The sequence below is a fragment of the Microcoleus sp. Pol12B3 genome, assembly GCF_036701355.1.
In the GTDB taxonomy this organism is placed as follows: domain Bacteria; phylum Cyanobacteriota; class Cyanobacteriia; order Cyanobacteriales; family Microcoleaceae; genus Microcoleus.
On the sequence record NZ_JAUBQS010000019.1, the window covers coordinates 1 to 57,671 of the forward strand.

37 protein-coding genes, 1 tRNA gene and 2 pseudogenes (1 of these 40 running past the window's edge) are annotated in these 57,671 nt (G+C 45.1%); 21 read left to right on the top strand and 19 right to left on the bottom strand.

Annotated features, from left to right (window positions below):
- Positions 1-75: 75 nt before the first annotated feature.
- A complete protein-coding gene (locus QUA53_RS11835; protein WP_445305233.1) occupies positions 76-456 on the top strand; it encodes a nucleic acid-binding protein in 381 nt (126 codons plus the stop codon).
- An 85-nt stretch (positions 457-541) separates the two neighbouring features.
- Positions 542-922 carry a cupin domain-containing protein gene (locus QUA53_RS11840; protein ID WP_445304945.1) on the top strand — a complete coding sequence of 127 codons (381 nt, stop codon included), beginning with the start codon at positions 542-544 and terminating at the stop codon, positions 920-922.
- Positions 923-1,203: 281 nt separating this feature from the next.
- Here the strand turns inward: QUA53_RS11840 and QUA53_RS11845 are convergent, their stop codons facing one another.
- The 7 genes and pseudogenes from QUA53_RS11845 to QUA53_RS11875 all read right to left on the bottom strand — a co-directional run bounded on the left by QUA53_RS11845 (position 1,204) and on the right by QUA53_RS11875 (position 12,522).
- The gene (locus tag QUA53_RS11845) at positions 1,204-1,863 is read right to left on the bottom strand and encodes a pentapeptide repeat-containing protein (RefSeq protein ID WP_333097574.1); all 660 of its coding nucleotides are present in this window, start codon (positions 1,861-1,863) and stop codon (positions 1,204-1,206) included.
- A gap of 161 nt (positions 1,864-2,024) precedes the next feature.
- The gene (locus tag QUA53_RS11850; protein WP_333097578.1) at positions 2,025-3,674 is read right to left on the bottom strand and encodes an ABC transporter substrate-binding protein; all 1,650 of its coding nucleotides are present in this window, start codon (positions 3,672-3,674) and stop codon (positions 2,025-2,027) included.
- 164 nt (positions 3,675-3,838) lie between these two features.
- Positions 3,839-8,677 (bottom strand): PAS domain S-box protein, encoded by a 4,839-nt coding sequence (locus QUA53_RS11855; protein WP_333097572.1) that lies wholly within the window; start codon positions 8,675-8,677, stop codon positions 3,839-3,841.
- A gap of 505 nt (positions 8,678-9,182) precedes the next feature.
- The gene (locus QUA53_RS11860) at positions 9,183-10,658 is read right to left on the bottom strand and encodes an adenylate/guanylate cyclase domain-containing protein (RefSeq protein ID WP_333097570.1); all 1,476 of its coding nucleotides are present in this window, start codon (positions 10,656-10,658) and stop codon (positions 9,183-9,185) included.
- Between the two features lie 70 nt (positions 10,659-10,728).
- Positions 10,729-11,073 (bottom strand): slr1659 superfamily regulator, encoded by a 345-nt coding sequence (locus tag QUA53_RS11865; protein WP_333097577.1) that lies wholly within the window; start codon positions 11,071-11,073, stop codon positions 10,729-10,731.
- Between the two features lie 46 nt (positions 11,074-11,119).
- A complete protein-coding gene (locus QUA53_RS11870) occupies positions 11,120-11,698 on the bottom strand; it encodes a DUF6272 family protein (RefSeq protein ID WP_333097569.1) in 579 nt (192 codons plus the stop codon).
- A gap of 83 nt (positions 11,699-11,781) precedes the next feature.
- Positions 11,782-12,522: pseudogene (locus QUA53_RS11875) on the bottom strand (PP2C family protein-serine/threonine phosphatase).
- A 1,749-nt stretch (positions 12,523-14,271) separates the two neighbouring features.
- On the opposite strand from QUA53_RS11875, the gene QUA53_RS11880 reads away from it, so the two are divergent.
- Positions 14,272-14,856 carry a hypothetical protein gene (locus QUA53_RS11880; RefSeq protein WP_333097568.1) on the top strand — a complete coding sequence of 195 codons (585 nt, stop codon included), beginning with the start codon at positions 14,272-14,274 and terminating at the stop codon, positions 14,854-14,856.
- Positions 14,857-15,034: 178 nt separating this feature from the next.
- On the opposite strand, the gene mnmA is transcribed toward QUA53_RS11880, so the two are convergent.
- The gene (mnmA, locus tag QUA53_RS11885; protein ID WP_333097567.1) at positions 15,035-16,126 is read right to left on the bottom strand and encodes a tRNA 2-thiouridine(34) synthase MnmA; all 1,092 of its coding nucleotides are present in this window, start codon (positions 16,124-16,126) and stop codon (positions 15,035-15,037) included.
- A gap of 123 nt (positions 16,127-16,249) precedes the next feature.
- On the opposite strand from mnmA, the gene QUA53_RS11890 reads away from it, so the two are divergent.
- On the top strand, positions 16,250-17,899 hold the full coding sequence (locus QUA53_RS11890; protein ID WP_333097565.1) for an NAD(P)H-hydrate dehydratase: 1,650 nt from the start codon (positions 16,250-16,252) through the stop codon (positions 17,897-17,899).
- A gap of 272 nt (positions 17,900-18,171) precedes the next feature.
- Entirely contained in the window at positions 18,172-18,702 is a 531-nt protein-coding gene (locus tag QUA53_RS11895; RefSeq protein ID WP_333097564.1) for a peptidoglycan-binding protein, read from the top strand.
- A gap of 515 nt (positions 18,703-19,217) precedes the next feature.
- On the opposite strand, the gene QUA53_RS11900 is transcribed toward QUA53_RS11895, so the two are convergent.
- The 4 genes from QUA53_RS11900 to QUA53_RS11915 form a co-directional block, all read right to left on the bottom strand.
- Positions 19,218-19,691, bottom strand: a complete 474-nt coding sequence (locus QUA53_RS11900) for a TerB family tellurite resistance protein (protein ID WP_333097562.1) — start codon at positions 19,689-19,691, stop codon at positions 19,218-19,220.
- Between the two features lie 92 nt (positions 19,692-19,783).
- Complete coding sequence (locus QUA53_RS11905) at positions 19,784-21,709, bottom strand: M61 family metallopeptidase (RefSeq protein ID WP_333097560.1); 1,926 nt, start codon at positions 21,707-21,709, stop codon at positions 19,784-19,786.
- Positions 21,706-22,386 (bottom strand): Crp/Fnr family transcriptional regulator, encoded by a 681-nt coding sequence (locus QUA53_RS11910; RefSeq protein ID WP_333068980.1) that lies wholly within the window; start codon positions 22,384-22,386, stop codon positions 21,706-21,708. Before QUA53_RS11910 ends, QUA53_RS11905 begins: the two co-directional genes overlap by 4 nt.
- A 160-nt stretch (positions 22,387-22,546) precedes the next feature.
- Positions 22,547-23,431 (bottom strand): inositol monophosphatase family protein, encoded by an 885-nt coding sequence (locus QUA53_RS11915; RefSeq protein WP_333097558.1) that lies wholly within the window; start codon positions 23,429-23,431, stop codon positions 22,547-22,549.
- 285 nt (positions 23,432-23,716) lie between these two features.
- Here QUA53_RS11915 and QUA53_RS11920 point away from each other — a divergent pair, with 285 nt between their 5' ends.
- Positions 23,717-24,034 (top strand): hypothetical protein, encoded by a 318-nt coding sequence (locus QUA53_RS11920; RefSeq protein ID WP_333248861.1) that lies wholly within the window; start codon positions 23,717-23,719, stop codon positions 24,032-24,034.
- Between the two features lie 279 nt (positions 24,035-24,313).
- Here the strand turns inward: QUA53_RS11920 and QUA53_RS11925 are convergent, their stop codons facing one another.
- The 3 genes from QUA53_RS11925 to QUA53_RS29195 all read right to left on the bottom strand — a co-directional run bounded on the left by QUA53_RS11925 (position 24,314) and on the right by QUA53_RS29195 (position 28,269).
- Positions 24,314-26,239 carry an alpha-amylase family glycosyl hydrolase gene (locus tag QUA53_RS11925; RefSeq protein WP_333097555.1) on the bottom strand — a complete coding sequence of 642 codons (1,926 nt, stop codon included), beginning with the start codon at positions 26,237-26,239 and terminating at the stop codon, positions 24,314-24,316.
- Between the two features lie 668 nt (positions 26,240-26,907).
- Complete coding sequence (locus tag QUA53_RS11930; protein ID WP_333097552.1) at positions 26,908-27,771, bottom strand: Npun_R2479 family HD domain-containing metalloprotein; 864 nt, start codon at positions 27,769-27,771, stop codon at positions 26,908-26,910.
- A gap of 330 nt (positions 27,772-28,101) precedes the next feature.
- Positions 28,102-28,269: a Mo-dependent nitrogenase C-terminal domain-containing protein gene (locus tag QUA53_RS29195; RefSeq protein ID WP_445304947.1), complete on the bottom strand. Its 168-nt coding sequence runs from the start codon at positions 28,267-28,269 to the stop codon at positions 28,102-28,104.
- Positions 28,270-28,767: 498 nt separating this feature from the next.
- On the opposite strand from QUA53_RS29195, the gene QUA53_RS11935 reads away from it, so the two are divergent.
- Positions 28,768-29,583 carry a cobyrinic acid a,c-diamide synthase gene (locus QUA53_RS11935; protein ID WP_333097550.1) on the top strand — a complete coding sequence of 272 codons (816 nt, stop codon included), beginning with the start codon at positions 28,768-28,770 and terminating at the stop codon, positions 29,581-29,583.
- A gap of 297 nt (positions 29,584-29,880) precedes the next feature.
- Here the strand turns inward: QUA53_RS11935 and QUA53_RS11940 are convergent, their stop codons facing one another.
- Positions 29,881-30,924, bottom strand: a complete 1,044-nt coding sequence (locus QUA53_RS11940; protein WP_333097548.1) for an AI-2E family transporter — start codon at positions 30,922-30,924, stop codon at positions 29,881-29,883.
- A gap of 564 nt (positions 30,925-31,488) precedes the next feature.
- Between QUA53_RS11940 and gshA the strand changes: the two genes are divergently transcribed.
- The 8 genes from gshA to QUA53_RS11980 all read left to right on the top strand — a co-directional run bounded on the left by gshA (position 31,489) and on the right by QUA53_RS11980 (position 42,928).
- A complete protein-coding gene (gshA, locus tag QUA53_RS11945) occupies positions 31,489-32,640 on the top strand; it encodes a glutamate--cysteine ligase (protein ID WP_333097547.1) in 1,152 nt (383 codons plus the stop codon).
- Positions 32,641-32,878: 238 nt separating this feature from the next.
- A complete protein-coding gene (locus tag QUA53_RS11950) occupies positions 32,879-33,340 on the top strand; it encodes a tRNA (cytidine(34)-2'-O)-methyltransferase (protein ID WP_333097545.1) in 462 nt (153 codons plus the stop codon).
- A 582-nt stretch (positions 33,341-33,922) separates the two neighbouring features.
- Positions 33,923-36,397 carry a peptidoglycan DD-metalloendopeptidase family protein gene (locus QUA53_RS11955; RefSeq protein ID WP_333097543.1) on the top strand — a complete coding sequence of 825 codons (2,475 nt, stop codon included), beginning with the start codon at positions 33,923-33,925 and terminating at the stop codon, positions 36,395-36,397.
- A gap of 138 nt (positions 36,398-36,535) precedes the next feature.
- Positions 36,536-36,608, top strand: a tRNA-Met gene (locus tag QUA53_RS11960).
- 127 nt (positions 36,609-36,735) lie between these two features.
- Positions 36,736-37,335 (top strand): peroxiredoxin, encoded by a 600-nt coding sequence (locus QUA53_RS11965; RefSeq protein ID WP_190663488.1) that lies wholly within the window; start codon positions 36,736-36,738, stop codon positions 37,333-37,335.
- A gap of 105 nt (positions 37,336-37,440) precedes the next feature.
- The gene (locus QUA53_RS11970; RefSeq protein ID WP_333097542.1) at positions 37,441-37,980 is read left to right on the top strand and encodes a redoxin domain-containing protein; all 540 of its coding nucleotides are present in this window, start codon (positions 37,441-37,443) and stop codon (positions 37,978-37,980) included.
- Between the two features lie 214 nt (positions 37,981-38,194).
- Positions 38,195-42,244, top strand: coding sequence for a hypothetical protein (locus QUA53_RS11975; protein WP_333097541.1), 4,050 nt, complete (start codon positions 38,195-38,197; stop codon positions 42,242-42,244).
- Positions 42,245-42,364: 120 nt separating this feature from the next.
- Positions 42,365-42,928, top strand: coding sequence for a Uma2 family endonuclease (locus QUA53_RS11980; protein ID WP_333097540.1), 564 nt, complete (start codon positions 42,365-42,367; stop codon positions 42,926-42,928).
- Between the two features lie 187 nt (positions 42,929-43,115).
- On the opposite strand, the gene QUA53_RS11985 is transcribed toward QUA53_RS11980, so the two are convergent.
- Positions 43,116-45,584: an ATP-dependent Clp protease ATP-binding subunit gene (locus QUA53_RS11985; protein ID WP_333097539.1), complete on the bottom strand. Its 2,469-nt coding sequence runs from the start codon at positions 45,582-45,584 to the stop codon at positions 43,116-43,118.
- Between the two features lie 440 nt (positions 45,585-46,024).
- Here QUA53_RS11985 and QUA53_RS11990 point away from each other — a divergent pair.
- Positions 46,025-51,372, top strand: a pseudogene (locus tag QUA53_RS11990) (trifunctional serine/threonine-protein kinase/ATP-binding protein/sensor histidine kinase).
- A 4-nt stretch (positions 51,373-51,376) separates the two neighbouring features.
- On the opposite strand, the gene QUA53_RS12000 reads toward QUA53_RS11990, so the two are convergent.
- Positions 51,377-51,943, bottom strand: coding sequence for a hypothetical protein (locus tag QUA53_RS12000; protein ID WP_333097534.1), 567 nt, complete (start codon positions 51,941-51,943; stop codon positions 51,377-51,379).
- A gap of 122 nt (positions 51,944-52,065) precedes the next feature.
- Here QUA53_RS12000 and QUA53_RS12005 point away from each other — a divergent pair, with 122 nt between their 5' ends.
- From QUA53_RS12005 to QUA53_RS12015, 3 genes are all read left to right on the top strand, one after another.
- A complete protein-coding gene (locus QUA53_RS12005) occupies positions 52,066-53,079 on the top strand; it encodes a hypothetical protein (RefSeq protein WP_333097532.1) in 1,014 nt (337 codons plus the stop codon).
- 343 nt (positions 53,080-53,422) lie between these two features.
- Positions 53,423-54,523 (top strand): glycosyl transferase, encoded by a 1,101-nt coding sequence (locus tag QUA53_RS12010; protein ID WP_333097530.1) that lies wholly within the window; start codon positions 53,423-53,425, stop codon positions 54,521-54,523.
- 96 nt (positions 54,524-54,619) lie between these two features.
- Entirely contained in the window at positions 54,620-55,036 is a 417-nt protein-coding gene (locus QUA53_RS12015; RefSeq protein WP_333062634.1) for a secondary thiamine-phosphate synthase enzyme YjbQ, read from the top strand.
- Here the strand turns inward: QUA53_RS12015 and QUA53_RS12020 are convergent.
- Complete coding sequence (locus QUA53_RS12020; protein WP_333097529.1) at positions 55,023-55,538, bottom strand: heme-binding protein; 516 nt, start codon at positions 55,536-55,538, stop codon at positions 55,023-55,025. The two genes, QUA53_RS12015 and QUA53_RS12020, sit on opposite strands and share 14 nt — an antisense overlap.
- A 419-nt stretch (positions 55,539-55,957) precedes the next feature.
- On the opposite strand from QUA53_RS12020, the gene QUA53_RS12025 reads away from it, so the two are divergent.
- Positions 55,958-57,160, top strand: coding sequence for an EAL domain-containing response regulator (locus QUA53_RS12025; protein WP_333097527.1), 1,203 nt, complete (start codon positions 55,958-55,960; stop codon positions 57,158-57,160).
- A gap of 56 nt (positions 57,161-57,216) precedes the next feature.
- A protein-coding gene (locus tag QUA53_RS12030; protein ID WP_333097525.1) for a prohibitin family protein crosses the window boundary here: on the top strand, positions 57,217-57,671 show its 5' portion. Its footprint extends 391 nt past the window's final position; only the first 455 of its 846 coding nucleotides appear in the window; the start codon lies at positions 57,217-57,219; its stop codon lies beyond the right edge, outside the window.

Below are 57,671 nucleotides of genomic sequence, written 5' to 3' on the forward strand. Positions count from 1 at the left end.
TTAAACGGAAAAACTTTGGGGTTCCAACTTTTCACAACTGATAAAAAAATTCCACCCACATCTGCGGAATGTGGGTTGGAATGCCAACTTTGGCTAGACTCCTTACTACAAAATGGCGAAATGGTACTCCTGCCTGAAATTGCTGACTATGAGGTGCGGCGAGAATTGATTCGAGCGGGAAAAGAGAGAGGTATCAGAAAACTTGACCTATTCAAGAAAGTCCTTACATACCGTCCTTTGACTACAGAGGTAATGCTTTTAGCCGCTCAGTTGTGGGCTGATTCGAGAAGGAGAGGAAGACCAACCGCAGAAGCCAATGCACTTGACGGCGATGTGATTTTGGCTGCTCAAGCAATATTGGAGGCAACTGAAGGCAATGATGTGGTAATTGCTACAACAAATGTGGGGCATTTGTCGCAATTTATTGATGCTCGCGAGTGGCGATTAATTCAGTAATCTTTAAATCGATCGCACTTGCCCTATCCCTGCTATACTTTGAACTATAGATATTGTTACAGACACCGTTAGCGAGATAAACAGCATGGTGGAAATAGTGGACACAATAGAAAAAATTGACGATCGCACACAAACCCGCTACTGGGGCCAAGTTACAGTCATAGACGCGGGCGATCGTTATAAGATCAATCGCATTGAAGTCAAGCCGGGGCACCACATCAGCACCCAAATGCACTATCACCGCAGCGAGCACTGGGTTGTTGTCTCCGGTACCGCTAAAGTTATCTGCGACGACAAAGAGACAATTCTCATGCAGAAACAGTCAACCTATGTTCCGATGAATACTGCTCACCGCGTAGAAAATCCAGGCGTTATTCCTCTGGTGATGATTGAAATCCAAAATGGTGAATACCTCGGCGATGATGACATTATCCGCTTCGCCCAAGATGCTCACGAGGCAGATTGATCCTAGATCCAAATATGAAGCAATCGCAGACGCCAGGGAAAAGAAAAGCTTCGCACACCGAACAATGACCGGAAGCATCCAGGATACCAGCCCCCGAATTTATCCGTGGGGTCAATGCTTCAATTCTTTAATCTAAAATCTAAAATCGATTGACCTACGCAGCGATCGGGAACAAGATAAATCCTACAATTAAAACTGTAGGGGCAATTTCAGAATTGCCCCTACCTTATTATATTAAGCTTGTTAAGCACCAGAATTTGATATAGCAAGTGGCGATCGTCCTACGGCAAAGAAGCGTTTTTCAAATCTACATTTGCCATATTGGCATTCTTTAAATTAGCACCTGTCAAGTCCGAACCGTTCAAATTTGCACCGTTCAAATTTGCATTGGTCAAATTTGCATCGCGCAAGTTGACTCCCTGTACGTCTATTCCCGACAAACTGCCACCTCTGAGGCTGACATTCGCTAAATTCGCTATAGACTGGCGAGCATTTCTCAGGTTTGCACCCGCCAAATTGGCGCTTTCTAAATTAGCACCGATTAAATTAGCGCTGGTGAGATTCGTATTTTTCAAACTAGCAATCACTAAACCCGCCAAACTCAAATTAGCGCGGCTCAAATCAGCACCCTCCAAATTAGCGCCGTGCATTTTAGCCCCAATTAAACTCGCACCTTGCAATTTAGCTTGTTTTAGATTTGCTTCATTCAGTTTGGCTTCGTCCAAATTTGCACCGTTCAAATTTGCACCTCTGAGATTCGCACCGCTCAAATCTGCCCCGCTCAGATTCATACCAGCAAGTTGCGCTCCTGTCAAGTCGCATTGGTTACATTTTTTAGTTTCTAATAATTGCTTGACGTGGGATACGTTTTCTGCCTTTACTCCCGAGGCTAAGCCCATCGCAATTACCAGCCCTGTTGTTGTTAAAATCCCAAGTTTCATATACCCACCCTCAGCAATATCTCTCTTTTAATAATATCCCACATTATTAAATAGGTTAGGGTGATCAGTCTCTTTGATAAACTGTGACAATCATCACCCTATTGTGTACAAAATATGCAATAATTACTGACGTTTCAACTGCGGGAAATTCTTGTAAAGAATTATTGCTTTTTCAGGAACCAAAAAGGAAAAGATTGCGTCGGTTCGAGACGGACGCCTGTGATGCTGTTCTGAGCAAAAGTATAATCCTTATCCTGCCAAAGAGGGATAAAAGGTACATCTTGACCCAGTATGTCTTGAATTTCGGCAAACAGGGCTTTGCGGGTTTCAGGATTTGCTTCTTTTCGTTGCTTGTCGATTAGTTGATTTACCCGATCGCTATAATAAAACGAACCCTGACCTTGACTTTGACCCTTGGAGCAGCCCTCAGCCTCGGAACCTGTCGCACAATCTAAAAACGGATGGATGTAATTGTCAGCGTCAAAAAAGTCGGCGGACCAATCCACTAAAACCGCAGGATAAATTCCCTTCTCTATGTTTTGAAACAAAGTCGGAGATTCCACGCTGTTAATTTCTACCTTCATTATCCCGTCCATTTTGAGTTTAGCTTGCGCCTCCATCATGCTCACCACTAAAGCTCGTTTTGTGGAAGATGAAGCATACCAAATTGGCAGAACGAAAGGATTGGTGGCCGAGTATCCCGCTTTCGTTAAAAGTTCCTTAGCTTTTGTCGTGTTGGCATCACCGTAGAGTTCTTTAAAAACAGGTTTTTGAACGTCGAAGTTTGTGGGAATCAGACTGTAAAGCGGTTGTGCTTGTCCCCGCAGTACGCGCTCGTTAATCACCGGGCGATCCATCACTGCTGCGATAGCCTGTCTGACTTCTAACTTGTCCAGCGGTTTAGACTTAGTATTCAGCGTTATGTAATTAACCGTACTGCTTTCCCCGGCGATTTCCTGCCATTTCCCTTTTTTTGCTCCCTCATCCAAGCTTTGAACTTGGTCTGCATCCAGAGACAAATAAGCTACATCAACGGCACCCGTCTGAAAAGTATTGAACAAATTTGAGGAACTAGAAAGCAACAAAATGTCAATTCCTTGATTGACCGGCTTTTCCCCCCAATACTTTTCAAACACGTCAAACTTGACAGAATCGCTGCCGTACTTCGCCAGCTTGTAACGTCCAGTTCCCACAAACGTATCGGGTTTAAATTTACCCTGTCCAATCTCGTATGCTTTTGGAGAAACAGCACACATACCGGAAAATGTTAACAGGGAAGGAAAAGCAGAAAAAGGCTTTTTGAGTTGAAAAGTTAATTCGTATTCACCCGTGGCTTTTACCGATTCTACTGCATCGCTCAACAACATAGCCGGACTGCCACCATTTTTGATAAACCGCTGCAAGGAAAATTCCATTGCTGCGGCGTTAAACGGTGTGTCATCGTGAAAAATAACGCCTTGACGCAAGGGGATTGTATATGTCAATCCGTCTTGGCTAACTTTTGGCATTGCTGTCGCTAAGTGGGGGATTAACTCTGTAGTTCCTGACTTGTAAGTGTAGAGAGTGTCGCCCAAATTGCGTAGCAATTGTCCTGATAAGGTTTCGTAACCATCCGCAGGGTCGATCGTCCGCAATTTCAAGGTTGTGCCAATAGTAATGCGGTTATTAGCATTTTCGCCGCTCGCATTCACCGATCGGCGCGATCCCTGTCCACAACTTGCAGTTAACAAGCAGCACAGAAAGAACAGAGCTATCGCTTTAATGACTGAAGGTTTTATATGTATTCTAGGCTGCTGCTTGTTAATTCCCATCATTTTTTTTGAAACTCCAAATTATTGATTATATTATCAGGACTTACGCGCTTTTCAACTAGAAACCGGATTTATTGATAGATTCTCCTGTAATACAAATATCGCTGCCTAACCAGAGCAACTTAAAAGCTTGGTGATGTTCGATATGCTTGAGATCCTTCGGCTCAATCTCGATCGCTGGCGGGGTCATGAGTGTTATTGCAAACAAGTGCGACGATCGTCTTAATTAATTTATCCGGTTCGATCGGCTTTGCCAGATGTCGGTGAAATCCAGCTTGCAAAGCTTGCTTTTGATTAAACTCCCCCGCATAGGCAGTCAGGGCGATCGCGGGAATCTGCCCGCCCCGTTCTGGCGGCAGAGCTCGCACTTGCCGCAACAGCATATAGCCATCCATCCCCGGCATTCCAATGTCGCTCAACAGGACATCTGGCTGGAAATTAGTCAACGCTGTGAGGACTTCTTGAGGGACAGCAACAGTCATAACCTCTGCACCTGCATCTTCTAGCAAAAAGGAAATCAACTCTCGCATATCCGGCTCATCATCTACCACAACTATCCGCATCCCGGATAACGGTTCCTCCGCAGTCGATCGTTCCGAAAGTCTTGCCAGAGAGTTTTCTTGTCCCTTTACCTTCCCTGATAGGGGCAGTCTGACGGTAAAGGTAGCTCCTAACCCTTCACCCTGGCTCTGGGCCCCAACGGTGCCGCCGTGCAGTTCGACTAGATGCCGCACGATCGCCAGCCCCAATCCCAAGCCACCAAACTTACGGGTTGTAGCGCCATCTTTTTGCCGGAAGTAATCAAACACGTAGGGTAAAAACTCCCGTGCGATGCCAATCCCTGTATCCGCCACCGTAATTTGAGCGTGATTGCCAACACGAGTCAAATTCACTTCAACGCGCCCTCCGGCTGAGGTGAATTTGACTGCATTGGAAACAAGATTCCACACAACTTGCTGCAAACGGCCCGAATCCCCCAAAATTTGTCCAATCTGAGGATCTAACACAGTCCGAATATCAATGGATTTGGCAACAGCAGCCAAATTGACAGTTTCGATCGCCGATTCCACAGTTAAAGCTAAATCGACTGGACGAATATTAAGACTGAGCTTGCCTTGGAGAATTTTCGAGACATCAAGCAAATCTTCAATCAATTCAGTTTGCAGCTTGGCATTGCGTTCGATCGTCGCTAACGCCTGTGCAGTTTTGGCCGCATCCAGCTTGCCAGTTTGCAGCAGCTTTGTCCACCCCAGGATCGGATTGAGGGGCGATCGCAATTCATGGGACAGTACCGCTAAAAACTCATCCTTGATCCGATTTGCCTGTCTTAGCTGTTCCGCTTGCTGCTGGAGTGAATCGTTCAGGTTTGCCCGTTCCAGGGCGATCGCGATCTGGTCACAGGTAGATCCCAGCAGCTCGATTTCTGCAGGCGTGAAGTGCGTCCGAGTCAGACTGGCAAATGAGAGCGTTCCTAATAACTGCCCTTGAGCAATTAACGGTTGACCCACGTAAGCCGTCATGCCCAGTTCAGAGACGGCTTTACCATTCGGATGAGTGGAAAGTTCGGCTTGATTCAAGACAAGTTGCTGCTGCGTTTGGGCAACCAGTCCACAGAGATATTCCCCTAATTCGATCCATGCGATCGCCTGTGCCCTTTCTTCAGAGATGCCATCATAGTTTTTCAAATGCAGCATCGGGTGGTTGTCTTTTTCTTCCACCATGAAGTTGTAGTAAGAGTGCAGATCGAGTAGCACTGCAAGTTTGCGGAATAGCGTGTCCATCAAAGCCAGAGGCTGTTCTGTCTGCATCAGATCGCGGGTAGTTTCATACAGCAATTGCAGTCGCTCACTTGCTTGCCGTTGTGCGGTCTTATCCTGCATGATTTTGACAAATCCCTGCGGACAATCCGCTTCATTAAGCAGGGGCATCATCAATCCACTGGCCCAAAAGTGATTCCCATCCTTGCGGACGTGCCAGCGTTCGTCTTCTGCCCGTCCTTGCAGTAGAGCCGTTTGCCTCTCGTACTCGGGTTGTCCTTGTTCGTTATCTTCGGGTGTGAAGATCATCCGACTCGGACAACCAATTGCTTCTGTCTCGGTATAGCCCAACAGCCTTTCTGCCCCTGAGTTCCAACTGGCAATGATGCCGTTAAGGTCGAGGGTGAAGATGGCATAATCTTTGGCGCTTTCAAAGATCAGACGGAGGCGGGATTCACTCTGGCGCAGGGCTTCCTCAGCTTGCTTGTGGTCTTCAATATCAACACAAGAGCCTATGTACCCCAAGAACTCACCTTCCAATCCGTAGCGAGGAACAGCTTCATCCATAACCCAACGGTATATGCCATCAAAGCGTTTCAAGCGATATTCCATCTTGAACGGTTGACGGGCATCAAAGGCCGTCACATAGGTGTCTAAACACCGATCGAGGTCGTCGGGGTGGACTCCTTCTGCCCAACCATTGCCCGTTTCTTGCTCGATCGTCCGTCCGGTAAAGTTTAGCCACGGGAGGTTGAAGTAATTACAGAGTTTATCGGTGCCCGACATCCAAATCATCACAGGGGCGGCATCTGCCATCAGCCGGAACCGTGCCTCACTCTCCCGTAGTGTGGCTTCGGCTTGTTTGCGATCGGTGATATCGTTGACCAGTGCTACAAACCCTTCAACTTTTCCCTGGCTATTGAAGCGGGGAACATAGGTCGCATTAATATAACGGGTTCGACCATCTTTGTAGGAAATTTGGCTTTCAAAGGTCACTTCCTCTCCTGCCAAGACTTGCTCAACATAAGGAAGAATCCCTTCATAGGCAGTTTCGCCTAAAACCTCTTGAAGGTGCTTGCCATAGATTTGCGCTGCCGGATGTCCCAACCATTCTTCATATGCTCGATTGTTGAAGCGATAGCACTGGTCTGAGTCTACAAAGGAAATCAAGGCAGGCACGGCATTGGTGACTAAACGAAGTTCTGCTTCTCGTTGTTGCAATACTTCCTCTGCCAGTTTTTGATCGGTGACATTTCGGAAATAAATCGTAATCCCGTTTGCCGCAGGGTAAGTGCGAACGTCATACCAACGATCGTGATCCGGATAAAACGCCGTGACTGAAAAAGCCACGCGCTCGTTTGCCACGCGCCGATGAACCCGCTCAAACTCGCTGCCATTGAGTCCTGGGAATTCTTCCCAAAAATTCTTCCCAATCAGATCGCCCGGAGTGCGGTCTAGCAGAATTTCCGCTGACCGATTCACGTAAGTAAAACGCCAATTCTCATCAAGAGAAAAGAATCCATCATCAATGCTCTCTAGAATGTTGCGACTCTGCTCTTCGCTTTGACGCAACGCTTCTTCGGCTTGTTTGCGCTCGCTGATGTCGATTAATAGGCCGCGCGTCGAAGTTATGACGCCCTCAGCGTTGTAGGCGCAATCGCCCTTTGCCAAAATCCAACGAACGGTGCCATCTGCCCACAGCGTCCGATACTCAATTTCAGTATGCGGTTGATTCGCTTTGATCTCAGTGAGGACGCTGTGAACGAATGGGCGATCGTCCTGATGCACGGCTTCTAAAAACACCTGCATCGACATTTCCGTATTGACGGGTAAACCAAACATCGCTTTGGCTATGTCCGTAAAACTCAGGGTGTCAGTTTCTATATCCCAATACCACAAACCCAAATTGCCGCCTTCGGAAGCCAGTCGGAACTGTTCTTCGCTCTCGCGCAACGCCTGGAACGATCGATCGCGCTCGAAGGCGATGCTGGCAACTTGGGTGCCGAACTCGGCGAGTTTATATTCCCAATCCGTAGGTTTCCGCGCCTCGCTAAAGCAAAGCATCAGCCACCCCAGAGCTAGATTGTCCTGCCTGAGCAGGGGCTGAGAATGACACCCTAGAATGCCATTAGCCACGGATAAATTTCGCCATGGTTGCGAGCAGCGATCGTCGTTGGCAATGTCGGCGCAGGTCATCGACTGACCGCTATACACTGCTTCGCCACACGTTCCAATGCACAAATCGTTAATCGGAGCATCTTGGAGTCCTTCACCAAAAGACGGTGGAAAGTCTGGAGTAATGGATCTCTTAAACGTCAGCCCCTGAGCATCTGCTAGCAGGAAGCAGGCGCGGGTACCCGGATTCAGCCTGGATACTGAGCCACACACGGCTGCCAGACAGTGGTCTAGTGGCTGTCCGAATGCGATCGACTCCAGCAGCCGTTTCTGCTCGATTAGGAGAAGTTCCGCCTGTTTGCGATCGGTAATGTCAGCAAGCAAAACGGTAAGTCCACGGGGCGAAGGGTAAATTCGGTAGTCATGCCAACCCTTCCAAGGTGAGTAGAGATAATCAAACTGGAGCGGCGTTTGTTCACGTATTGCCCGATGAAATTGCACGTAAGCATCGGTGTCAACTGCCGCCGGAAATAGCTCCCAAACGTTCTGACCCAGAAGCGCTGACCGCGGCATTCCAACCATTTCACAGTAGCGATCGTTGACATAGGTGTAGCGCCAATCGCGATCGAGGATGTAAAACCCATCGTTGATGGTAGAAAGTACCGTTTCTAACTGTTCTTTTGCAGCAGTCGCCGCAGTTTGTGCTACTTGGCCCCGAAGCTGGGCCTTTTGTTCTAGCGACCTTGCCTCCTGTAAAGTTTGCAAAGCTGCTTTCGCATTTTTTAGAGCAGTGCGCCACGATAGATTGAGTGAAGCGCTCAATCCTGCGGCGATCGAAAACATACCCAGCCGAACAATTGTCTCTACATTAAATATCTGTAAGGAATAGAACGGCTCAATAAAAAAATAGTTGATTGCCAGCGTCGATAAAATTGTTGCCAGAAGCCCAGCCCCGAAACTGCCATACCAGGAACTCACCATCACCGCGATGAAAAACAGGGGCGTCGTGGTTGGGTACAGCCACGGTAAAAGCGATCGGGTTAGCGCCAGTGCTAGAGCCACGGAGAGGGTCGCCACACCATAGGGAAGTAGTCTAACTCTGAAAATGCTGTTGATTCCCTCTAAACTCACCCTTTGTACTCCTTATCAGAAAAATATCTTCCTCGCAGCGCTTGACTGCATTCGCGAAGCGTTGCATCTGGCAAATTACCTAACTCATCCAGCAATATCTAACTTTGCTTGAGTGCCAAGCGAGAAGGCGTAGGGTATCCATTTTCCCAACGATGAATCGGAGAAAGCTCATGCCTAATTCATCCGCCAACTTTTTTTGAGACAGGTTCAGCGGTGGCCACCGTTCTCGTACGAAATTATCCTTCGCTGGTTTTTGAGCCCTAAGCCGTTCTATTTTGAGAACCCCCAGAAGTAACAGGTATAAAGCTGTTTATATTTTACACCTTTGGCAGATTCCAGAGGTCAGTCGTCACTCTCAAGATATATAGCAATCCTTACAGGAGTCGTATTTTTTTTATCCCACCCCAACCCTCCTCGAACCCGCTCTGAGAAAGTAAGAAATTTACAAGTGATGCGAGGATGGCTATATGGAGTCAATCTAAAATCTCAAATAGACTAACTTGCTTTAAATTCCTTTGAGGAGCGATCGCCAATCCCGACAGCGTTTCAGGTAAATACGAGCTACATGATCGCTGGGATTTGTTCGCAAACACTCTTCAAATAATTTTCCTGCTTCTCGGAATTCCTTGCGATCGCACAGTAACATAGCTTCATTATATACAGACAAATTTTCTAGCTTTGCCGACAAAATTTCCGCCGGATCTGCATCAAATACCTCATAAACTACTACATATTGAGATTTTCCTTTTACCTGTACTTTATCCACAATCCTAATAGCATAATCTGTTGGATTTCGCAACCGTTCCAACGTCTGCTGAGAAATTAACAGAGGTACGCCATAATCTTTTGTCAATCCTTCAATGCGAGATGCTAAATTAACAGCATCGCTAATCACAGTGCTGTCCATTCGGCTTTTACCCCCAACTGTCCCCAGCATCAAAGAACCCGAATTGATGCCAATTCCAATTTTAACTGGGACGTAGCCGACACCTTGACGGTATTCGTTGTAATTTCTAAGGATATTTAGCATTGCAACACCCGCTTTTACTGCATCATCGGCAAAGTCGCTAAACAAAGCCATAATTGCATCGCCGATGTATTTGTCAATAAACCCGTTATTGCTAGTAATGGCAGGCTCCATCCGCGAAAGATAAGCATTAATAAATTTAAAATTTTCTTGGGGAGTCATAGTTTCTGAAAGCGTCGTAAAATCGCGAATATCCGAAAATAGCACTGACATTTCCTGCTGCACTTGGTCGCCTAAATGGACATCTATAATACTTTCATATCCCAACAAATTTAGAAATTGGTGAGGCACAAATCTACCGTAGGCATCAGTTAACTCTGATTCGGCATCCAGGGATTTTTCTAAATTTTGGTTGAGGTCAAATAGTTTCTTAATAAATAAATGGCGATCGGCTTCAGCTTCTTTGCGTTCCGTGACATCTTGAAAAACTGCGATCGCAAAAGCAACTTTGCCACCCTCGTCAAAAATTGGCGTCCCCCAAATCTCAAGGGGAACTTTCTTGTGGGGTTGATGAATTTCTAGATCCTCCGCCGTCGCGTTTTCTCCCCTCAAAGCTCGGACGATCGGCAAATTCTCGAAAGGGTAAATATTTTCAGTTCCCGCAATATAAATTTGATAACTTTCTGACAAATCCTCAACTGAATTTAAGGGCAAAACTCCTTGACCGAGTAATTGCTGTCCCGCGTGATTGACGTAGTAAGGTTGGCCTTGATAATCCAGCACGAGCACACCTATGGGGATCGCTTCGAGAAATTGAGCCAGCTTGATTTCGCCTTCGCGCACGGCCTCAAATGCGCGAGATCGTAACTCAGTTTCAACGGTATCGGAATGTTGAGCAGTAGTTTCCAACAAGATTTCCAGATCCGCTTTTTCCTCCTTCAAGTCTTCCACTTGCTGGCGCAATCTCTCTATCTCTAAAAGTAGCTGTTCTCTAGATGGTTGTTCTTCCAGCATAACTCGAGAATTTGCGCCTCGACTAACAAAAAATTTCTCAACAGCTCGCACCCTAAACGTAATCGTTTTTCTATAGAAAATCCAATTGCAAACCAGGCATCAGGCGTTGGAAATTCCTCAAAGATTTACCGTGCCAACCTATGCTTTGAGAGCCTTGTACCGCCATTTGCACCCTGGCTGTTTTGCGTACCTGGATAATAAACTTAGATAGCATATTGATGCCAGAACTGTTCAAAAATTCTAACTGCTGCAAATTGAGGGTAATTTTCGTCGGTTCCACGTCGGCAACCTTCATCAGCAACTGCGCTATCGGTGCGTACTCGGCAGGCCCGCTCAGCCTTAGAGATCCAATAATACTCACGGTTGCCGTTGCTGGATCGTAACAGATTTGGTAATCTTCTGTATTAATTTCCATAGTCACAAAAAAAAGTCCCTTAGATATTATCGATCGCCAGCGTTGGTTATACTGTTAATTGCACCATAGTTGTCACTGCAATTACTTCCGGGTCTTTTTGCATGGTCTGGAATTTCCAGCCAAGTTTGGCGTTATAATCGGTGAGCATCGTCAACAAACCCAATCCGGAATTGGTGCAGCTTTCGTCAGCAGCATTTTTTTCCAGCTGCTGAATGTAAAGTTCGCTGGGTTCCGAGGTCAGCAACTGTTGAATGTAAGCCTGAAACTTGTCCACAGCTTCCGGAGAGATGCTGTTAGCAACTGAGAAAATCACTCCGTCGCTCTCTAATTGCAGTTTAATATAGATGGGGTACTCCGAAGTTTCATTATTAAATTTCATGGCATTTTCCAATAACTCGTTTGCAATGTAGCTAACAGCGCTTTTTATTTCAGCTTGTTTTTCAATTGTCGAGGGTTCATTTTGTTCTCCCGGAAAAAAAGTCGTCAGGTAGTCAGCCAAAAAATCCGCCGACAAACCATTGTTCCGCCACCGCTGCTTGAGAGGAACCGAACTAGGAGAAAATCCAATTATTAAGTATTCTTGGCTAGGGGGCTGCTCGATGAAATTACCTAAAATCTGAATCATATCTATTTGAGAGCTAAAGTTTGAGATGAGGGACATCACTAAATATATTTTAAACTTTAGAAGGGATATCCAAGTAGTTATTTTTATTTGAATACCAGCAACGTGATGTGGTCAAAAACTTGTTGTTTACCGATGTGCGATCGCACGTCCTTAATTAAAGCGTGCCTAATTTCGGTAGCCGAACGCTGCCAATAACTTTCTATTACCTCTATTAACCTATCTAAACCATAAAGCAGTTGATCCATACTTTGAGCTTCCGTAATCCCGTCAGTGTACAGCACAACCACATCTCCTGAATGCAAGTGCACAATTTTCTCACCAACAAATTCAGCAATATATGCATCAAGCCCGATCGGGAAACCAAAATCGATTGTATCAAAGCGCTCGACAGAACAGTTACACCGCACGACAATCATTTCTTCGTGCTGGGCAGTCAACTTCAGCATTCCTTGCTGATAGTCTAGCAAAGCAAGGCTGGCGTGTTTATCAGATTTCCTTCACTTCACATTATCGTAAATTACACTGTTCATACCACTTAAAAATCGCACCGGATCGGGTTCATTGTAGGCGAGCAAAGTTCGGACAGCCGTTTGAACCATAATCATTAAAACGCCGCTCTCCAATTCGTGTACCGTCACATCCCCAATGCCGATTTTTACTCTACCTTTGTGCTGGAGTACGTCGTAATAGTCGCCGCCTACTTCCTCAGCAACTTCCATAAATCCCGCAATATCTAAGGCGATAACTTCGTTGAGTTCTCGCTTTTTCGGTAGCAGCATCTGCTGCATCTTGCGAGTAGCGTCTAGTTCAGCGCTCATTCGCATATTTTCAGCTTTTAGGCGATCGTTGAGAACAGTAATTTTTTGATTTGCCGCAACTAGGGCATCGGCAATCTTGGTAAACGCACCCACAGCTTGCCGCAGTTCATCTCTGTTATCCAAAATAATTTTCTGTTCAAAATTGTCATTTGCCTTTTTTTTAGTTCGCAAATAACAAATTTAGTTGGCATAACTGCCCTGTAAAAAGACACAAATAAATAAATAGAGCTAATATTGTTAACACTAAAATTAAAAACAATTGTTTATTGTTAATACAATTAGCCAGCCAGTTCTGAAGAAAATTTAACTCGTTTACACTTTTGATCCTGACTTTTAAACTGGAATTTAAAGCCAACTTACTGCCAATGATGTATGCGTAGTATTTTAGTGATACAGTTTGATATATTGTTTGATATAGTTGCTTGTTTAGCTGCTTAACCAGCAGAAAATTAAATTTTATTAAATCCTGTGTTAATGCCGAGCGCAGATTCCCCTAATTATCGTTGCTAAATGTACCTTCCATATTAGTGCCAAATCATCATTGATTTCTCTCAATTGGCTGGAAAGAGTAATCGCTTGCACTCTTTATTCTGGTATGGCATCGGAATTCAGGCTAATTTTTTGAGAAACAAGCCTAATTTATGAGAAAATTTTTTCCATTTTTGGAAGCTGACGCCAAGTAGTAGTTATTAAATAATATGTATCCAAACCTGGGTCTAAAATCAGATTAGAAGTATCGCCGACGCGAGCGCTCAGTCTATCAATCTCTGTAGCTAAACATTGATAGACAAAAGCGTAAGTTTCTAAACTCCACTGGCTACGACGTTTAAAGTTGTGCCAACTTTGATGAATTTATAATCATTTTCACTGGACATTAATATGTTTCCGACCTGGCTATCTGTATTTGCTAAGGCTTGAAAGTTTTTGTCTACTTGGGCTTCTAAATTTTGGGAAATTTTGAAATGCTTAAATTAGGATTTAAACTCTAATAATTTAACTGTTGAAGTTTTAGGTATGTATTCCCTAAAATGGCGCACTGGTCGCAGGTATTCATTACCGTAGATTTCTTTTTAAAATCAACCCTGCTGTTAATTTCGGCAATCAACAAACAGGTACATGACCGAGGTTAACGGTATTGCAAATAGAAAACCGATCGGGAGAATTCTTTGAGGATAACTCAGCCGATTCATTAAATGGATTGCCAGGGATTTCCTGTTCATAATGGATAGATGTCAACAAAGTTGTACTCAGAAAGTAGCCTTTGCTACTAAATTAGTTGCGAGGACGGTGGCTCTAGAAAACCACAATGCTAATACAATTAATCGGCGATAGCTGGTTTTATTTCTAATGCGTTTTCGTCCTGTTGCAACAAATATTGCGACATCCCTGTGATATCATTGGCTCAGCTCGCCTCCCACAGTCTAAAACACGTTTAGCAGTTGTGGAACGAAGAATAGTAATTTGTACTGAGATTGGAGGGGAGGATTAGAGGCTTTTAAGAATATTTACTTAAGCATAAATTTTTCTTAATACCTTGAGACAAAAAGTAAAAATTAAGTAATAACTGGGTAGTGCAAGTTTCCTGAAGCACAACAGCCGGCAGCGAGTAGGAAATACTTGTGCCATACCAGCAACTAGCAGTCAAGTCGGTTCTGCACAAAGGAACCAATAGCACCAGCAAGAGTGTTTAAATAAGTATCTGCAGTTGAGTGTTCAGGAGCGATCGCGAATTGTGTAAAGTGAGGCAGAGGGCGTATGATGAAAAGAATCTCCATAAATAAATTTCAAACGAATAAAAACCGCGACCAAAAGCAGCCCAATCCTGTAATCTTGGCTTTGGTGCTGACAGGGATTCTAGTATGGGAAATGTATCCGGCGCTAAGACATACGGCAGAAGCTAAGGCGGGCGCTCTCAAATCTTCCCTTGCCCAGTTGGAAAAGCAACCGCAGCAAACCGCGCAGCAATTTTCCTCAGCAGCGGTGCCCCAAAAAATTAGCTATTCGGTATTGGCACTTAATACTCTGATTTCCGAACCGGGCAATTTGACCGAGGCTACGCGCCAAAATCCCCCGAACAAATTGCCCGCAACCGTGGCAGCAGCGGTTCGCCAAGAGTTGTCTGACTCCACTGGCATTGCTGCGGACAAGTTGAAAGTAACTGAATCCAGGGGACAAAGTTGGCCGAATACTTGTTTAGGACTCGCGAAAGCGGATGAAATTTGCGGTCAAATGATTGTCGAAGGTTGGCGGGTTGTGGTTTCTGATGGTAGGCAAACTTGGGTTTACCGTACTAATGCTAGGGGAAATATCTTGCGTTTGGAAAAAAAGTTAGCTCGGTAAATTTGAGCCGGTGAAATCAAAAATAAACTTCCTTTTGGAACAGGCAAGATGCCTGTTCCACAAAGAGTGAATTTTGTTGTGGGTGGGGAGAACAAACAGGCAAGATGCCTGTTGCACAAAGAGTGAGTTTTGTTGTGGGTGGTTTCTTGTGGAGTGGGCTTCTAGCCCGCCCCTTACTTTAATTTGGGAGTTGGTTTCTTTCGATGATGCCCCCGCCCAACAGCACGTCTTGGTCATACCAAACGGCCGCTTGTCCGGGAGTAATGCTCAACTGCGGTTCGTCAAAAATCAACTTAACTCTTGTAGCGCTGACTTTTTTCTCTGCTTCGGAGGATTCCACAGGAATAATTGTAGCGGGGACGGGGTGCGATCGATATCGAATCTGTACCTGAGCCCGAATCGGAGCCGTCGGTGCAGCTACAGAAACCCAATTCACTTTCTGGACTGTACATTCAGATTCTACCGCCAACTGTCGATCGCCCACAATTACCCGATTGCCAACAGCATCAAGTTCAATCACATACAGCGGTTCCGGTGCAGCAATTCCGAGTCCCTTCCGCTGACCGATTGTATAGTGGTGAACGCCGTCGTGCTGTCCGAGCACCCGCCCTGACTTGTCCACAATGTCACCCTTTTGCGGCGCAATATACTTATCCAGAAAAGCCCGCATCGAACCGTTACTTTCCACCAAGCATAAATCCTGACTTTCCGGCTTATCAGCAGTTGTCAAGCCAAATTCCGCCGCAATTCTGCGAGTTTCTGTCTTGGTAATTTCCCCCAAAGGAAATTCCGTACCCGCCAACAAATCCTGTGTTAGATCGTACAAGAAATAAGACTGATCTTTTGCAGGGTCGATCGCCCGCAGCAACTGATAGCGACCTGTAGCAGCATCGTAAATAATCCGAGCGTAGTGTCCTGTAGCTATTTTTTCAATTCCGAGTTCTTCGCGAGCATACTTAAGCATTGGCCCGAACTTCACAGTTTTATTGCACTGCGAACAAGGCAAAGGCGTAACTCCTGCACTGTAACCCTCCACCAAATAATCGACAATACTTGCCTGAAAGACCTCGCGGCTGTCCACAATGTGGTGGGGAACGCCCAAATCTTCGCAAATTTTAGCTGCATCGACCATTCCCTCAGAGCAGCACTGACCTTTGCCCTTCATCAACCACAGCGTTAAACCCACCACTTCATATCCCTGATGGTGTAAAATTGCGGCTGCTGCGGAACTATCGACCCCGCCGGAGAGGCCTACAACAATCTTGTTCATGGTTGGGGAGAAATTGCTATTTTACTGTTACTTTGTTCGATCGAGCTAATTCATTGTAGCACTAAAATACTACAAACGGCCACTGCTGCTGTTAGCTGAAAGCTTACCACCACTGTAATCGAAATGACTATTCAAAAATTTGTTGTTACCGCCGACCAAATGCGGCAAATAGAAACGAGAATCTTTGCTGCGGGAATGCCAGTCGCAGCTTTAATGGAAAAAGTCGCGGGACTGATTGCTAGACGCATTCAGCAGCTTTTGAAGGTGGAAGGAAGTGGGCCAACTAGCAGTGGACGGGATTTAACGGATAGAAGAAAAAGGGAAGAAGGGAAAAATCTTGTTAATTCTCAATTGCCAATTATCGGCGTATTGGTTGGGCCCGGACACAACGGCGGCGATGCTTTGGTTGTTGCCCGCGAATTGCACTTTCAAGGGTTCCAAGTAGTTATTTACTGCCCGTTTTCTAAACTAAAAGAACTTACAAAAAATCACGCTGATTATGCGCGTTATTTAAATATTAGATTTGTTGACAAAATTGAACCGCTGAAAAACTGCGGTTTGCTCGTAGATGGTTTATTTGGATTTGGATTAGAACGAGAAATTAATAACGCCACTGCGGCAGCTATTGAGGAAATAAATAATTTAAATATACCCATTTTAAGTATAGACATTCCATCGGGAATTCATACAGATACCGGAGAAGTTTTGGGGACGGCAATTCGGGCAAAACATACATTATGTTTGGGTTTGTGGAAAATGGGATTTCTGCAAGACAGAGCCTTAGAATATATCGGGAGTTCCGAACTAATTGATTTTGATATTCCCGCAGCAGATATTGCAGCAGTATTGGGCGAAACGCCAGCAATACAACGCATTACAACAGCCTCGGCAACTCAGCATTTGCCGTTACCCCGATCGCCAATTTCGCACAAATACACCAACGGTCACTTACTAATTATTGCAGGTTCCCGCCGCTACAGCGGAGCAGCAATTTTGGCAGCATTGGGAGCAAGAGCAAGCGGCATCGGAATGCTGTCAATTGCGGTTCCTGAGTCAATTAAATCGATGTTAAGCAGTCAGTTGCCAGAGGCATTAGTTATAGGATGTCCCGAAACCCAAAGCGGTGCAATTAGCGAGTTGCCAGTAGCAATTGATTTGAGTTCTTATGATGCGATCGCCGCAGGGCCAGGTCTGACATTGGAAGCGGCAATAGCTGTAGAATCTGTACTGGAGAGCGATCGACCTCTGGTTTTAGATGCTGACGGTTTAAATATCCTCGCTCAACTCGGCACAGTCCCCATTTTGTCCGAACGCTCAGCACTGACAATTATCACGCCTCACCCGGGCGAATTCAAGCGTTTATTTCCCGAATTAGCCGACGAAACGGGCGAGGATCGAATTGCGGCAACTCAAGCAGCAGCTCAGCTTTGCGGTGCAACGGTATTGCTCAAAGGAGCCAGAGTTTGCATAAGTTGGAAGGAGGAGGGCGATTCCCTAGGGGATAGCTACGCTTCACGTACCATCACCTACCTCAATCCCGAAAGCACCCCAGCCCTCGCCAGAGGCGGCAGCGGCGACGTTCTTACAGGCTTGTTAGGGGGACTATTAGCAACTGCGATCGCCCGCAAATCCCCCCCCCAATCAGTTGCAGCAACAGCAGCTTGGTGGCACGCTCAAGCCGGAATCATGGCTGCCAAAGAACGGACGGAATTAGGAGTAGATGCCTTTACTTTGACACAGTATTTAATTCCCACATTGCGAGAATTTGCTTAGTAAACAATCAACAGTAGTTGGTAGGGTGCGCACCGCGCACCTTTATATTTTGTAGCGTGTGTACCCCGCACCTTACCCCTTAGTTTGTAGTGACAACGAAAGTCCTCATCAAAATATTACAACTTGCATTCCTTACGGCAAACCAACGGGTAACTCAAACCCGTGACACTCACATGAGTGACACTTCAAAAAGTGACTGTGCACTCACAAAGCCCACCAGTTATACCTGAAATATCAAAGACCAAAACTTAAATCTTGAGAGGAACCACATTATGTATACCGAAGAAAGAAGCTTGAACAATGAAACTATGGCTCTTGTCGCCGATACTACTGCTCAATCAACTCTGGCATTTTCTGAAACCACTGGAGTAAACAAACCCACTTTACAAATGGGTTCAACAGGTCAAGCTGTCAAGGAACTGCAACAGCTTCTATATCATTGGGCCTATTATTTTGGCCCGATGGACGGTATCTTCGGCGTCCAAGTTCAAAACGCGGTCAAAGGCTACCAACACCGCGTCTTTTTAAAAGAAGATGGGATTGTCGGCCCTATCACTTGGGAAGCACTATACTCTGGTGCACCTGTGAATATGCCGGTAGTAATGAAGGGCAGTTCTGGTAATGCTGTTAAAATTGTTCAGAATGTCTTGAAAATCAATGGATACTATTTCGGCTTCATTGACGGATCCTTCGGGACGATGACAGATGTAGCAGTGCGACAATTGCAAATTAGCATGGCTTTACCGCAAGATGGAATTGTCGGCTACAGAACTTGGCACGCCCTCAGCAAGTTGCCACACTAATGACGGGTTGGATTCACTTTCAGTGATATCGCCCAAAATCCGTAGATAAATTAGGGATTTAGGCAAAGCCAAAATCCCTAATTTTCCTTAAGGGGAAGGCAGCGCGCGGGAAGGGGCGCCAATTCTGTTACCGTTCCCGGCGATTAAAAATATTCTTAAATTTCCTATGTTTTTTTGTTAGTATATCTTAGGAAATTGGGAGTCATTAGATTTTAGATTTTGTATTGACCCCAGGGATAAATTAGGGGGCTTGAGGATTTTAGATTTTGGATTGATTCCACGGAGAAATTAGGGGGCTTGTACCATCAAGAAATTTTTGGTCACAATCCGGTTTATTTCCCTTCTGATTTAGTTGTAAATAGTTGCACTCAGAAAATTATTATTATTCCGATACTTACCTAACAAGATTTAGGCATGGGGGGCTTATTCCCGGTTTATACGAAAATTTCCAGGTTGAGTAACGAGAAATTTAGGAATCAACCGGGTTTTTAAGCCAAGCGCGCGCAAGTCCCGAACTAGCCTTTGATGAACTTTTCTAATTTGTGAGCCATCTTCTCTATAATTCCCTCTGAAGTATCTGCAGCCGATGATTCAGCTTCAATACGCTTGACCACATCCTCTGAAAGATTCAGCAACTGCACTAATTTTTGATAAGCTGCGGCTTCTTCAGCGTTAATTTTGGGTTCATCGGGAGTGCGAGAACTAGAAGAAATCACTTCATAGCCGAGTTGCAAAACTAATTCCTTTTCATCTTGAGTTTCTAGTTGACCGATCAACTCGTCAAGGGGGATATTTTGCATGATGTAATCCCGCAGTTCTTGTTGCATTTGTTGTCCGTCGGTATCTGGGGCAAACAAACGACAAAAGCGATCGAGCATTAAATTAACTTCTTCTGTGGCGAGTTCGCCGTCAGCCCACGCCATAGAAGTAACAATCCTCAGCAGATTCATCTGGCGGGGTGTAATTGATGGAGGAGGTGGGGTTTGCATAATCAAAATTGGTAATTGGTAATTGAAATTGGGAATTGGGAATTGAGCCTGATTCCTTCTTGTCTTTTGTTTCCCGTTCCCTTTTATTTATGTCACAATTTTGATAGAGGAACTCCCAGCCATCCAGTAAAGTTTTGTTTCTGAATAGCGGTGGGCTGTTCCACCGGCACGATCGAGTAGCGGCCAGGGCGGGGCGGCGCGAGAGTCACACGACGAGTCCGCAGTTCGTCTTGGTGAAAAACTGTCACCTCTATGGTGTCCCCCGGCTGATAATCTTTAAGCCTCTCGCCCGCTTGTTCTGAATTTACCCGAAAACCTTCGATCGCCAGCAACTCGTCCCCAGCGTCAATTCCCGCCAATTGTGCCGGAGAGCCTATTTCGACAAATTTAACCATTTCCCGCCCGTTTTCGGCTCCCAACGTCCAACCGATGCGAGGCGTTCGGTCAGTTTCATCTACCTCAATTTGCAGCCCAAAAGGTTCGAGATATTTGTTGTAAGGCAACTCTTCTGTGCCGTCTATATAGCGCGCAAAAAAGTCGCTCAAATCGATGCCGGCGACTGACTCGATCGCACTTTGCAACTCTTCGGGAGTAAAGCCTATTTCTGCGGGCAGCGAAGGAGAATTTAACTCTCCGTTTGATGTCAAATGCGCCGACTTGCCATCTGTTTCCGACTTCAGGTCAAAATCGCCATTTTGGGCAGAATTAGCATTGCCAAACTGCTGCCACATCAAACGCATCACATCGTCGAGCGATCGCTCGTTGCCGTGTCTAGCTCGAATCAACAAATCGAGCAAAAACGAAACAACTTCCCCTTTCAAATAATAGGAAATCTGCGAATTATCACTGTTAGCATCCCGGCGATAAAGTTTAATCCAAGCATCCCAGCTCGACTCGCTCAGAGGCTGAACGCTGCGCCCCGGAGTCGTCTGCAAGCGAGTAATTTCCTTAGCCATACCTTGGAAAAAACCTTTGACGTTGTATAGACCAGCTCGAAAAGGAATCACCAAATCGTAATAACTGGTAGTGCCTTCAGAAAACCATAAAGAAGGAGTGTAATTCTCTTTTTCGTAGTCAAATACTTCCAGAGCTTTCGGTCGAATGCGCTTGACATTCCACAGGTGAAAAAACTCGTGAGCTACCAACTGAATAAAGCGTTCATACTTTTCCTTGGCCCGAAAACCAAAACGCGGATAGTTGAGAGTGCAACTCTCCTTGTGTTCCAAACCGCCAAAACCAGAGCCGGACAAATGCAGGAAAAACACATAGCGTTCGTAAGGCAAGCCGCCGAACATTTTTGCCTCGACTTCGATCACTTTTTGGATGTCTCGAATCGTGCGATCTGGTTCTAAATTGCCTTTCCCCCAAACAACTAGCTGGTGGGGTTTTCCCATGACTTCAAACTCGTACACTTCATGATAGCCAATCTCAAAAGGACTGTCTACGAGAGTGTCAAAATCCGCAGCAGCGAAAGTAAGATTTTGGCCGGGAACAGGTGGCAAAGTAGTAACGGTGCGCCATTGGGGCTTCGGTGGCACAACATTCACGGTGTAGCAGTTGCTCTCAAAACCAGGCAAGAAAAAACACAAAGCCGCTGGATTGAAATAACCGTGAGTCGAGTCTAAATGATTGGTTCGCACTGTCAGTTCGTTGGCAAAAATGCGGTAGCGAACCGTGACATCTGACACCGAATCGGTCTCGATTTGCCAGTGATTTTTGCTTTTCTTGCGCCAAGGTAAAGCACGCGCGGCGTAGCTATCCCGCAGGGAATCGCCCGCCTGGGAGCTAAAATCTTGCAGGTGGCGGGCGTACTCTCGAACCAAGTAAGAACCGGGAGTCCAGACAGGCATTTTTAAATCCAGAACCGGTTCCGACCAACCTTGCACGCGCAAAGTTACTTCAAAGAGATGGGATTCAGGATTGGGCATCGCCACCGAATATTGAATTGTCGGTGCTGTTAGTTGCCCCTGACGGTTGCCGGCAGCGGACGAGGTATCCAAAGAAGTAACATCAGTCATTGACTTGCCAAATTAATCAAGTGCTTGAGGTTGATCAAATGGATAGTTTGGTGGTCTGGATCGATATTGATCCAACCTTTACTATCGAGTTTTTCCATAATTTTGCTGGTTTCATCTAGGGTGATATCTGTCACATCAGCTAAGTCTTCATAAGGAATATTGAAGATATCTTTGCCCTCAGCAGTTTTCTGACCGTAGTTTTCTGCCAGCTCGACTAAAGTATTTGCTAGTTTAACCGCTGGCTGCCGGTTTCGGAGTTGATAGCGGAGATTGGTTTGGCGGAGTCGCCGCACCATCAGTTGCAGCATCCGGTGGTGCAATTGCGGGTCTTTAAACAAGGTTTGGATAAATCGCTGAGCTGTGACGCTGAGAAGTCGCACGGGCGATAGAGCAAGTACGTCATTCGATCGGGGAGATTCGTCCAGAATGGCCATTTCGCCGAAGAAGGCACCCCGTCCTAAAATAGCCATTGATACAGCTCGATCGTTTGACAAGCGCCGGACTTTTACCCAGCCAGACACGACAAAGTAAATCGCGTTGCCCCAAGAATCCTCCATCACCACAGCTCGGCCCGGGGGATACTCATGCTTAACGGCATTTGATAGTAGCCCTCCCAAGGTTTCTGGGTTAGCACCCTTAAATAGAGGGAATAGCTCACTGAAAGCTTCTGTCTTCATGCAAACTCGCGGAGGTGGGAAATATGATTAGGCGACACCCAACAGCTAGGGAACGATCGATGTTTGGGAACACAAACAATCCGTTGCTCCTTTAATTGATGATAAGGGTGCAGAGGCCCGGTTCACGTAAAATTGGTAGATTCTTTAATCTTAAACGGGTTTACAAGCCGGCCACTGCCTGTTGAACTTTACCCAACAGAGGTTCTATGTATTCCGGCCAGCCGATCGCGATTGACTGTGTGTGGGCCAGAGTTTCCGGCTCGATCGCATCTTTAGTCCACCTCAGCGGTTGACCTTGCAAGTCGCAACAAACCAATCCGGCTGCTTTTGCTAAAGCCAGAGGACCGGCGGTATCCCACACTTTAACTCTGCCGTTGAGATACAGGTACAAACCGGCTCTACCGAAGATAACTTCCATTACTTTTAAGCCAAAGCTGCCCAGCGAGTAAAATTCGGCTCCGGGGATGCTTTGGGCGATCGCCCGGGCGTAGTTTTTCTGGTCTTTGTCTCCGAGAATAATTTTACAATTTTCCGCTGTCGGAGCCGGCGGTTTGCACAGCGCGATCGGCTGCGGCCCTTGGTTTCCCACACTTTGGAACAATCCCCAATTTTTGCCGCCAAAATACATTTGGTCAAAAGCTGGGGCGTAGAGCCAGCCGGCCACCGGTTCCCCTTCAAGCAGCAGCCCCACCATCGAAGCGTAGTGAAGTTTTCCCCGAATAAATTCTTCAGTCCCGTCGAGGGGATCGATGCACCAGAGGCGCTGGTAATTAGCTCGGTAAGCTGCTCTGGAGGCGCTGTTTTCCTCGGTGATCCTGCCGTCTTCAGGAAACAAAGCGCTAAATGCTTCCGATAGTTGTCGGTCTAGGTATTGATCGATACTCGTCACGTAGTCGTTCGGCCCTTTCTCGGAAACTTCAAAAGGTTCGGCTGCTAGCTTGTAAGCTTCTTGACCGCACTCGCGTAGGGTGTAGCGAATTTTTTGGTCTTGCTCTGGAGAAATATACATGAGGTTAAACATAAATTCTTTAGCTAACTTCAGCATAAAAGCTTAAGTCCTTTGAATCGATCGGCGGGTGTCACTGTTTTTGATTCGTACAGGATTTGCGCCCGGTTGTCCGTAAACCCGCTTTCCTAAGCATGAGGGCCGTTGCTATACAAGCCCCAGACAGGATTGGTGAAATTAAAAAAATTTAGATATGACTGAGAACCCCCAGATTCATCATGTGTAGAGTCAATCTAAAATCTAAAATCTAAAATCTAAAATCGACTGACTGACCGCACCACCACTTTCAATAGTTAAGGATAGAATTTTCTGAGGTTAGATAATTTGTGCCATCACCAAATTGCAGTTTGTTTGGGGGGCAATAAATATGCTGCTGGAGTGCAGTTTTTACTGGAAGCAATGGCGTGCAAGCGCTCGGTCGTCATCACTGTGACTCAAGGTAGGGTCGATTATTTAGCTGCCCCGGATCTTGGCCAAGTGGTAAATGTGGGAGATGCAACAGGTTTGCGGGAGGCGATCGTCAATTTGCTAAAAAATCCTCAACAAGCTGAATCTCAAGCGCAGCCAGGCTACAAAATGGTTGTGAACCCACAACAGCGAACTTTATATCGATGTTTTGGTCGAGAAATTGCGATGCTTTAATAAAACTGTAAGGTGCACCGAGGCGCACCATAACTCACGTCCGGATGATGCAGCAAAATGCACACCTTACTGCTATAAATAGAAGGTCAATAAGTCATATTTAAAAAGTAATGAGTTATGAGTTGCAATTACGAATTTAATCTTACAGCAGTTATTCACCCCTACTCAATCAACAGGGTTTTCAACACATAATCGAAAGCCTCAAACAAGTATTTTCGTCCATCCAACCCTGTTGATGCACCCATGATTATCTTACTCAAGACTCAAAACTCAAAACTATTAAGACTCCCGTCCACTCGCCCACTTATCCCGCCATTTCACAGTCCCTTCCGAAACTAAAACCCAGCGGCGACAAACCAGATTTTCTCGGAGAGGCGACAGTCCTTCCCGTAGAAGTGCATACTTATAAGAAATCAACTTCCCCGCACTTTCATTAAAAGGAATTTCACCAAACCAAGTATTAGTATTGATATACTCCAAGGGGAAACCCTTACTAATATCCCAATTCCCCAATTCAGGACAATCTCCAATCACCACAATTCTTTCACCAGGCTGAGTTCTAACGCTGTTAAGCTGGGCCCGCACAATAGTTTTTGCCTTAACTCGCTCTCCGACGCGGCTAAAAATCATTACTTCTCGCGCACCCAATTCTAAGTTGTACAGCATTCCATCTTTAACTTCAAACTTACGGCGGGATAAAACCTCCGTATGCTCTCCATCAGGCAGCTCAGTATCAACCTCTTTAATTGTAACAGCATTGCCACGATTCATCGCTACAAACACCACAGAATCGCGATAGCGGCGCACGTAACAATAAACATCAGCAGTTAGATATTTTTGCCACTGACTCCCCATCGAAATAGCTGGATTCAGCCGCCGCAATCCCGACAGCAACCGCACATCCCGGTAAATTGGCGAATCAGTATCCCACTTTTCCATCATCGGCCGGTTGTATGGGTCATTGCCCCCATCTGTATCATCATGCAAATACTGTTCGGTGCCGTAATAAATGCAGGGAATGCCGCGAGTCGTCATAATTAAACATATCGCCAACTGCAGCATTTCTGGATCGGGATTCAACGACTGAAACCTCGGCATATCGTGGTTGTCAATAAAAGTAATCAACTCCGTCGCGCCGTAGTAGCGGTGATCTAAATTCAGGACATCTTGGACTAACTTAAATCCTGCGTCGGCACCCTTTCCTAATACTTCTCGAATGGCCACGCACAGACCAAAATCTAAAATAGTCATCCCCGACTCGTTGACAAATTCCACAGAACGATCATTTCGAGGATCGCTGTAAATCCATTCGCCAAAAATGAAAACATCAGGTCTGTGTGTTAAAATGTCAGCAGTAAATTCCTGCCAAAACCAAATAGGCATATGCTTGACTGTATCAACCCGCAAAGCATCAACACCTCTGTCCAGCCATTGTTTAATTGCTGACTTAATGTAATTCCGGTAGGCAATATTATTTTCGTTGAAAGTTGCTAAACCCGACAGTTCGCAGTTTTGGACTTGCCATTCATCTTCCCAGTTGGTGACTTCGCCATAGTGGTGATACCAGTCATCTTCATCGTCATTAAAGTCAGCTATTTTTACGCCGTCGTCGTAGAGTTCCCCTTTTTTACCGCTAAAATCTGGGTTGCTGTGATTGCAGACAATATCGAGTACGAGTTTCATGTTTCGCTGGTGCAACTCGTGTACTAATTTGTCAAATACCGTATCTTTACTTTCTTGTGTTTGGTTAATAGAAGGATTGTCGCCTTTGGCAATAAAGCGGGGATTTAGTCGCTTGAAATCTTTAGTCCAGTAGCCATGAATTGCAGCTTGTTCGACAAATAATGCTTCAACTTGCTCGAACAGTGGCGTCAGCCAAACTGCGCTAACTCCCATATCTTTTAAGTAATCGAGTTTGTCAATAACTCCCTGCAAGTCGCCGCCCCAATATCTGCCCCAATCTTTGCCTTCTGGATCGTAAAGTTCTGGGTTTGGGCCTTCGTTATTTGTGGGGTCGCCGTCGTAAAAGCGATCGACTACAATGAAATAAATTGTTTCTTGTCGGAATTCAATGTCTCTGGTGTAGAGGAATTCTAAATCGAGTTCGCTTTCTGGCTTAACTTCTTCTACCAGAGACTCAATTTTTTCTTCTGGTTCGCTAACTTCGTATTGAGAGGAAGTTTGATTGGGAGTGACTGATGTCATGAGATGTATTTTTTTATATTGTAAGATTGGTCAGTTATTGGGATCTCAAGTCGGAAATAGCTTTCCCCTCGGACTGAGTTTTACAGCATCATACGGAATTTACTCGTTTAAAGAAATCTTCCTTCAGAGAGAGGGCAGACTCATCCTTAAGGATTAGGTGAATGAGAGTTAATATTTAGCGTAATTCTCCCTCAAAGAGGCAGATCCTCAAACACCTGCCGTACCAGACTAAGCCTGGTAATGAGAAAAGGTGTACTAATTGTGCGATCGTCGTTTTTTCCTTCCTTTCATTCCTCCCGCAAATTTTGGATATCTTCAACCCTCAAACCAATTGTTTGAGTAATGGTTTGATTGTCAATTAGATTGAGAAGCTGCCTAGGAATTTGCAGAGCAGTTTCTCCCATTCCTTGCTGCATTACTTGCTACAATTCCTGTTGTAATCCTTGTGCAAGTCGTTTATCCTTATATCTTGCACCATTGTCGCTCGCACAGGCTTTCGGGCCGATTCGACAAAGAGTTGATTTTTTTGTGGCAGGGCAGGAGAGCCCGCTCTGAAAGGATTCTTGAGAATCGTGCAACATCCCAGCTACCCTGACTATGCAGCAGTATTTAACTAGAGCGATCTACTTATCCCAAAAAAGAACGATCGCGCGACATCCACCCCAACCCTAGCTAACTACAGCCACCGCAGACTCTGGAACCTGAGAATGCTCCACCCGAAAAACATTCGCGCTCAAATTAGCAACAATTTGTTTCCCTTGCTGCGTTAGTTCCAAATAGCCGATCGCATCCTTCACATATCGATAAACCACATTCCAATAAAACTTCGGATAACCATTTCGCAACTCTCCCGGATTTTGATAGCCCAAAACCAGATTTTGCCCAGTCTCCTCAAACTCATAAAACAGCGCCGCAATCTTTTGCAAATATCGTGGATCGCTCAACTGACCAATTAAATCAGCAGCGCGCACTAAACCTGGATAATTGACAGTATCTTGATAATCTTCATCGGCAGGAACTGGGAAACGAGTCAGCTCAATATTACGCTTAACCACCTCAGCATCAATCAGTTTGTGACCGCCAAAACGCTCATCAATAAACATTTTTCCGCGATCGACATGATAAGGCGTCAAACTCGCATCCGTCGCCCCCGGAGGTAGCTTCACTTGCGAATCCTCTATCCCCGTTGCATACAGCCTCAAATCAGTTCGATCTTGCCGACAAACCCCCTTCACATACCCGATATCGTGACACAGCAAAGCAATGTGGAAATGCAACCAATGTTCACATAAAACACCACCCTCCCGGATGTGCTTGCCGCGCAGAATCTCCTGTCCCACCAAAGTCACTAAAATAGTGTGTTCCACATTGTGGTAAAGAGCATCGCTATTAGCAATATTTTCCAAAGCCATACTCGCTGCCCAAGCAATAATTTCACTATAGTCAGATTTCAACCCGCCGTAGGTGTACCGGTAGCCTTCAATCAGTCGATTTACAAAAGCATTAATCAGCAGTTCAGTTGCATTAAACATATTCACTTCCCTGAGCCCACGTAGATCATTAAATTATTTTTATAGTTATTGTTTTTGGTGCTACCGTTTAATCTTATTTTTGGCTTAAGCGCTACGATGGAGACCAACTCCTATCGAGACGCATCCATTGATATTATCAACAATTATGGCTTAAATTATGGCTCTCGCAACTACCAGATCGACACACCCCATCAATAATTGAGATAAATGGACGATCGAGGTATGACACCCCTCAATCAGCAGTATGGTGTTCCATCTTCCGTGCATACGTCAGTCGATTTTAAATTTTAGATTTACTCGACAGATACATCTGGGGGCGAGAAGTAGGATCTAAAATTTTGGGTTGCTCACCACTGTTGTCGGAAACTTGTATCTGTTTTCGCTGCTTCCGCCCAAAAACGAGAGCGATGGAAAACGCAACCCCATTAATTCCTCATACACAGGATTAAGCTTGCACATAGGCGGTATGTATAAAAGATGGTGTCCCAATAACTGAATATATCTCTCTCAAGAACACCGTGCGAGTATAACTTGGCACACCGCTAAGTTACTGGCGGCTCTCCCCCTGCATGCAGTGCTATCAAGTCACTGTCGCACTGCTTGCACGAGGCGATCGCAAAAAGTTAAGTCTTGGCACTGATTTTCCGGGAAAATACTTGTAGTCAAGTTCATGATTGATCTCAGTAATCATTACTAACAAAAACTTATAAATCACCCGACTTAATCCTCAACGAAACCCACTGTTGCTCCGGTGACGTGAATAAGTTTTATGAGTGACACTCACAGTCGCAAAATGTGATGCGAAAAGCTAGTATTTGTGATTTAAAACTCGCTAAAGTGTGAGACAGATCACGCCCTCTGTTCCCTCCAGAATGTATATTTAGATAGATGGCAATAAAATAAGACAGAATAAGTGACCGCCCTCCCTCACAGCTCCCCTCTCCCATCATCTGCGATCTACTACTCTGTATACTTACTAATATAAGGTTTCAGGCAATGATTAAACAAAAACATAAATATGCCGACCTTGCTCAACTCCCCCACACCGATACCGTGCTCCAAAAACTCCCTGCAGAAGTTAAAGAATGGGCCCAAAGCTTGCCTTGGAACCAACGGCGCTATGTCTTGTCCCTCTGCTACATATTGTGTGCATCTACTCCCGACTTGCAAGCAGAATTTTTAGATAATTATACAGCCGACGGTTTAGTATCAAAAATGTTTGAAGATGTAGATACTCTACACCGAGTCAAAGAGTATTTAATCAGATTTCGGGTCAAAAAACAATTAAACGAATCAGATTTAAGAAGCTATATCAAACAATTTTATATCCACTCAGCTCAACAATCGCGCCGAGAAACTGACCAATATTTAGAATCTGCACTCCGCTTCGTCTTGAGTACAGAAGAACGCAATAATGTTTTTAACTACATTTTGGGCTTTGAATTTATTAAAATTGTGTTTCAAATGAGCTGGTTGCAACACGAAAGATTAGCGAGACTGCAAAAAAATCAGTCGCAGTTTATTGAAACATATATCAAGCCGATTCAACACGCACACAGAATTAATGGCATAATTCTCCCGAAAGATGAGAGAATCTTTTTTGCCAGACGCACCTATTACGTTCAAATACCTAACATTTCCTACAGAAGGCTAATTGAGTTAGTCATGGCAACTTTTACTACAGAAATGGTCAGTAATTGCGGATTTTCTATCAGTCGCCACTCTCAAGCTCTGCGTTTTGACTGCGATTACATTTATGATCCAGAACCAGAAGAAGAAAGATTTCCTACTGACTTGCAATTTATTCATTGACTTGACGCAGTAAGGTGTACCTCATATGTTGCACCATTCTCAATAATCCTTTTATGAACAGGCTTTTCGGCCTGTTCCACAATAAAATTCACTCTTTGTGGAACAGGCCGAAAAGCCTGTTATTGAGAATGGTGCAAGATGTGAGGTGTACCCTACGTTGCTTTTTTCTTTTTACTTCTCTTTACTTTTATTGGCGCGTTGGACACAGGATAGTTTTTGAAGCATGGGACTTCTAGTCGGCCAGTTAAAACTGAATTTTTCAGCAAGATTTGATACAAAATAGGATGGCTGTATCAATTAACCTTCCGCTTGCATTTCTTCAATGTCAAACCAGCTAACTATCACTCCCGCTAGCGGGATTGCCAGAAATATACCTAAAAGTCCTGCTGATCTTGCCCCGACTAACAGTGCAAAAAATACCACTACCGGATTGAGGTTAAGGGAATTTTGCATCAGTCTCGGATGAATAAAGTTGTCTTGAATTTGCTGCAAAACAATGCAAGCTGCCAATACTTTTAAAGCTAGCCACACATTTTGAGACAATACAATAAAACAAACTAAGCTAATTCCCAGCGTCGCCCCGATCCCTGGAACCAAATCAAACAATCCGATAATAAATGCTAAAATTAAAGGAAATCTCACCTCTAACAGCAGGAAAACTACAAAGCTTGCTGTTGTCAAAAATAACATTAACAGAATTTGTGCCTGAAAAAATCCTAAAAAGTTTCGCTCTATTGTTAAACTTAAACGTTTGTGCAGGTGTCGAGGTATAAATTTTAGAACCAACAGCCACAGCCTCTCTCCATCAAGTAACATGAAAGAAGCCACCACCATAATTAATATTAAATTCAATAAATTGGTTAAAAATATTTGTAAAAAAGCAATACTCGAAACAACTCCAGCCAAAGCTTGATTTCGCAGTTGTTCCTCAATAACTCGCAGGTTAACTTGCAGGTTTCTTGCCCGCAGGAATGCTTCGATGCGCTCGGAAAGAGGCGCTAAAGCATTCACAAATTCAGTCATGCTGTCAATTAATTGCTGTCCTTGAGATAAAAGAGTGACGCCTACGGTGACGGTGAGACCGCCAAAAACGAAAATGGTGAGTAGGACAACGAAGGCAACAGCTAAACTTCGCGGTAAAAATCTCTGGAGAGTTCGCACCGGATAGTTGAGCAAAAAAGCCACGAGTGCAGCAATGGTGAAAACCGCGACTGCTGTTTCAAAGTAAGCTAAAAGTTGCAGTCCAGCCCAACCTGAAGCAAATAAAAGCAAAAACCGGACTAAGGCTAAATTGCTTAGCATATTCCAAAAATTGGGAGGGGTTCTTTCTTGCTCTTTCACAGGGATTTTTAGGGGTTAATATTAGAACTCAAAAATATTGCAGAGCCCTCTTTTAGAATCGCACCCAAGATATATCTGTGGCTATCCCCCTCAAGGCAGAAAAAGGGAGCATCTCATATTTGTAAAAACACTTCTTCTGGCTCCTTCCTTCTTCCTCTTTCCTCGCAGCAAGAGAGCCTCGCAGCCTCGGTTCTCAAAACTCCAATTTCTAGCGGAGGGCTGCTTTCATTGAGATGCTCCCCAGAAAACAGATGTAGAACTGAGGCAGGAGTAAGTTCTATTCACCATAAGTTCGATCGTCCGTCACGAATACCGCATAAAACACGCCCGCGATCAAACAAAGAGCCTTTTTGACTCTAAAACCGCCTCGGACTCTTTGCTGCCAGGAGAAATACTCCTGGCAGCCCTCCAACTAGGAAACAAACGCTCAAACTTGCTGGCGCCGAAAAACCGGGTTTCACTGCCAGTGGCGAAAAATTTCAACTCTGCCCCGTGGAAGATAGTATGAACAGGTCAATTTTTGGGATACTAGAAACTAGCACTCAACTTAGCTGAGGAACAAACGTGCTGCTATCAAAAGGCTTTGAAGTAGAAATGTATACCGGCACTCCCGAAGGTGAGGTTGTCGGTCTATCCGATCGCATAGTTGCCGATCTAGAGGGATTTGTCCGGGAGCCTGATAGCCGTAATGTGGAGTACACGACCGCCCCGCTGTGCAGCTACGATCGCCTGTTGTGTGCCTTAGTCAAGCCACGAGTTCGGCTGCGCGAGTATTTAAAACAATTGGGCGACTATACCTTGCTGCCGGGAAGTACCTTGTCTCTCGGAGGGAGCGATCGATTTTACCGATCCGATCCCAACAACCCCTACCACACCTACATAGAGCAAACCTACGGCACCAAAGTCGTCACCGCCAGCATTCACATCAACATCGGCATTTCCCAACCAGAAATGCTGATGCGCGCCATCCGCCTCGTCCGCGTCGAAGCACCGCTGTACCTTGCCTTGAGCGCCTCTTCCCCCTTCCTCGACGGCGAAGTCACGGGCTATCATTCGACTCGGTGGGGTTTGTTTCCCAAAACTCCCGCTATCGTCCCCCTGTTTGAAAGTCACAGACATTACATCCAGTGGACTGAAGAACAGCTAGAACTCGGTACTATGCAAAACGTCCGCCATTTGTGGTCTGCAGTGCGACCAAATGGCGATCGCCGCCCCTACTGTCTCAACCGCCTCGAACTGAGAATTTGCGACCTCGAAGTCAATCCTCTGGCTTTGTTAGCCATCACTGCCTTACTAGAAGCTCGCATCTGGCAGATGATGGAAGACCCCAGCTTAGACCCCTTAGAACTCAGCACCTTGCCTGCAGCCACCCGCAACCAAGACTTAGTTGCCCTCACAGACGCCAACGAAATTGCTGCATCCCGGCAAAGTTTGGATGCCGAACTTACCCACTGGCAAGACGGCAGAACTATTCTGGCACGAGATTGGATTGAGGAAATTTACCGCGAAGTCTGGCCTATAGCCAAAAAACGCGGCTTTAGTTGCTTTCTCTCGCCCCTCAAAAAGATTCTCCGGGAAGGCAACACGGCCCAGCAGTGGTTGAAGCTGCACGAGGGCGGTTCGGACACCCGCAGTATTATTCTGCAAGGGATTCAGGGGATGGCTCACCAAGAATGGGAGCTAGAAGACAACTTGTGCGCCCAGTTAGTTGCCTGAAGTATCGGCCGTTATGATAACGGGGGCTTTCACTAGCCCCCTGGCTATGCTTACTCGGCAAATACAAATAGCCCGAACCTCTCGGTCAAAAGTTGCAGAGCGACTCCCAAAAACAAATCAGAATATTTAATCAATGGAGCTCGACAAAGGTTATAAATAAAAGCTATAAGGTATATCTACCTTTGGGTAGTTTTATAAATTTCCCAATAGCTGTATTTTTCGCTGTTTAATTAGCTTCATGCCCCAACTTGTCTTGATTCACCCGCAAATCCCCCCAAATACTGGCAATATCGCCCGCACTTGCGCTGCCACAGGCACGGAACTGCATTTAGTCGGCCCGCTGGGGTTTGAAATTAGCGATCGCTACCTGAAACGGGCCGGCTTAGATTACTGGCCCTACGTTAACCTCCAGTGCCACGAAGACTTAGCGGCTTTTCAGGCCTATCGGGAGCAGCGCGGGGGACGATCGATCGGATTCAGCACTGGCGGGCGATGCAATTACGCGCAATTCCAATTTCAGCCCAGCGACTGGCTGATGTTTGGCTCGGAAACTGTAGGCATTCCCCAATTCGTCTTGGATGCCTGCGACGCCACACTTTTTATTCCGATGAGCCAGCCTGGAGTCAGGAGTTTGAACCTCTCCGTCAGCGCCGCTGTGGGTTTATTTGAGGCTAAACGACAGTTGGGGGAGCTGGGATAAATCATTATCAACACATAAATATATAGATATTTAATAGCTGGCCGAGGCTGCCCAGTCTCCATTTTAATATAAGAAATTTGTATCAAAGGAGTGAAAATTTCGATAGCCGACATTAATATATTTTATTCATTCAAAAACAGATTGTTATCAGCAACACCAAATTACTCCCAAGATGATTCAGCAACAAAAACAGAGAATTTTAGCGATTTAGGGCGTGAGCGAGTACCAGCTTGGGTCTGAACACTATATCTAGTAAATATACGGTTGTAGGTTGTCCGGAAATTAGCCTAAAGTCTGATAATAGGTGAGAGTTCAGAGCCTTACCGGAACGGAGAATTTATGTATTCGTTCCAGCTATTGCGGTGTAAGGCTTGTGGGGTTAATTGCAGCAGGTTTGACCGAGAATTTTAAAATTTCTGACGGTTTGAGCTTGTCTAAATTAAAAAAGCAAGGTAATCTGGCCTAAGCATGATAGCTGTCAACAATCAGAATATTTTTGCTTGTTGATTTAAACTCAGCGTCATGCGATCCCCTTGAGTGTTTCCAAGGACAGTTAGCGCTTCTCAGTAGGAGGTCGTTTTTTTGAAACGAACATATCCCCAAATTAAGCCTGTTCAGGCTAGTGAAATCGACAGAGACGGTTCTGCGGAACCATCCAAACAGACAACGCTCAGCACAGGCAGAGTTCGCTCTCTCGCCACGATCGGGCTGGCAATATCGGTAGGTGCTTCTGGCATCCTGCTACCGAGAAATGGAGACAGCGCTCGCGCGTCTGAACTCGCACCGACATCAGAATCCACCGCTGAAGTACAGCCAGTCTCGGCCAACGGGCCCGCTACCTCCGCACAAGTTGACGGTTCCAGGGCCGAACAGCCCGGATCACCTTCTGACCGGGTGGCGGTTAAGGTGCAGCAGGGGCAAAGCCTTTGGGAGCTTTCTCGGGATTATGAAGTTGAACCGTCGGCACTAGCAACTGCCAACGACATCAAACCCGATACCATACTCCAAGTTGGCCAACAGCTCAGAATTCCGACTGCGACGGAAGCCACACCACAACAGAACGCAGGCTATAGCACATCGGCTGGGCTAGAGCACGCAGCGACGGTCAATCCCGAACAAGAGTTAAATCTGACTGGCTCCGAGCCATTGGATAGTGCAGCCATGACAGCGCTGCCATCAACCGCAGCGACCCCGCTGGTCACGGCGGTACCGGAACAAAGTTCGATCGACATCCCGAATGCAGACGGGGCGATCGACAGTTTGAAAAAACAGGAAAACCGCACCACAGAATCGGGTCGAACCCTGTTAGGGTCTGAGGGGGGAGCAAATTTATCTACACCTGGGGCATTTTTACCCGAGTCAGCACCGACGCAGACCTCTCCCGGGTATGCAACTGGGACAACTATTCCTGACCTCAATGCCACACCTGTAATTCCCAATGCCGGGGAAGGTCAAGCAGCATCGCCCGATAGAGCATTCGAGTCAATTGAACAGTCTTTGGCAACACCAAGTGTGCCCTCGGCTGTGCTAGTCCCCCCTGCGGGAAGTACCGCCGCGCCGGCTGAGGTTCTATACAGCGTGCGTCCGGGAGATACGGTAGATGCGATCGCCAAAGGTCACGGCGTATCGCCCAAAGATCTGATCTCCGTCAACAAGCTGGGCAACCCCAACTTGCTGAATGTCAATCAACGGCTCAAAATTCCCCAAGTTGGGTTTAAAAATCCAGGGGTGGAGGCTGCAGCATCTTATTCTGCCTCCAACTCTACATCTGTCTGGGCGGCGAGTTCGGTTCCCGCATCTTTGAACCCCAGCTCGTCTACCTCGGAAATAGCCGGTGCTGGCGTTGCAGCACCCGCACCCACAGTGCCTGTTGTCTCTCCCCTGGAGAACCTGGAAGGTCTGAACAATATTTCAGCGCCCATGGTTCCCCAAATTAATAGCATTCCGCTGACTCAAGTTTCCCAAACCATTAGCGATCCACGGAAGCTGGATCTCCAAGGCGAACCAACATTTACAGGTGCAGTTGACACCAGTGCCCTGCCTGCACCAGCCCGTGAAAATGCTACCGCTATCGCTACGGGAGCATACCCGCAGCCGATCGGCTTCGTGGCAAATACTAGCGCCCAGGCTTCAAATGCCGATCCAACTAGCGCTTTACCAGACTCGAATTCGGAGGCTCTCCCCACCGCAGAAGCTCTCAACCCTTATTCCGAACGCTTGAGGGCAGAAGTGGTCAGGCTGCGAGAGGAATATCGTGCCTCGCGCAATTCGATCGGCTCCAATGCGGTGTCCCTAGCTCCAACTGACGGGCCATCGGTCAACCCGTCTGAGGATATGCCAAGTGTCAATCCATATCTCTACACCCCCGACTATACTGAGGCGGTGCAGAATGAAATCAGCAGACCGCCATCGAGAGCCTGGTCTGAGCATGTTCAGAAGCAGCAGCAAGAGCGTTTAGACCCCTCTCGCGCCGCGGAACTGCAACCGATAAACCTGACGCCGACCTCTGCTGGGCAGCGGCCTGTGGTAGCAACTGCTCCTTTGGGAGCCGACGGTTACGATCCCCTAAGCAACCCGTCTTTGGGACGGATGGTTTCTCCAGAACTGCCTCCGCTTTCGAGCCCTGATACTTATCTGCCTAACGGCAAACAACAGTCGGCTAACGGGTTTATTTGGCCGTCGAAGGGTGTTCTTACTTCTGGCTACGGCTGGCGGTGGGGACGGATGCACAAAGGAATTGATATTGCAGGGCCGATCGGCACGCCAATTGTGGCAGCATCAGACGGGGTGGTTACCTATGCTCAGTGGAACGACGGCGGCTACGGGTATCTGGTGGAAATTACCCATCCTGACGGCACTGAGACTGTCTATGCGCACAACAGCCGGATTTTGGTGCAAAAGGGTCAGAAAGTTGCTCAAGGAGAACAGATTTCCGAAATGGGCAGCACGGGCTTCAGTACCGGGCCTCACTTGCACTTTGAAATTCATCCCGCCGGACAGGGTGCTATCAACCCAATGGCTTTTCTGCCAGACGATGCGTCCAGCGCTTCTCGGTAACGACTGGTCGGAAGTTATGGGTTTTGAATGATTATCAAAACTCATAACTTTTACTGGAAGTTATGAGAAATAATGTTGTGTGAAAAGAAGACATAGCTAGCCCTACCGTGCTACGATAGTAAATCGTGAAGTAGATTTGGCTCAGTGGCGCAGTGGTTAGCGCAGGGGACTCATAAGCCCAAGGTCGCAGGTTCAAATCCCGCCTGAGCCATTATTAAATCAAAAAAAATACGCTCTCAAAATTGAGAGCGTATTTTTTTTGATTTATCCAGAAGATACTTGTAGTCGTTATGAGTATGATATATTTGTAACAGTTCGTAAAAAAGGAAACAAAATCTATGACCAGTGAATGCCTCCGGGTTGGTCAAGCTGCACCCGATTTCGCAGCAACAGCCGTAGTGGATCAGGAATTCAAGACTGTTAAACTGTCAGACTATAAAGGCAAAAAGTATGTAGTCCTGTTCTTCTACCCCTTGGACTTCACCTTTGTGTGCCCGACTGAGATTACAGCATTTAGCGATCGCTTCGAGGACTTCAAGAAAATCGATACCGAAATCCTCGGCGTATCCGTTGACAGCGAATTCTCTCACCTCGCTTGGATACAAACAGACCGCAAATCAGGCGGTGTCGGCGACCTCAACTATCCCTTAGTTGCTGACCTCAAAAAAACAATTAGTTCAGACTACAACGTCCTCGACCCTGAAGCAGGCGTTGCCCTCAGAGGTCTGTTCATCATCGACAAAGAAGGCATCATCCAACACTCTACTATTAACAATCTTGCCTTTGGCCGCAACGTGGATGAAACTCTCCGTACTCTGCAAGCTATCCAACACGTCCAGTCTCACCCCGATGAAGTTTGTCCCGCCGGGTGGCAGCCCGGTGACAAGACTATGACTCCCGATCCGGTCAAGTCTAAGGTATTCTTTGCTGCAGTTTAAGCACATTATAGGTGTAGGGACACGGCACGGTCGTGTCCCTACCCGCAGGGAAATTCATTTAACTGGATTTTTAATTAGCAATTAGCAATTACCAAATTAGGAAATATGCTGACTTCTACTAATTTTAGCGGCTTGTTAAATCAGCGATTTTTCCAAAATTTATTGCCTGTTCCGGCGACTAATGTTCTGAACCTGGGGCAGATGACGCCAGATTTTGAATTGCCGGATATTAATAATGGAAAATTGGTACGGCTGTCGAATTATCGCGGCGATAAGCCGGTAATTTTGGCTTTTACGCGGATTTTTACTGAAAAGCAATATTGCCCTTTCTGTTTTCCTCACATTAAAGCTTTGAATGAAAACTGGGAAAAATTTGCCGATCGCAATATAGAATTATTGATGGTGGCCAGTACCGACGATCGCCAAAGCCAAATTGTGGTTAGAGATTTAGGCTTGAAAATGCCTCTGCTTTCTGATCCAGGCTGTAAAGTGTTTCGGGCTTATCAAGTCGGTCAGGCTTTAGGTGCTCCTTTGCCTGCTCAGTTTGTTTTGGATGCAGATGGAAAACTCCTCTTCAAACATTTGTTTTCTTTCATAGACCACAATGCTAGTGTGGACACTTTATTGAAATATGTCGATCGGTAAGGACACCGCTACTGTGTCCTAATTAAGAGTTTTTCACCGCTGATGTACGCTGGTTTAGGCCCATCAGCGGGATTTTTTCATAGGTTGACACTGGCTGCAAGCGACCTTTAGTTATAAATACTTATTGTGCCAATTTCGATGGCGGAATGTTGCCATGTTCGCTCGACATTAATCTAGGCTATAGCTTGAAGGTACTTAGTACAAGTTTAAGCCAATGTCGTCTCCCAAAGATCGAACGAGCAAAATTGAATTGAGCGTCTTAGCGTCGCATCCTGAGTTGTTGACAGGTTTAGAAGCGTGGCTGCGTCTAGGTTTGCTTTCGCCCGCTGAGGTTGAGGAATGGTGCCGCCAGTATTTAGTCTGCCCACTCACAGAGCCCGCTGTAGACCTTTCTGAAATTGAGGAGTCGCGAGATCCTTTTGCCGAGCCAAAAATACCTGCCTTATCAACGCAAAAAGCAGTACCTAGCAGCAGAGAAAGCATTGCTAGGCCCACAGAAACTACTCAAACCCCTAATTTTATCGCTCAAATTTTGCACTCGCTAATGGCAGAAATTAGCGTGGTGTGGCTGTTGTTTTTAGGAGTGTTCATGGTAGTTGTCTCCTCTGGAGTCTTAGCTGCCAGTCAGTGGGAAAGATTTCCGGCCGCCGGACAATATGGAGTTTTATTAGCTTATACTTTAACCTTTTGGGCGATTAGCAGTTGGGCCAACAGACAGGTTAATTTGCACTTGACTGCTCAAACTTTGCAAGAAGTGACACTGTTGCTAGTGCCGATCAATTTTTGGGCAATGGATACTTTTGGATTGTGGGGGTATCCTTGGGATTGGGTGGTAGCAATCGCAGCGGCACTTATTTTGACTTGGATAACTGCCCGGATTATCAAAGATCAATATCAAAGCTGTTCTGGAAAAAACATCACTCGTTCGATCGCCCTAAATCACTTGGGATTGAGTTATTTGCACTGGGGGTGGGCATTTGTCGGCTTTTCCCTTACTGCGGTTTATGTGGGTACAGTGGGAACTGCTGCTATTACAGTTTATCAAGTTCAGCAACAACGATTGCAATCTATCCAACGTGGGGTAACTACTGAAACATTCCCCGCTGCTTTCAGTTTGAGCAGAGATTTTCTGACTTACAAAAAAGCGGCTTTAATAGCTTATTCGTTAGGAATTTTACTGGGTCGAGCGATATTTGTCAAAGATGTAAATATCGCTGAAATGGGTTTAGCTTTGGCGATTTGTGGCGTGCTTTTAGCATGGCTGGATTGGCAGCACCCCCTCGCATCTGAAACTATTGAAAATAATATATCCGACCAGCCAAATCCCAGCAACTTTTTTAACTGGCAATTAGCGGGAATGGGTTTGTTGGGTTTGGGGTACCTGGTTTGTTTTCGCGACATTCCGCTACAGGCGATCGCAGTTAGCGGATTGGCTGTTTGGTTTTTTTATAACCGTTTAGTGAGATTTTGGCAAGAGTTTGATTTGCTAATGCTGGAGGCGGTGGGGCTTCAGAGTATTTGGCTGTTTTGGCGAGTGCTTCCTTTAGGGATTAGAACACAAGTTGTGGCATTTTTAGCTCAGCTTACAAACTCTCAGGAAACTCCTTGGGCTTTTTGGGGTGTTCTGCTTTTGCCTTATTTAATTTTAATGGTAAGTGCAGCGCAGTGGCTCTACCGCAAACGAAGGTTTCAACTTGCCAGTTTTGGCGAAAACCTTGCTCTCGGTTTGGGGAGTGGTTTAACTATTATTAGTTTTGTCAATCCGTTTTGGCGATCGCTCAATTTATTCGTCTCTACTTTAATTCTAGGTTGGATTACTTGGAAATACGTAATTCCAGATAATTCTCGGCGAGTTTCGAGGTCGGCTTCTGCGGCTGAACAACCGGGAAATCCGGCAATTTTAATTACCATAACTCACATTATTGGTTTATGCGCGATAGCTTCTGCAATTGACTTATTTTTGCCCAACCAGCCACCCAATATTTGGTCGGCAATATTATTGATTTTTATGGTTGCTGAGTGGGTATTTTTTGTCTGGATGAAAGCGGCGACTTTCCGAGAAAATTCTGGCTTTTTCCGCTGGCATCCTGCTTGGTCCCAAAGTTCCTGGTATTTGGGCTTAGTATTAGCAGGATTCAGCTTTATCTTGTTGCAAAATTATGTGATTGCGGGTACTGCCACTCATCGCCCTCAGTGGAGTTTGCTCTGGCTGGCAACTCCTTTGGCATTGACTGGTGTTGCTAAATATACTGAGAGTCCTCACAAAAAAGTTGCCAGTACATTTAGTACAATCGCCCTAATATTTGCACAATTTATAATTTTTCTTTTTCCGGGGTTTCGGTTAATTGGTTTGGGCTTGGCAGCCGGATTAATGTTGGTTAATACTTACTATTTAGTCGAATTGCCAGCGGCTGTAATTGAAGTGGGATTTGGCTTGAGTTTCGTAGCTGCAGCGATCGATCAATTAGGTTTTGTGTCTGGTTGGCTTTGGGGAATTGCCGGGGCGATCGCTCTTTTGTGTCTGTGGTTGCTTCGCAGCATAATAGTTCGTTTTTCCAACCGTTTGCCTGAGCCTTCTCAATTAGGTGAAATTTACGAGCGAGCTTTAGATGGATGGGCAATCTTACTGGCAAGCTTGCTGTTAACAACTATTACTTTTTATTCCTATGAACTCTACGCAGGCAGTAGCTTAAGTTTCCAGCCCTCTACTGAAGTTTTGGCTGCTATTTTGGTGATAATGGCTGCGATTATTTTCCGAAATTTACGCCAACTTTCCCCTCTGGCAATTTATGCCTTGGCTTGGAGTTTGGAGTTGTTGACAGCAGTGGGTTTGAGTTTTGTCGATCGCACTACGATTAATTTGGCAGTTGCTAATATCGCTCTCGGATTGTTTACTCAATTATTGGGTGATGTATGGCGGCGCCGCCACCCCGATCCAACAATTTTACCTGGCATTCATTTTATACCTTTGGTTTACGGGGTATTGGGTTTAACTTTCCGATCGCACACTTTGACGAATTGGACTGGTTTAACTGTGTTGGGGGCGTCTTTAATTGCGATCGGAATTGGTAGGCGGGAGCCAGAATTCAAACCTTTGGTTTATTTGGGATTAATTGGCTTCTCCGTTGCGGCTTACGAATCGCTACTATATCAACTTTTTCAAACACCGGGAGGAGCTTTTGGCGATGGCTTAATTGTCCTGGCAACTCTCGGCACAACTTTAACATATATCTATCGCATTTTATCTCCTTGGCTCAGCAATTATTTACATTTAACTAATGCAGAGTTAAAAATATTTGCTCACCTGCATTGGGTTTTGAGCAGTTTGCTGCTGATTTGGGCTTCTGCCGATGATATTAAGTCCGGCTTAAGTTTAGGATTAGTCACTGGTGCTTTATTAGTTCAATATGCTTTCTTGCAAGGGCGAAATAATCTCGATCGCCAATGGGCAGAAATTTGGATTTACTTGGGCTGGCTCGAAGCCTTTGGCATCCGGCTTTACTGGATCAATACACCTTTAGTTAAGTATATTTCCGGGCCGCTGGGGCCTTGGAAAGTTGCCCTCGCTTCTCTATTAGCTTATTTCATTTACATTTTGCCTTGGGACAACTGGGGTTGGTCAAAAAAACCTTGGCAGGTAATTGCTTCGCTGATTCCAATAGTTACTATTTTGGAAAGTCCGGCTAAGTTTTATCCGATTAGCTTGCTGATAGCTGCCGCGTTCTATGTTTTCCTGGCTTGGGAAAGGCAGGAAGTCCGTTTTACCTATGTGAGTGTGGCGATAATTGACTGGATATTGCTGCGATGGTTTGGGGAAATAGGATTGACTAAGCCAGAGTTTTATGTTACTCCTTTAGGATTTTCTTTACTTTACATTACTCAGTTCGATCGCACTCTCAAATTACCAGCAGAAAAACCGCTGCGCCACAATCTGCGAATGCTCGCAACTGCGCTGATTTGCGGGATGCCTCTTTTGACTCAGCAAAACCACGGTTTAGTTGCGGGGGCTTTTAGTTTGGCGGCTATTGCAGCGGGTTTGGCGCTGCGAGTTCGGGCGTTTTTGTTTGTGGGAACGGGAATTTTTTTAATCAATGTTTTCTATCAGTTGGTGGTTCTGATATTCGATTATCCGCTGATTAAATGGGCGATTGGTTTGGCTTTTGGGATTGTGTTTATCTGGATTGCTGCTACTTTTGAAACGCGGCGCGATCGCATTTCTGCTTTCGTGCACCATTGGGTTGTGCAATTACAATCCTGGGATTAGATTCAGCGATTGTAAGGCGGGCAATGCCTGCCCTAGTGAAGCACTACTGTTCGATGTAGTATAATCACATTATTAGACCTGTGAACGCAGACAAAAACTCTTATATTCCCGGCATAACCAATGATCACAACTCAGTTAATCAAGCGGTTATTTACAGTAAAAGAATATCATCAGATGATTGAAGCTGGCATCTTGACCAAAGATGATAAAGTTGAATTAATTCGAGGAAAAATTGTTCAAATGGCCGCCGTCGGTAGAAGGCATACATCTCATGTCAAGCGTCTGACAGAGTTATTCTATATCCGCTTATTATCGAGAGTAACCATTGGAGTTCAAGATCCGGTAGAATTGGACGATCACTCGGAACCTGAACCGGATATTTCTTTACTGCGGCGGCGCGATGATTTTTACGAATCGGGACATCCTCAGTCTGAGGATATTTTACTAATTGTGGAAGTAGCGGATGCAACCGCTGAAACTGACAGAAATATCAAAATTCCTCTTTATGCCGAAGACAATATTGTAGAAGTTTGGCTGGTAGATATTAACGAGCAATGTGTAGTAGTTTATCGCGAACCTTCTCCATCGGAATACCAAAATATTCAAAGATTCCAGCGAGGTCAGACTTTATCTATTCTAGCTTTTCCAGATGTAGAAATTGCTGTAGATAATGTGTTGGGATAAAAGAGGCAGAACTCATACCATTTTAGCTTTTAGATATTAGATTTTAGAATTGGGAATGACTTATTATATAAGGATTTGGATATTGCCTAAAGTTGATTTTCTTAAACTGGTTTCATTTAATTAAAAACCCGGTTTCTCGGAGAAACCGGGTTTTCAATCAACAGTATTTATCCGTTGGTAGAGTGCATTAATGGCTTAATGCGAATTCTGGCAATTTCGGCTCAGATGGACCATCAGGCACTACCTTAACCTGACCGTTTTCATCCACATCAACGATCGCCTTTTGGCCGTCTTTCAACTTCCCAGACAGCATTTCCTCAGCCAGTACATCTTCCAACAAACGCATGATTGCGCGGCGCAAAGGTCGAGCACCGTAGCTGGGATTGTAGCCTTCTGTAACTAACAAGTCCTTGAACCGATCTGTCACCGACAAAGTAATACCCTGTTCGGTTAAGCGGCTGAAGACTTGCTGCAACATAATGTCCGCAATCTGCTTGACTTCTTCCCTGTTCAACTGGCGGAAGACGATAATCTCATCCAAGCGGTTGATAAATTCTGGACGGAAAAACTGTTTCAGTTCTTCGTTTACCAGGCTGCGAACGCGGTTGTACTGCCCGTCTGCGGCACTTTCAGCAAACTCGAAACCGAGACCGCCGCCACCTTTTTCAATCACTCGCGAACCGATGTTTGAGGTCATGATCAGCAGCGTATTCTTAAAGTCTACTGTCCGACCTTTAGCATCAGTCAAGCGGCCGTCTTCCAAGATTTGCAGCATCATGTTGAAGACATCCGGGTGAGCTTTTTCGATTTCGTCGAACAAGATGACCGTGTAAGGACGGCGCCGGACTGCTTCTGTTAGTTGGCCGCCTTCATCGTAGCCGACGTAACCGGGAGGCGAACCGATGAGTTTGGAAACCGTGTGGCGTTCCATGAATTCGGACATATCTAACCGAATCATGGCTTCTTCGGAACCGAAGAAATATGTTGCTAGGGCTTTTGTAAGTTCCGTTTTGCCGACGCCTGTGGGGCCGGAAAAGATGAAACTGGCGATCGGGCGATTAGGATTTTTCAAGCCTACCCGCGCGCGGCGGATGGCCCGAGAAACTGCGGTGACAGCTTCTTCTTGACCGATCAAGCGCTGGTGCAGGGTGTCTTCCATGTGCAGCAGCAATTCCGATTCGGATTCTGTCAGCTTGCTGACTGGTACTCCCGTCCAATTAGCCACGATGTGGGCGATGTCTTCTTCGGTGACGATGGGAGAAGTTTTGAGTTGGCTTTTGTTGATCGTAGCTTCGGCGATTTCGGCTTCAATTTCTAATTCGCGATCGCGCAATTTTCCAGCTTTGTCGAAGTCTTGCTCGCGCACTGCTGCATCTTTTTCTTTTGTTACTGCCGGCAGTTGCTTTTTGAGCTCTTTAACTTCGGGGGGGGTTTGTGAATTCATCACGCGGACGCGGGAACCTGCTTCGTCAATTAAGTCGATCGCCTTGTCTGGCAAAAACCGATCATTAATATATCTGTCTGACAGTGTAGCCGCTGCTTCTAAAGCTGCGTCGGAAATGGTCAGTCTGTGATGCTGTTCGTAAGCCGATCGCAACCCGTACAATATTTCTATTGTTTCAGCCACGCTCGGTTCACCGACTTTGATCGGTTGGAAGCGCCGTTCTAAGGCAGCGTCGCGCTCGATGTGCTTACGATATTCGTCCAAGGTAGTGGCGCCGACACACTGCAATTCGCCTCTAGCAAGGGCGGGTTTGAGCATATTGGAGGCGTCCATGCTGCCTTGAATTGCGCCTGCACCGACTAAGGTGTGAATTTCATCAATTACCAGAATGATGTTGCCGGCAGCGCGAATTTCGGCCATGATTTTCGTCAGCCGTTCTTCAAATTCGCCTCGGAACTTTGTACCAGCAATCAGCGAACCCATATCGAGACTGATTACTTGTTTGTCTTCTAAAATTTCCGGGACGTTTCTATTAACAATCCGCTGGGCTAGACCTTCGGCGAGGGCTGTTTTGCCGACTCCCGGTTCGCCTACTAACACTGGATTGTTCTTCGTGCGGCGGCCGAGCACTTGGATCACGCGCTCGATTTCATTTTCGCGGCCCACTACGGGGTCAAGTTTGCCTGCTGCGGCTAACTTGGTCAAGTTTGTGCCAAATTCTTCTAAAGTCGGGATTTTGCGATCGCCACTCTCTCCCCTACCTCCGGGTACCGCCGCGACTTCTCCCACGGCACGAATTACCTGGGTGCGGACTCTTTGGCGATCGATTCCCAAGTTTTGCAGCACCTTCGCCGCCACCCCTTCATCGTCCTGAATCAGCCCCAGCAGGATGTGCTCGGTGCCGATGTAATTGTGGCCTAACTGCCGCGCTTCGTTCAGCGCCGTCTCAAAAATGCGCTTGACGCGGGGCGTAAAAGGTATTTCCGGCGGGAGGAACCCGGAACCTCTACCGATGATATTTTCGATTTCATTGCGTGCCTCTTTCAAATTGAGGCCCATATCCAGTAATACTTTTGCAGCGATGCCAGTGCCTTCGCCGACGAGTCCCAGAAGAATTTGCTCGGTGCCTACAAAATTGTGACCGAGGCGCCGCGCTTCCTCTTGGGCTAGCATGATTGCTTTAATGGCTTGTTCTGTAAAGCGTTCAAACATATTTTTTCTATCCTACTGTCTGGGCGAGGGCTGTATCGCTGCTGGTGAGGAGCGATTTGGAACACTACACAAATTATAGATGTAAATTTTTGTGTATTTCCTTCTCTAACAATGTATCTTGCTAAAGGGGGAGGGACAGTGGGGAGAGCCGAATAGTAGGGGTGTGGTTGCCGTCCGCTGTCGTTCGGATATTAATTGAGAATAATAGTAGCAAAATGGCTTGATTCCATGAATACTATCATTTTATCTATAAATAGATTCTTGTACGAGTAAATAAAGCTTGATTTTTTTTACTTAAGTACGTGGTTTAATTAAGCATATAAAAGTTTTAATGTCAAGACTTTTGACGGTTGAGGGTGGTCAGGCAACAGCCAACAGCCAACAGTCAACAGCCAACAGCGACTCGAATCAGATATATTTTCAACTCTGAGCAGAACTCGATGCAATTTCTCTCGCAATACCAAATCCACTCTACTCTCCACGAAGGTATCGAAACAATTATTTATCGAGGAAAAATCCCCACCCAGCAGGAGACAACTGTACTCAAAATCCTGAAAGCTGAATATCCCACCCTCGATGCAATTACCCGGATCAAGCACGAGTATCGCATTCGCCAACATTTAGACCATCCGGGCCTAGTTAAAGTAATTAGCCTAGAAACCTTTGACAACCGTCTCGGCTTGCTTTTAGAAGACTTTAATGGCGAATCTCTCGATCGCCTGATGTCCCGACAAAAGCTCGAAGTCATCACCTGTTTGAGGTTTGGTATTCAACTCATAAAAACCTTAGAATATCTGCACCTTCAAAAAATTATTCATAAAGACATTAAGCCTAGCAATATCATCATCAACAGCCAAACAGGAATTATTAAACTGACCGATTTCGGGATTGCTTCGCGATTGTCTAAAGAAAACCCCCAAATTAATAATACTAACTCGCTAGTCGGTACTTTTGCTTATATGTCTCCCGAACAAACCGGGAGAATGAACCGCACCCTCGACTACCGCACAGACTTTTATTCTCTCGGAATCACTTTATATGAAATGCTGACAGGTCAGTTGCCATTTATGAGCAACGACCCGTTAGAGATAGTTTACAGTCACATAGCTTCTCAAGCAATTTTACCGCATCAAATTAATTCAGACATTCCACCACCCCTTTCACAAATTTTGATGAAATTGATGGCAAAAAATGCCGAAAGTAGATATCAAACAGCAGGCGGATTGTTAGCCGATTTAGAAATTTGTTTACATCAGTTAGAAACTACAGGCAAGATAGTCGATTTTACGCCGGGAAACTTAGATATATTGAGTCAGTTGTTGATTCCTCAAAAATTGTACGGACGGGAAACACAAGTCAGCGAACTATTGGCAGCATTTGAACGTGTAGCTAATCCTTGTGAGGAAATTTCTTCCCCTTCCCAAATTGAACTGATCCTAGTTTCTGGTTATTCAGGTATAGGCAAATCGGCCGTAGTCAGCGAAATTCAAAAACCCATCACCAGACAGCGGGGCTATTTTATTTCAGGTAAATTTGACCAATTCAAGCGGAATATACCTTACGCATCTTTAATTCAAGCTTTTCAATCTTTGATCCAGCAGTTACTTGCGGAAAATAACGAAAAATTACAAGATTGGCAACATCAACTTTTAGCCGCACTAGGCGATGCCGGACAAGTAATTATTGACGTGATTCCCGAACTAGAATTGGTAATTGGCAAACAGCCTGCCGTTGCGGAACTTGCCCCCACAGAAGCACAAAACCGCTTTAACAGGCTATTCAAAGAATTTATCCACGTATTCGCGCAAAAAGAGCATCCATTAGTCATATTTATCGATGACTTGCAGTGGTCAGATTCAGCGACCTTGAAATTAATGGAATTGCTAGCGACTGACCCCGATAGCAAATATTTACTATTAATTGGAGCCTATCGAGACCATGAAGTTAGCTCTACACATCCTTTAATGCAAACAGTAGAGTGCCTTCAAGCCACGGGGAGTATTCTCAACAATTTAGTGCTGGAACCTCTTTCTTTAGCCCAGGTGACTGAGTTAATTTCTGAGACATTGAATGACTCAGAAAGAATTCAACCTTTAGCGGAGTTAATTTGGAATAAGACTGGTGGGAATCCTTTTTTCTTGACGCAATTGCTCAACACTCTTTATCAAGAAAAACTTTTGAGATTTGATTTTACCCGGCTGCTGTCTCCCGGAAGAAGAGGGGAGTGGCAGTGGAACATTGAGGAGATTCACGCTATTGGCATCACAGATAAGAGTGTAGTTGAACTGGTAGCCAGTCGGATTCAACAATTGCCAGAGACTACACAACAAGTTTTGAAATTAGCCGCTTGTGTTGGGGACAAATTCACTTTAGATGTTCTCTCTACTGTCAACGCAAAATCTCCGTCAGTCACTGCGACTGAACTCTGGGATGCTTTGCAAGCGGGGTTAATACTTCCATTGAATGAGAGTTACCTCATTCCTTTATTTTTAGATGGAGAAGCAGGAGCTAATTTAACTTTCGATTCTTCGCGAATCAGCTATAATTTCTTGCACGATCGCGTCCAGCAAGCTGCATATTCGCTGATTCCTGAGGATGAAAAGAAAGCTACTCATCTTAGCATAGGTAAATTGCTACTTGAAAATACGCCATCTGATAAAGTAGAAGAGAAAATTTTTGATATTATCAACCAGTTGAATGTAGGAATGGATTGTCTGAGCCTGCAATCAGAAAAAGATGAATTAGCCGGATTAAATTTAATTGCTGGACATAAGGCAAAAGCAGCTAATGCTTACGAACCCGCTGTTAAGTATTTGAATGCGGGAATGTCGTTATTAGCACCTGATAGCTGGGAGCGCAACTATAGCATGACGCTGCGCTTGTATGTAGAGACGCTGGAAGCGGAATATTTAAACACCAACTTTGAGCAAGCAGAAGTTTTGGCAGAAGTGGTTTTGCGATCGGCGAAACACCAGCTTGACATAGTGAAAGTGTATCAGCTAAAAATCCTATTTTATCAGGCTCAAAGCCAGATGCTAAAAGCTGTTGAAACAGGTCTAGAAGTGCTGGAAATGCTGGGAGTAAACCTATTAGATAACAAAACCATTGCCGTGCCAAAATTGCCGCGAATTGAGGAATTAGAAAACCTGCCAGTTATGACAGATCCTTATCAACTGGCAGCTATGGAAATCCTGACAGCCCTCTATCCTCCTGCTTATATTGCCAAACCAGAAATTGTGTCCTCCCTCGTCTTGACTATGGTCAATCTTTGTATCGATCGCGGTCATTCAGCATTAGCTACTTTTCCCTATACTCTTTATGGAATGATTCTGTGCGGCACCGAAGGCGACATCGAAGCTGGCTACTACGCTGGACTAATTGCTTTAAAGCTGCTAGAACAATTTAATGCTAGCCAACAGAAAGCTAAGGTTTATGTAATGTTTAATGGTCATATAAGAATCTGGAAAGAGTCTACTAAAAATACACTTGCTTCCTTTCTCGAAGGAAGGAATTTTGGTTTGGAAAGTGGTGACTTAGAATGGGCAATTTATAATTCTAAGCACTATATTACCAATTTGTTTTGGGTGGGAGAACCCCTAGAATATGTCAAAGAGAAACAAAGCATTTATATGGAATTTTTGGTAAAAAATACACACGAATTTGCCATAGGTTATGCTAAAATTTGGCAAATAATTGCTTCAAGCTTAATAAGCGAAACAGCAGAGCAAGTACGATTAGTTAGCGCCAGGTTGGATGAACCTGCTGTGATATCGCGTTGGCAGAAAGAAAATAATCGAATGTCGCTGTTTGCAGCTTATGTTGCTAAATTGATGCTGCTTTATTTATTGAAAGATTATGCTGCGGCTGTTGCCCGCGGTAAATTAGCGGCAGAATATGCAGATGGGGCGATCGGCTTAATCACTGTTGGGGTACACAATTTCTACTATTCGCTCGCTCTCCTCGCTCACTATCCTGACAGTGAAAATCAAGAAGCATACCTAGCTATTGTTAACTCTAATCAACAAATTATGAAAAAGTGGGCTTACCATGCACCCATGAATTATCAGCACAAGTACGAGTTAGTTGAAGCTGAGAAAGCTCGACTTTTCAGCGATAAACTTGCAGCCATGGATTATTATGACTTAGCTATTAAAGGAGCGGCGGCTAACGGTTACATCCAAGAAGAAGCATTAGCTTATGAGTTAGCTGGAGAGTTTTATCAATCTTTGGATAAAGACATAATTGCTCGATCTTATTTGACAAAAGCTTATTATGCCTACATCCGCTGGGGACTATAGCAAAAGTTAAATACTTAGAATCCCGTTATCCTTATTTAGTCGATCGCAATCAGGGAGCAATATCTAAAAATGTTGATCTTATGACTGCTACCACTACTGTTGACAATAGCTTGATGCTGGATTTACCAACTGTTGTCAAAGCATCTCAAGCTGTTTCGAGCGAAATTATCCTCAGCCGTTTGCTAGAGAAACTTGTACAGCTTGTAAAGGAAAATGCAGGCGCTCAAAAAGTATTATTTCTTGCCAAAACAGGTAATCAATTATTCATAGAAGCTGGACTTACAGGTCAGTTTAATGATGTAACCCTGTTACAATCTCTCCCGATTGCCGAATCCGAGATGCTCCCAATTTCATTGATTAACTATGTAGAAAGAACCCAAAAATACTTAGTTTTAGATGATGCTACCCGATCCGAGCAATTCCAATTTGACCCTTATATTGCCGCCACTCAACCCCTATCTATCCTGGTATTGCCAATTATCCATCAAGGCAACCTTACGGGAATTTTTTATTTAGAAAATAATTTAACAAAAGGTGCTTTTACTAGCGACAGGGTAGAAATTTTGGGAATCCTGTGTGCACAAGCAGCTATTTCTCTAGAAAATGCTCGTTTTTATACTATTCTGGAAACGCGAGTAGCCCAAAGAACTGAGAATTTGCATACTGCACTGGAAGAACTTCGCCACACTCAAGTGCAGCTAATTCAAAGTGAAAAAATGTCCAGTTTAGGTCAAGTGGTCGGTGGAATTGCTCACGAAATTAATAACCCGATTAACTTTATTTATGGAAATTTATATTACACCAATGAATACGCTGAAAACTTACTAAATCTCCTACGTTTATACCAAAATAATTACCCAAATCCCGTACCAGAAATAGTAAATGAAATACAGCAAATAGATTTAGATTTTTTAATGAATGATTTCACTAAAATGATAGATTCAATGAGGGTGGGTGCTGCGAGGGTTCGCGATATTGTGCTGTCGCTGCGAAACTTTTCTCGGTTAGATGAATCTGATAGAAAATGGGTTAATCTTCACGAAGGTATCGACAGCACGTTGATGATTTTGGATCACAAATTAATTGATATTCAAGTGATAAAAGAGTACGGCAATTTGCCTTTAGTGAACTGCTATCCGGGAGAAGTTAATCAGGTATTTATGAATGTCCTGACCAATGCGATTGATGCTTTTTGTCACGAAAGAGGGAGTGAAGTTGACTGGAAACAGACTCCGACAATTCAGATTTGCACTGAAGTCGCGGAAGGCAATCAAGTAGCGATTCGCATTGCTGATAATGGTGTGGGGATGAATTCGGAGGTGCTCGGTAAAATATTCGATCCGTTTTTTACTACTAAACCGATAGGTAAGGGGACTGGTTTGGGATTGTCTATCAGTTATCAAATCGTGGTAGAACAGCATGGAGGAAAGTTAATTTGCAAGTCGGAACATGGAGAGGGCAGCGAGTTTACAATACTGCTGCCGTATTGATGAATTAAAGCCATCGTGAAAGCAACTGTTTAATTACTTCCACAAAGCCGATCGCAATTTGGATCAACGGCCAACCCACAAAACAAATTAACACCGCCCAGCGAGTTTGAATATCCAAACCTTGGCGAACCGCCACAATTACAGCTAGCAAACTCCAGACAGCTAATATCCGCTCTATTCCTTCTCCCAGCAAGGGAATTAAGGTTAAAAAATTCAGCACTTGGGGCGCGTAAGCAAAGCCGATCGGAACCAACAACTCCCTATAAGCTACGTGACCCGGTTTCAGCCACTCCCCGATTTTAAAGATAGTAAAAGTCCAAAAATAATAACCCCCCGCAACTGCCAAACCATCTATCCAAAGTGTTAAAAATAACACTGATAGCTCAGTTCGGTTGATTAACAAGATGACGGCACTGCCCAGCACGCGGGACAGCGCTGCTAAAATTACAATTGTTAAAGCTATGCGCTTAGTTCTGCCAGTGTAGGGAGTTTTTTCGTAAAAATTGCCGTTCAAAGAAAGTGCGTTCCAAAGCGTTGCGCCCAAACCTGCAATTGAATCTTCTCCCTTCACGTTGAACTCCTGCTCCTCAAGATAGTTGACAACTTTTACAAAATAAGCTCTAATACAGCAGAATCACCGAACTATTTCTAGGTAATTAAGTAATTAATTGGCATTCTACCAGATTTTATTAAATGCTAAGATTGATTTTACGGATACTTGCATGGTTGCGCGGGGGAAGTTTAAATTTGTTGCTCATCGCAGGTGTAATCCTGATAATTTGGGGCATTCTTTCCCCGGTGGGGACTGTTATATGGTGGCTGAATCAAAGTGCAGAAACTTTGGGGATCAAGAAAAATCCGCCGGAGATATTGCCCTCAAACAAGGGCAATCTAGAAGCGCGCAAGTCTTCGCAGCTCAATTGTTATATCATCTTTTTACCGGGAGTTGGCGATTTTTCGGGGGACGAATTAACCCCTGGTGAAGAGTTTTTTCTCAAGGGTTTAGTTAAAAGTCACCCGCAGTGCGTAGCAGTGGGCGATGTTTTTCCTTATTCAGCTTCTAACAAAAGTTTAGGAGGAGAGCGCTGGCTAGCTCCTTTTTGGCGGTTTGCAGAACAGGCACAAAAAGGGCCAATTGCGGGGGATATATTCATCAAAATTCGCAATCTTTGGAGGTTTGCAATTTCTCTAGATTATCGCTACGGCTTTGCATACAATCAGGGAATTGCTAATGCAATTATCGATCGCATGAATGCTCAATCTCCCATTTCAGTTAATCGTCAAAAACCTTTGAAAGTTATTTTAATTGGCACTAGCGGCGGCGCACAAGTTGCTTTGGGTGCTACTCGCTATCTTAAAGAATGGCTGAAGGCAGAAATTACAGTTGTTTCGGTTGGGGGCGTGTTTTCGGGAGAAAATGGTTTTGCAGAAGCCGATCGCATTTTTCACTTTCGCGGCACTCGCGATTCAATTGAGGATATTGGCGGCATAGTTTTTCCGAGTCGCTGGTACTGGTACGCGACTTCTCCTTTCAATCAAGCTCGTTTGCAAGGCCGCTATGCAGAAGCTTTGAGTGGCCCTCACAAGCACGACGGGGATGAGGGATATTTTGGGGAAAATCTGGCGGCGGACGGTAAAAAGTATGTAGATATAACGCTGGACAAGATTAATCAATTGCCTGTTTGGTCTAAGGGCGCGTCCGATTGATGAGTTCTTGCATATTTGATCCCTGTACAATTATAATTAAGTTATGACGAAAAATTTGAGTTTTAATTTATTCATAAATAGAGGAGTGCCGTTCATCATTAAAAACTAATTTTATTATAGTCAATAAGAAAAAAAATCTGGGAAGTTGCTCAGAGGAACGCCAGGAATATACAATTTAAATACACAACTGCTTAGTCATTAGTCATTAGTTATTAATGGTGTCATTGTTGGTGGAGCGTCGCTTGAAGCTTGCCATTGTTGCCTTCCAATCTCTACCGCAATTCCCGATCCCCGATGCCCAATTCCCAATTCCCAATTCCCAATTCCCCATTCCCCATTATCAATGTCTCGACCAACATTATATATTGCCATCACCAATCACGGATTCGGCCACGCTGTCCGAGTTGCGTCCGTAGCTGCAAAAATTCAAGAATTAAATCCAGATATCTTACTAATTATCACAACAACAGCACCTCGCTGGCTGCTAGAATGTTATATTGGTGGCGACTTTATTCACCGTCCCCGCGCTTTTGATGTGGGTGTCGTGCAAGCTGACAGTTTGAATATGGATAAAGACGCAACGCTGGAAAAATTACGGGAAATTCGGAAAAAGCAAAATTCCCTAATTGCAAGCGAAGTTAATTTTATCAATCAAAATCGGGTGGGTTTGGTGCTGGCAGACATTCCTCCTTTGGCAACGCGAATGGCGGCCTCGGCTGGGGTTCCTTGCTGGATGATGAGCAATTTTGGGTGGGATTTTATCTATCGCGATTGGGGCGGGGAATTTGTAGAAATGGCAGATTGGATTGGTGAATGTTTCGGAATGTGCGATCGGCTTTTTCGTCTTCCTTTGCACGAACCGATGGCAGCTTTCCCCAATATTCAAGATGTGGGCTTGACTGGCGGCAATCCTCGCTACAGTAACGAAAAAATTCGGGAAGTATTTGGCATCGAAACACCGCTGGAAAAAACTGTATTGTTGACTTTCGGCGGACTGGGTTTAGAAGAAATTCCTTATCAAAATTTACAGCAATTTAGCGAGTGGCAATTTATTACGTTTGATGCGGGAGCTCCCGATTTGCCGAATTTGATTTATGTCAAAAATCAGGAGCTTGCACAATTTTTCCCGATTTTACCGCGTCCGGTTGATATTATGCCTGTTTGCGGGCGCTTAGTTTCTAAACCGGGATACAGCACTTTTGCGGAAGCTTTGCGCTTGGAAATACCTGTTGTTTCTATAATGAGAGAAGGTTTTGCAGAAGCTGCGGTGTTGCTGGAAGGGATTCAAAATTATGCGGAACATCAAATTTTGACGGCGACGGAGTTTTTTGAGGGGGATTGGGAGTTTTTGCGACAACCGCTGCATCCGCCCTGTTTGTCGGATAAATTGGATAAAAATGGTACGGAGGCGATCGCCCAAGCTGTTGTAGACTATTTTTCATAAGTGCGATTAGAAATCGATCTTACACAAACAAAGTCTACCTCCGCCGACAGAAGACTTTTACATCAGTCTCATCCAAAATCTAAAAGCTAAAATCGAATGAATCACTATCAACAGATACTCAAGATTCAAACTACAGGGAAATCTCTGTGCAAAATCACTCCTAAGATAGAAGATGTGGTGGCGAATTCAGGTATTAAAACGGGACTTTGTAGTTTATTTTTGCGCCATACTTCTGCTAGTTTGGTGATTCAAGAAAATGCTGACCCGGATGTACTTAAGGATTTGGCTAACTTTTTGGCTAAACTGGTACCGGAGGGCGATCGCTACATTCACGATGCGGAAGGCCCAGACGATATGCCGGCACACATTCGCACTGCGCTGACTCACACTTCCGAACAAATCCCGATCGATCGCGGCAGGTTGCTGTTAGGAACTTGGCAGGGAATTTACCTGTGGGAACACCGCCAGCGGGGCCACATTCGCGAGTTAGTTGTTCACGTCAGCGGCACTTGATCGGAATTTGTACCTCGCTGATTTTAGTTGCTTCCGGCGTCATCGGGGAATTATAAAAAAAGCGGCGCGGCGGCCCGACTATTTCGTATTCAGGATGTTCTTGAAGCCAATCTTTGAGTTTCTGGAGGTTATTTTCGTAGCTTTCCCAAGTGTAGGCCCCGCGCACGCCGATGCTGACAACTGTCATCGGAGAAGTATCTGTGACTTCTACAGCGGAGTTAACGCTGCTGGGGGCGATATTTGGTTCGGGATAGAGGAACGAAACTTCTGCTTGGGGAACTGCATCGATTTGCCCGGAATTTTCCGTGTAGCGCGCTTCTACTGGCGTTGTCATCGCAATTTGGTTGTTGCTGATGTGTTGAAATAAGGGATTGAAGGCGATGCCAGTTGCTTGTCGCAAATCGCCCGCATGGGTGTAGGTGACAGCGCGGTAGTGAGGATATTGCTTAACTTCTATGACCCCAATCTGTGCGGGTTCAGGGAATCCAGTAGGTAATACCATTTGAGATTTAAAAGTTGAGATTTTACATTGAAGAATGGGGAAGACTGACTCCGCAAGGGTTTGGAACTTGCTTGCAGTTGCATGGTTTTTGGCAACTGGTATAAATAGGCTGAGATTGTTTGCAGACAATCGTTCAGGTGGCACAATTAGTTTAGCAGTTATTTAAGGCGCTGCTAACTATCGATCGCCTAGAATTAATTGAGAGATTATTAATTAACCTCGTAATAATACGGACGGCACTGACTAAACAGAGAAACATTAATCTAGTTGTGCTTGAAAAATTAGTGTTTTCAGGCGTTTGCTATTTGTATCGGAAAATATTCGGCTGTTGGGCCGATCGAGCTGTACGTTCTCAGTTATTGCCACGCTTATCGCGTTCAGTAACGCCTATCAATTATGTCGCTTTCAGGGAATGACGTATGAAAAAGATTCTAGTGATTGAGGACGAGCAAGTAATTCGGGAGAATATTCTCAAACTCCTCAAAGCTGAAGGTTTCGACGTGACGGGTGCAGAAAATGGAGCAAAAGGTTTATATGCGGCGGTATCAAATCTTCCCGATGTGATTATTTGCGACGTGATGATGCCAGAACTTGACGGCTATGGGGTGCTGGTGGCCTTGCGATCGAATCCTGTTACTGCTACAGTACCTTTTGTTTTTCTGACCGGTAAAGCCGATCGCTCTGAAATGCGTCAAGGTATGGAATTGGGAGCAGATGATTACCTGACTAAACCTTTTAGTAAAGCGGAACTTGTGGGCGCGATATCGAGTCGCTTGAAAAAACAAGAAGCTGTCGCCGAACAGTACAATATTTTGCGAGGGCAAGGCAGCGAATTTATCGAAAATACTGCCGACAAATTAGAACACATAAAAACCAGTTTGTGCAACGCACTGGAACGAGAAGAATTCCAAGTTTACTATCAGCCGCAAGTCAATGTCCAGACAGGTAAGATTATGAGCGCAGAAGCTTTAGTGCGCTGGGTACATCCAGAAAAAGGGCTGATTTCGCCCGCAGAATTTATTCCCCATGCCGAAGAAACTGGCTTCATTGTACAGTTAGGCGAGTGGGTGTTGCAGACAGCTTGCAGGCAAATGCAAGTTTGGCAAAATGCGGGTTTTCCGCTCCGAATAGCGGTAAATCTGTCGCCGCGCCAATTTCACCAACCGGATCTCAGCAGCAGAGTTGCCCAAATTTTAGCAGAAACTGGTTTGGAAGCGAGCAGTTTGGAATTAGAGCTGACAGAAAGTTTGATGGTAGAAGATGCCGAAAGCGCGATCGCAACTTTGCAACATTTGAAAAATTTGGGAGTTTGTATATCTCTTGACGATTTCGGAACTGGGTATTCTTCTTTAAGCTATCTGACGCAATACCCTTTCGATACTTTAAAAATAGACCGCTGTTTTATCAGCAATATCACTGATGGTTGCACCAATGCAGCGATTGTGAAAGCTATTATTGAAATGGCGCACAGTCTATGTCTTGAGGTAATTGCTGAAGGAGTTGAAACAGAAGCAGAAAAAGATTTTTTATGGCGCCATAAGTGCGATATAATGCAAGGATATTTGTTCAGTCCTCCTTTGGCAGCAGCGGATTTTGAACAGTTGTTGGTGGCAGGAAAATAAAATATCTATTAAGTCAAGGTGGATCCTATAATTAAGTGCGATTGTCGGGGTGGGATATGATAGAAGAATCCAGAAGTAACGTTGACTCACTCAAATCAAGCAATAAAAAAAATAAGGAATTTTACCTAGCTGTTCAACTAGCTCTACTGATAGTTTTCCTAGCTATTTTGTCCAAATTTTTTGTCATTGTCAACGCTGGAGAACGGGGCGTACTGATGCAGTTTGGGAAAGTTCAAGAACAGGTACTCGGAGAAGGAATCCACGCAATATTCCCCACAGTTTATACTGTAAAAAAGTTGACAGTCAGGGTACAAAAACAGGAAAGTTCCGCTGAAGCTTCCTCAAAAGATTTACAAGATGTTTTCACAGATGTAGCACTCAATTGGCATATTATCCCAGAAGAAGCAAATGCTATTTTTCAACAAATAGGTGACGAAAAAGAAGTCGTCGATCGCATTATAGAGCCGGCTGTTGAAGAAGTATTAAAAGCAGTTATGGCTAAATACACGGC

Coding starts and splice junctions, on each gene's coding strand:
- QUA53_RS11840 (WP_445304945.1), top strand. CDS start 542: ATGGTGGAAATAGTGGACACAATAGAAAAAATTGACGATCGCACACAA.
- QUA53_RS11845 (WP_333097574.1), bottom strand. CDS start 1,863: ATGAAACTTGGGATTTTAACAACAACAGGGCTGGTAATTGCGATGGGC.
- QUA53_RS11850 (WP_333097578.1), bottom strand. CDS start 3,674: ATGGGAATTAACAAGCAGCAGCCTAGAATACATATAAAACCTTCAGTC.
- QUA53_RS11860 (WP_333097570.1), bottom strand. CDS start 10,658: ATGCTGGAAGAACAACCATCTAGAGAACAGCTACTTTTAGAGATAGAG.
- QUA53_RS11865 (WP_333097577.1), bottom strand. CDS start 11,073: ATGGAAATTAATACAGAAGATTACCAAATCTGTTACGATCCAGCAACG.
- QUA53_RS11870 (WP_333097569.1), bottom strand. CDS start 11,698: ATGATTCAGATTTTAGGTAATTTCATCGAGCAGCCCCCTAGCCAAGAA.
- QUA53_RS11880 (WP_333097568.1), top strand. CDS start 14,272: ATGATGAAAAGAATCTCCATAAATAAATTTCAAACGAATAAAAACCGC.
- mnmA (WP_333097567.1), bottom strand. CDS start 16,126: ATGAACAAGATTGTTGTAGGCCTCTCCGGCGGGGTCGATAGTTCCGCA.
- QUA53_RS11890 (WP_333097565.1), top strand. CDS start 16,250: ATGACTATTCAAAAATTTGTTGTTACCGCCGACCAAATGCGGCAAATA.
- QUA53_RS11895 (WP_333097564.1), top strand. CDS start 18,172: ATGTATACCGAAGAAAGAAGCTTGAACAATGAAACTATGGCTCTTGTC.
- QUA53_RS11900 (WP_333097562.1), bottom strand. CDS start 19,691: ATGCAAACCCCACCTCCTCCATCAATTACACCCCGCCAGATGAATCTG.
- QUA53_RS11905 (WP_333097560.1), bottom strand. CDS start 21,709: ATGACTGATGTTACTTCTTTGGATACCTCGTCCGCTGCCGGCAACCGT.
- QUA53_RS11910 (WP_333068980.1), bottom strand. CDS start 22,386: ATGAAGACAGAAGCTTTCAGTGAGCTATTCCCTCTATTTAAGGGTGCT.
- QUA53_RS11915 (WP_333097558.1), bottom strand. CDS start 23,431: ATGCTGAAGTTAGCTAAAGAATTTATGTTTAACCTCATGTATATTTCT.
- QUA53_RS11925 (WP_333097555.1), bottom strand. CDS start 26,239: ATGACATCAGTCACTCCCAATCAAACTTCCTCTCAATACGAAGTTAGC.
- QUA53_RS11930 (WP_333097552.1), bottom strand. CDS start 27,771: ATGTTTAATGCAACTGAACTGCTGATTAATGCTTTTGTAAATCGACTG.
- QUA53_RS11935 (WP_333097550.1), top strand. CDS start 28,768: ATGATTAAACAAAAACATAAATATGCCGACCTTGCTCAACTCCCCCAC.
- QUA53_RS11950 (WP_333097545.1), top strand. CDS start 32,879: ATGCCCCAACTTGTCTTGATTCACCCGCAAATCCCCCCAAATACTGGC.
- QUA53_RS11965 (WP_190663488.1), top strand. CDS start 36,736: ATGACCAGTGAATGCCTCCGGGTTGGTCAAGCTGCACCCGATTTCGCA.
- QUA53_RS11970 (WP_333097542.1), top strand. CDS start 37,441: ATGCTGACTTCTACTAATTTTAGCGGCTTGTTAAATCAGCGATTTTTC.
- QUA53_RS11975 (WP_333097541.1), top strand. CDS start 38,195: ATGTCGTCTCCCAAAGATCGAACGAGCAAAATTGAATTGAGCGTCTTA.
- QUA53_RS11980 (WP_333097540.1), top strand. CDS start 42,365: ATGATCACAACTCAGTTAATCAAGCGGTTATTTACAGTAAAAGAATAT.
- QUA53_RS11985 (WP_333097539.1), bottom strand. CDS start 45,584: ATGTTTGAACGCTTTACAGAACAAGCCATTAAAGCAATCATGCTAGCC.
- QUA53_RS12005 (WP_333097532.1), top strand. CDS start 52,066: ATGCTAAGATTGATTTTACGGATACTTGCATGGTTGCGCGGGGGAAGT.
- QUA53_RS12010 (WP_333097530.1), top strand. CDS start 53,423: ATGTCTCGACCAACATTATATATTGCCATCACCAATCACGGATTCGGC.
- QUA53_RS12015 (WP_333062634.1), top strand. CDS start 54,620: ATGAATCACTATCAACAGATACTCAAGATTCAAACTACAGGGAAATCT.
- QUA53_RS12020 (WP_333097529.1), bottom strand. CDS start 55,538: ATGGTATTACCTACTGGATTCCCTGAACCCGCACAGATTGGGGTCATA.
- QUA53_RS12025 (WP_333097527.1), top strand. CDS start 55,958: ATGAAAAAGATTCTAGTGATTGAGGACGAGCAAGTAATTCGGGAGAAT.